Here is a 57,671-nt window from a genome sequence, read left to right as displayed (position 1 = left end):
ACTGGCCGATGGTGTCGTTCACCAGGTTGCCGATGTTGGCGCGGTCGCAGGCGGAGAGGTAGTCCAGGCCGCGGTGCAGGTAGTCGAGCATCGAGGCGTTGAGCAGCGGCGAGAAGGAGTTGATCACCGCCTTCTGGATCCGCGCCGGGCGCTCGGCCAGGGCGAGCAGGGTGGCGACGCCGCCCCAGGAGAACGACATCACCACGTCGGCGCGGTAGTGCTCGATCAGGCCCAGCAGCAGCTGTGCCTCGTACTCCTTGGTGATGAACTCGCGGCAGTCGTTGTGCGCCCGGGACCGGCCGGCGTACGGCTGGTCGTAGCAGACCACGTTGAAATGCGGTTGCAGGTATTTCACCGTTTGCGCGAAGGAGGCGGTGGTTGCCAGCGAGCCATTGACCAGGATGATGGTCTGGCGCGCTTCCCTGTTGGCGTGGAACTCCGTGTGTACCCGATGTTGCTGAATCTCGACGACGGCGGTTTCCGGCCTCATGTCGTATTCCTCCAGACGCAGGTCATGGTGCGCACCCACCATCGGATGCGAAGAAAGTACCCAGGCAGAGGAAAGCGTCTTGACGTGACAGCTTCATGTCACTCGACGAAAGTTAACAATCTCTTGATTTTCAACTGGTTGGAGCATCAATGGGCACGATTTCCGGCGCCGGTCAGGACGGGGATTCGGGCTATTGATCAGGCAGGGAAGGGGCGGCGTGGGGAACGGCGTGCCGCGAAAAGCTGTATTGGATGCAGCGTGTGACTCATTGGTCACGCTTGAGCTAGAGTTAAGCAGCACCGTTCCGCCGGCGCAACCGTCATCGCGTGCTTGAGTCACATCGGTGGTGCGAATTCCGACGAAATGACATTTCTCCGCGTATTTGTCCGGCGCTTTGGTGAAGCCGGATTACACTCTTGGGATAGCTGTTATGCCCCTTGCCGAAGACGAGCGATCACGCCGTGCTCCCCCTGAGGCCGATACCGCGTGCGGAGCGGGTCCATGGCACTTCACCCAAGGTTCGTCACACCGCTGGTCCTTGCCCCGGCCGCCTGGCTGTGTGCGCACGCCATGGCGGAGGATCGCTACGGTTGCGAGCAGCCGATCAGCGTCGCCTACACCCGCAACGTGGTGTTCTTCCATGACGACGTCGGCATCGACCCTGACCTGATCGCCGAACTGGGCAAGCGCACCGGCTGCGAGTTCGTCACCTCCGTGCGCCCGCGGGACGAAATCTGGAGCCTGCTCGAAAGCGGCGATCTGCAGATGGGTACCAGCGGCGTCGCCACGCCGCAGCGGCGGGCCTACACCTACCTGCTGCCGTACCTGTACCTGCGCAACAAGCTGATCGTGCGCGACGACCTGGGCGAGATCAACAGCCTGGACGCCTTCCACGACATGCCCGGCGCGCGCCTGGGGGTGATCGCCGGCTACCGCCACGGCGCCTTCATCGATGGCATGTTGCGCATCCTGCGCGCCGAGGGGCGGGTGGTGGAGTACAAGGACGACACGAGCCGCTTCAGCGCCCTGCTCAATGGTGATGTGGAGGGCGTGATCGGCCATGAGATGAATTTGCAAGGGGCCGTTCACGACCGTCGTCAGCGTGAACGCTTTCATGTGGTAGACGTGATGCCCGGGCCGGCGACGCCCCACAACCTGATGCTCTCTCGCAAGCGCTTCACTCCGGCGCAGGGCGCCGAATGGATGCGCCTGCTGGAGACGTTGTGGCTGGATGGCACCCTGGCCCGGATCATGCGTGACAATGCACCGCCGCCGGTGGCGGAAGGACTGCTCGACAGCGGATATCGCTACAGCTCCACGGACAGAGGCTGGTAAAGGATGAAGGCATTCGAACGGGGTATTCCGCTGCAACTGCTGGTGGCCGGGGCCATCATCGCCAGCATGCTGGTGCTGGCGGGCGCGTTGCTGGTGCAGGGATACCGCGGTGTGGAAGGCGCGCTGGTAACGGCGGCCGGCGAGTCGGCCAGCCAACTGGGGGCGACCATCAACGAGCGCATTCGCCGCCTGATCGACCCGGCGGAAAGCGCGCTGCGCCTGCTCACCCACGACCCCATCTCGCAGACGGACAACCTGCCGGCGCGCCTGGATCGCTTGCCGATGCTGGTGGAAAACCTGCGCGCCAACCGCACCCTGAGCGCGGTGTACATCGGTTATCCGAATGGCGAGTTCCTGCTGATCCGCGCGCTGCGCGTGCCCGAGGTACGCCAGACCCTGCAGGCGCCGGATGCCGCCATGTACCTGGTACAGAGCCAGACGCTCAACGGCCAGGGCGGCCTGCTGGGCGAGTGGCGCTTCTATGACAGCGAACTGCGCCTGCTGCGCGTGCAGGAGCGCCCCGACTACAACTACGACCCGCGGCAGCGGCCCTGGTACAACGAGGCGCGCCTCACCAGCAAGACGGTGCTGACCCAGCCGTACGTCTTCTTCACCACCCGCGAGATTGGCCTGACCCTGGCGCACCGCAGCGTCGACGGCGCGGCGGTGATCGGCATGGATGCCTCGGTCAACGACCTGGGCGGCGAAATGGGCGACCTGCGCCAGACCGCCAACACGGAGCTGGCGGTGGTCGACGGCAAGGGCACGGTGATCGCCTACCCGGACCTGTCCCGCCTGATGATCCACGAAGGCAAGGAACTGCGGCTGGCCTCGCTGGCTGAGTTGAAGGTGCCGGCGCTGAGCGCGCTCAACGCCGAGAAGGTGCCGTCCGGAACACCGCAGTCGTATCAGGTCGGCGGCGAGGTCTGGTACGGCATCTGGGTGCCGCTGTCGAACTTCACCAGCAACGAGGTGAAGGTGCTGATCGCCATCCCCGCCGTGGAGCTGCTGGCGGGCGCGCGGCAACTGCTGTTCAACCAGGCCCTGTGGAGCGGCACGCTGCTGCTGGTGTTGCTGCTGATCGGCTGGTACATCGGCCGGCGCATCGCCCGCCCGCTGACGGCGCTGGCGGACCAGGTGGGCGCGCTGGCGGCTTTCGACTTCGCCCGGCCGGTCGGCGTGGAGTCGAAGATCGCCGAGGTTCGCGACCTGAGCAGCGTGATGGGCAGCATGTCGCGCACCATCCACAACTTCCAGGCGATCACCCTCACCCTGAGCCGCGAGACGCGCCTGGAAAGCATGCTCGACGGCGTGCTCTCGCGCCTGGTGGAAGCCACCAACGTGATGGGCGGCGCGGTCTACCTGCTGGACGACGAGGATTGCCGCCTGCGCCTGGCTTGCGCGGTGAACGGCGAGCAGTACCCGCAATCGATGCTGATCGAAGGCTTCACCGAGGCGGAGCTGGCCGAGCGGGTGGACCTGGCGCTGGCCAATCGCGGCCAGTACCTGGAGGTCTCGCTGCGCAACCGTTCCGATGAGTTGCTGGGCATCCTCGTCCTGCAACTGGCCCAGGAGGGCGCGCACAGCCAGCAGCCGCGCAAGCCGTTCAAGCGCTTCGTCGAGGAGCTCTCCGGCGCCGCCGCCGTGGCCATCGAGACCCGCCAGCTGATCGAAGCCCAGCAGCGCCTGCTGGACGCCATCATCAAGCTGCTGGCCGACGCCATCGACGCCAAGAGCCCCTATACCGGCGGCCACTGCGAGCGCGTGCCGCAGTTGGCCGACCTGCTGCTGCAGAAGGTCATCGACTCGCGGGACGGCGAGTATGCCGGCTTCACCATGAGCGACGCCGAGCGCTATGAATTCCAGATCGCCGCCTGGCTGCACGACTGCGGCAAGATCACCAGCCCCGAGTACGTGGTGGACAAGGCGACCAAGCTGGAGACGCTGTACAACCGCCTGCACGAAGTGCGCACGCGCTTCGAGGTGATCTGGCGCGACATCGAGCTGGATTACTGGCGCGGCATCGCCGAAGGCAACGACATCGGCCTGCTCGCCGCCCGCCGCGACGCGCTGCACGAATCGCTGCGCGACGACTTTGCCTTCGTCGCCCAGGCCAACGTCGGCGGCGAATTCATGAAGGACGAGGACATCGAGCGCCTCAAGCAGATCGGCGAGCGCCGCTGGCTGCGCTATTTCGATGACCGCCTGGGCATCTCCCACGACGAGGCCGAGCGCCTGCAGGGGCGCCCCGAGCGGCCGTTGCCGGCCGAGGAATGCCTGCTCGCCGACAAGCCCGAACACCGCGTGATGTGGGGCGAGCGCAAGCCGCCGGTGGCGAAGGACGACCCGCGCAATATCTGGGGCTTCGACATGCGCCTGCCGCCCTATGCCAGCCACTACGGCGAGCTGTACAACCTGGGCATCCGCCGCGGCACGCTGAACGACGAGGAGCGCTTCAAGATCAACGAGCACATCGTCCAGACCCTGATGATGCTCACCACCTTGCCGCTGCCGCGCCACCTGCGCCGCGTGCCGACCATCGCCGCCAACCACCACGAAAAGATGGACGGCACCGGCTACCCCCGCAAACTGACTCGCGAGCAGATGAGCATCCCCGAGCGGGTCATGGCGATCGCCGACATCTTCGAGGCGCTGACCGCCGCCGACCGCCCGTACAAGGCACCGAAGACGCTCTCCGAGTCGCTGAAGATCCTCGCCTTCATGGCCCGCGACCAGCACATCGACGCCGATCTGTTCCGCCTGTTCATCAGCCAGGGGGTGTACCGCGAGTACGGCGAGCGCTTCCTCAACCCAGAGCAGATGGACGCCGTGGACGTGCGGGCGATCCTGCAGATCCTCGATGGGGTGAAGGCCTGAGGGCGGGCTCAGATCTTGCGGATCGGCCCCGGATAACCCTCGATCTTGCTGTCGTGAATGAGCAGCAGCATGCCTTCCACATGCGCCTGGGCGATCAGCATGCGATCGAAGGGATCGGCGTGCAGGGCGGGCAGGGAGCCCACGAAGACCGAATGTTCGCCGGTGATGGGCAGTTCGGCGTAACCATTGTCCAGCAGGGCCTTGCGAACGATGCTCGGGTCATAGGGGAAGTCTGCGCGTTTGAGTGCGCTCTTGATCGAGATTTCCCAGATGCTGGCGGCGCTGAAGAACAGGTCGGTGTCATCGGACAGGATGAGCGACCTGATCTCGCTGGTCAGCCGTGGGTCGTCGGTCAGTACCCAGAGCAGGATGTGGGTATCCAGCAGCAGGCGCATCAGTCGGCCTCGCCGCTGAACAGCTGGGCGATGTCGTCGGCGAAGGGCACGTCGATGTCGTCCACGGCCGGATAGAGGCCCTTGAGCGCGCCGATGCGCTTCTCCGGCTTGTCGTGGATGGCCTCGACCTTCACCAGGGGCTTGCCAGCCATGGCAATGATGAAGGGATGCCCCTTGCTGGCGAGATCGACCAGACGCGACAGGTTGGTCTTGGCGTCGTGAATGTTCACGATCTCGATATCGCTGCTCATAGCTTTACCTCGGTGTTAGCTAACCCAGTGAACTAACCTTGCGCGATGCTAGCTCAGGGACCGAGCAGCAGCAATCCAAACGCAAACCGCCGGCTGATGCGGCGGTTTGCGTTTGGCGGAACAGGCGGGGATCAGCGCTTGGCGAGGTTGGTGGCGTAGCGGTTGATCTGCGGGTTCTTCGCCACGGTGCAGCTTTGCCCGGCGAGGAACTGCGAGTTGCGCAGGTACTGCTGCTGCGGGTAGTAGGCGAACACGTAGCTGCCGTTCTTCACCGTGTCGATCAGTTGCTGAGCCACCTGTGGGCGCACCGCCGGGCAGCCCAGGCTGCGGCCGAGGCGACCGAGGCCGGGGACGACCTTGGGGTCGGCGTAGGCGGCGGCGTGCATGACGATGGCGCGCTCCTCGCTGTTGTCGTTGAAGCCCGGTTCCAGGCCCAGCAGGCGCAGGGAACGGCCGTGCTTGCCGCTGTAGGTCTGGCCGGTCTGGTAGAGGCCGATGGAGGACTGGTTGCTCTCGGGCAGGTTGGAGAAGGAGGTGGCCATGTCCTCGCCACTCTTCTTGCCGTGGGCGACCCACTCCTCGAACAGCAGCGTGCGCTGCTTCAGGTCGAACACCCAGAGGCGCTTGTCGCGGGACGGCTTGGAGTAGTCGATCACCGTCAACAGGCGGTTCTGGCCGCCGAGCTGGGTGCTGGCGCACTGCAGTGCGTTGAGCGCCAGGCGCAGGGTTTCGGTGTTGGTGGCGGGCGCGAGGCGGTGCAGTTCCTCGGCCGTGGGCAGGCGGGCGGCGGACGCGGTCTGCCAGCTGCCGAACGCAAAAAGCGCGGCACTGGCGAGCGAAATCCGGAAGAACCCCCGTAACTTCAAGAAAGTCAGCATGAATACAACATTCCCGTGGAATCGATATGGTTTTTTCTGGGAAACGCCGGATTGTGCGTGATTTTTGATCAGTGGTGTGGCTGTTTTTTGATCGAGTATGGCCCCGCCCGTCGGTAATTACGAACTTTCCCGTGCGGTGGATCGCCGCAAAGCGTTGGTTTTTGGGGAGCTGGGCGAAAGGAGCTCGCCCCGGACAGGCGCCTTGACTCGTTGTGTTTCGAGATTCTTCGGCAGCTTGCACGGCCGGCTTGAGGCCGTCTGTCCGTGGGCGAGTGCCGACAGTGTGGCGTGAGCGGCAGGTGATGGGAGCAGGGAAACGATGAACAGGCTGTAGGGGAAGTCCGGAGCACGGCAACGTCACTCCGGTTCATCGCCCTACTGCACGCTCTGGTTCTTGACCGGCTTCTGCTCGGCCTGGCGGTCATTGGTGGTGATCACGGTGAAGTCAGGGTTGCTGCGCATGTCGCGCGTGGAGGGCAGGTCGGTGATCACCAGGGTGCTCCCCACATCCATGCTGGCCAGCAGGTTGCGCAGGAACTCGCGGTCGAGGCTGAACTTGCCCAGCTGCTCGGCCGGCGACAGGCCGCGCTGCGGATCGCTGACCTGCACGCTGGTCCAGCGCAGGTTGGGGTTCTCGCTGTCGATCTCGCTCTGCGTGGGCTTCTCCAGCAACGAGAAGGCGGCCACGCCGGTTTTCTCCTCGGGATGTTCGAAGGCCACCGGCGCGGTGCCGATCTGCACGCCGCCGCGATAGACGTAGAGGCGGCGGTCGGCGCGGCTGACCAGCACCGAGACCGGGCCCTTTTCCGCGCCCGGGTCGCCCCAGAACGGCACCACCATGCCGCTGTCGTCATGCGGGCCGGCGGCGCGCCCGGCGCTGACGATGGGGGCGAGCAGGCCGGGATGGTAGACCTCCACGGGCGAGCTCTTGGCATCGGAGATGATCACCGTGGTGGTGCTGAAGCCGGTGACCTCATAGAGCTTCTTGGCGAACGCCATGGGCAGGCGGATGCAGCCGTGGGAAGCCGGGTAGCCGGGCAGGTTGCCGGCATGCAGGGCGATGCCGTCCCAGGTCAGGCGCTGCATGTAGGGCATGGGCGCGCTGTTGTAGAGGTCGGAGTGGTACTCGACCTTCTTCTGCAGGATGGAGAACACGCCGGTGGGGGTTTCCTTGCCCTTCTTGCCGGTGCTCACGGTGGCCACGCCGATGGCGATGCCGTTGCGGTACACGTAGGCGCGCTGCTCGGTGAGGCTGACCACCACGGTCACCGGGCCCGCCGGGGAGATTTCCGGGTACCAGAGGAACTGGCCGGGCTTGAGCGTCTTCAGCGCGGCCTGCAGGTTGGACAACGGCGAGGGCTTGCTCGGGTTGGCAACGGCAACGCTGGCGCTCAGGGCGATCAGCAGGGCAACCGAGAGTTTCTTCATCACCTTTCCTTGGGACGCGGGGTTGGCTGGCAGCTTAGCCAAGCGGCGCGGGCGGCTGCAAACTGCCGGGCTGAACGGTGCGCGTAGGGCTTTTCCGAACGTTCGACCGGCGCAGTATGTAGGAGCGAGCGTGCTCGCGAACAGGGTTGCCGGTGGGCCTGGTACGGGGGCGGTTCGCGAGCGAGCTCGCTCCTGCAACAGGGCGGATCAGCCCAGTTCGGCGATTTCCTGCGCGGTCAGCGCGCGGTAGTCGCCGGGTTGCAGGGCGGGGTCGAGCGCCAGGCTGCCCATGCGTTCGCGGTGCAGGCGGGTCACCTTGTTCTGGAAATGGCCGAACATGCGCTTGACCTGGTGATAGCGCCCTTCATGCAGGGTCAGGCGCGCTGCGCGGGTGTCGAGGATGTCCAGCTGGGCGGGCAGGGTCGTGAGGTCTTCGAAGGCAAAATACAGGCCCTGGGCGAAGGTCGCGATGTAGCGCTCCTCGATCGGGTCTTGCGTCTCGACGTAGTAGACCTTGGGCAGCTTGCGCCCCGGCAGGGTCATGCGCCGCGACCACTGCCCGTCGTTGGTGATCAGCAACAGCCCGGTGGTGTTGTAGTCCAGGCGGCCGCCGATGTGCAGCTCGTGCTTGTCCGGCTCGTCCAGCAGGTCGAGCACGGTGCGGTGCTCGGCGTCGCGGGTGGCGCTCACGCAACCGGCCGGCTTGTGCAGCATGAAGTAGCGCGCCGGCTTGCCGGCCTGCAGCAGCCCGTCGTCCAGCTCCACGCGGGAAAACTCGCGTACCTCGTGGCGGCCATCGCGCACCACCTGCCCATCCACGCGCAGGCGGCCCTCGGCGAGCAACTGACGGGCCTGCTGGCGGTTCAGGTGCGGCAGGTTGGCGATGAAGCGGTCCAGGCGCATCAGGCTTGCTCGGCGGCCTTCAGTCCGGCTGCGCAGCGCGGGCAGAGGCAGGCGCGGTCGATCAGTTCAGGCGGGATGCGCTCGAGCGCCTCGCGGTCGACGGGCGTGCTGAAGCACCAGCAGTCCTGGCCCGCCAGCGCCGGGTTGGCCAGGGTGCAGCGGTTGGACTGGCCGCAGAGCGGGCAGCGGCTGGGGGCGGGAGTAGCGTCGTTCATGGCCGGTCGGGCGGCAAGCGGTGGCGATGCGGGCGCACAGGGTGCAGCGCCGACCCGCATCGCGCAAGCGGATTCGGATCGGCGCGCGGTGCTGGCTCAGGGCATCTCGATGCGCACGATCCAGGGTTCCAGGCGCCGGCCGAAGGCGACATCGGCGACGAAGGGCTGGGCCCGGCCGTCCGCCGCGCGGTGCGGTTGCGCGGTGATCTGGTCGAGACGCTCGCGCCACTGGTGCGGCACGTTGAGGCTGTCGGTGCCGACGGAGCTGGCGGTGCCGCCCAGGGTCCAGATGTGCTCGTAGTAGTTGGACACCGGGCGCACCTGGCCGTGGACGATGAGGTAGCGCCGGCGATCGGGGTAGCGCGCGCGCAGGGTCGCCAGGTCCCGGCCGACGTCCTTGAGCAGCAGGCGTGTGTCGGTCTTCTCCTCGCTGTCCAGCTCGCGGCGGATGAAGTCGCGCTCGTCCGCCAGGCGAGCATTCTGCGGCGCGGCATCGGCGGCCAGGCGCGCTTCGTCGAGGCGCTTGCGGGTCAGCTGCACTTCGCGCTCGTACAGCGGGCCATTGAGTTCCAGCACCAGCAGGGCATCGCGCGATTGCTGGCGGCCGAAGCGCCGGGCGCTGTCGTCGTCGACCTGCTCGGGCATGGTGAAGCCGAGCTCGGCCATCTTGCTGCTGTCGAGGGCGGGCTGCCAGCCGCGGTTGTGCTGCCGCGCGTCCTCGTCGCGGCTGGGCGTGCGCCAGTGCAGGCGCAGGCTCAGGCCGCTGTTTTCCTTGTACCAGTCGCTGTTGCGCAGCAGCTCGCGCTGGCTGAGCGGCAAGGTGCTGTCGGGCTCGCCGGAGCGGTTCCAGGCGACGCCGCCCAGGGCGATGGCGTTGACCAGCAGGATCAGGCCGACACCGCCGGCCAGGGCATGGGTGCGCGTCCAGTTCATCAGGCGGTCCCTCCCAGCAGGCCGTGGGCGCGGCGCAGGCGGCGCAGCACCAGCAGGATCAGCACCGCGCACAGGCCCAGCACGAGGAAGAACAGGTACTTGGGCATGAGGGTCCACCACCAGTCGAAGAACTTGGTGTAGAGGAAGATCACGAAGAAGGTCAGGCCGGTGTTCACCACGTCCGGCCATTCGCGGCGCGCGCCCAGCCAGATGGCCAGCGCCGAGACGACGAAGCCCAGCACCTGGTAGGCGCTTTCCAGCGAGCGCGGGTGGAACGGCAGATAGCTGCTGCCGCCCCAGTTGGCCAGCACCAGCATCGGCAGGAACAGCCCGAGCAGGCCGAAGACGCGGTAGATCGCGGCGAAGCCGTCGAAGCGCTGCTGCGAGAAGAACGTTGGAACGAGGAAAATCAGCAGCGCGGCGGGGAAGAAGTTCTCCGGCCGTTCGCCCACGTCCAGCCAGTACGCGCCGCTCCAGGTGCCGACCCGCGCGGCGACGAAGGCCATCACGCAGACCAGCGCGGCGGACAGCAGCAGCCGGGCGTTGCAGGTGTAGGCCAGCAGCAGGGCGTAGGCGGCCCAGGGCAGCAGCGCCTTGTCCGAGGGCGTGATGTTGAAGATCTGCCCGATCATCACGACGTTGAGCACGAAGCAGGCGAAGGCCAGCATGGCGCCGAGCTTGGCGAAGTAGCCCGACGCATCGCGGCGCTGCAGCAGCAGCGTCAGCAGCAGGCTGATCAGCGAGGCGCCGATGAGGATGACGACCTGCACGCTTTCGCTGAACAGCCCCCAGAACTGGTAGAAGAGGAAGAACAGGCTGGCGGCCAGCGCCAGGGCGCCGAGGAAGGAGGCGATGCGCATGCCCAGGGAGAGGCGGTGGTCCTGGCTGTCGCGATCGATGTCGAAGCGCGCGCGGTAGTCGGCGAGCAGGCGTTGCTGGTGGTCGTGCAGGCGCTCGCGCTGGGCGTTGTCGAGGAGGAGGGCGCCTTCGTCGTGCAGGCGGCGCAACTCTCGGTCGAAGGCGAGGATATCGTTGACGCGGTGCTGCGCCTGCTGGTGGCTGAGGTCGGGCATGACCTGTCCTTGCGGCGGATGATGCTTGAACTCTAGCTGCCGGCGGGGCGCGGTTCCATGGGCAGCTTCGCAGCGCGCATGACGCGTGGCGTCATACGCCGTCGCGGGCATGGCCCGCTCCTACCGGGAAACTCCTGCGCTGGGACATCCCTCCCCCCGCCCTGCCTGCGCGCCCCGCTCCGAAGGGAGAGGGAGCAGCCCGTGCCGGCTGACGCCGCAGTTCCACCGGTGCCGATCCAGTCCCCTCTCCCTTCAGGGAGAGGGTTAGGGAGAGGGCCGGCCCCCTGTCACGGACGTTCAGGCAAAGGCAGTTGCTCCTGCGCATGGATCGGTTTTTGGAGCGAGGTCGAGGCGTAGGGCGAATAACCTGGAACAAGTTATCCGCCCTGCGAAATTCCGCACGATCAGGTGCGGCTTGCCAGCCACGCGCGCCAGCCGCCGAAGTGGCTGATGTCCTCGGCGCCGTCCAGGCCCCAGGCGTCGCAGATGAAGCCGGTTTCCCAGCTGCCGTCCTCCAGTTGCACCTTGCCCAGCCCCAGCGGCGCGGGTATGCCGGTGAGGAAGGAGCCCAGCTCGGCGCTGGGCAGCTCCCAGACTTCCACCTCGATGGCCACACCACCCTCGGCTACCCGCAACATGCCGGGGCGCAGCGGCGGGCCGCCGGCCAAGGCGTAGAGCTTGTAGGCCGGGGCGCTGCGGGTGGCGCGCAGCAGGCGCGCGCCGCGCTGGCGCAGTTGCCCGTTCAGCGCCAGGCCATCCAGGTGCGCGCCGCACACCACCAGGCGCGCGCGGTCGTTGCGCGCGGGGTTGGCGGAGGACGCCGGGGTGATGGCATTGCCGCCGGTGAGGGGCAGGTTGTGCTGGCGCTGCAGGGCGTCGGCCAGGCCCAGCAGGTACTGGTCGGTGAAGGCGCGGCCGAACAGCGTCACGCCCCAGGGCAGGCCGTTGCCCATGAGGGCGCTGGGCACGGCGACGGCGGCGTAGTCCAGCAGGTTCATGAAGTTGGTGTAGTAGCCCAGGTCGGAATTGCGCTTCACCGGTTCGGCGTGCAGCTCGTCCAGGGTCACCGGCCGGCCGATGGTGGGGGTGAGCACGCAGTCGAGGTCGGCGAGGATCGCGTCGCACCGCGCCTTGAGTTCCTGCAGCCGGTACTGCGCGCCGAAGGCCTGCACGGCGGTGGCGCCGGGCGCCTTGGCCAGCACGTCGCGGATCACCGGCAGCACGGCCTGTGGGTCGCGCTCGATCAGCTCGCCCGCCACGCTGTAGCGCTCGGCCACCCAGGGGCCCTCGTAGAGCAGGCGCGCGGCTTCGAGGAAGGGCGCGAAGTCGATCTCCCGCGGCTCGCCGCCGAGGGCCTTGAGCTGGTCGAGGGCATCGGTGAACAGCACCGGGCCTTCATGGCAGCCGAAGAATTCCAGCTGGTCGGCGCGCGGCACGCCGAAGCGGAAGGGCCGGGGCGCACCGAAGGCGCCGGCGTCGTTCCAGGCCGGATTGGCGCGGCTGTAGCCGTCCTTCGGGTCGAGCCGGGCGGTGAGGGCGAGCAGCTCGCTGGCCTCGGCGGCGCTGGCGGTGAAGTAGGTGATGCAGTCCAGGGTGCGGCAGGCCGGCACCAGGCCGGTGTTGGACAGCAGGCCCTTGCTCGGCTTGAGCCCCAGCAGGCCGTTGAGCGCCGCCGGCACACGGCCGGAGCCGGCGGTGTCGGTGCCCAGGGCGAAGCTCGCCACGCCCAGCGCCACGGCCAGGGAGGAGCCGGCGCTGGAGCCGCCCGAGGGGTACTCGGGCAGCACGCTGTTGCGGCATTCGCCGTAGGGCGAGCGGGTGCCGTTGAGGCCGGTGGCGAATTGGTCGAGGTTGGTCTTGCCCAGCGGGATGGCGCCCAGGTCGATCAGTTGCTGCACCAGGGTCGCGGAGGTTTCCGGCGTGTAGGCGAAGGCCGGGCAGGCGGCGGTGGTGGGGATGCCGGCGAGGTCGATGTTGTCCTTGATGGCGAAGGGGATGCCATAGAGCGGCAGCGCCTCGGGGGAGGTTTTCTCCAGCGCGGCGAGGTAGGGCTCCAGTTCTTCCAGGCTCAACAGGTGGATGAACAGGAGGTAGTCGGGGTTCAGCGCGGCGGCCTTGTCGCGCAGCTCGGCGATCAGCTGGCGCGGCGTGGCGCGGCCTTCGCGGTAGGCGGCGCGCAGGGTGGCGAGGCGGAGGTCGAAGGTGGTGGGCATGGTTGGAGGTCCTTTGATCCTGTCAATTCTTCACTCGGATTTCCCTCACCCCAGCCCTCTCCCGGAGGGAGAGGGGGCAGAGCAGTCCGGCGTGGTGTCTGTTTCCAACCACGACCCACCCGTCGGTGTGTCGTGGTTTCGGGTTCCTGTGCTGGGCGGCTACCCTCTCCCCGGCCCTGGCTACGCGCCCCGCTCCGAAGGGAGAGGGGGAAGAGCAGGCTGGCGCGGTGTTGGGATCGATCCACAGCTTGTCTCTTGGCGCAGCTGTAGTTTCCGGTTGCTTCGAAAGGTGCCGCTTGCTCCGGACTGCTCCCTCTCCCTTCAGGGAGAGGGCTGGGGAGAGGGCGCTCGTCAGTTTTCGATCACGCCTCCTCCATCACCACCACCCGCTGCCCGGCGCGCACCGGCGAGCCGGGCTGTACGCGCACCTCGCGGACCACGCCGTCGCGCGGGGCGGTGAGGGGGATTTCCATCTTCATGGATTCGAGGATCACCAGGATGTCGCCGGCCTTCACGCTGGCGCCGGCTTCCACCTGCACCTGCCAGAGGTTGCCGGCGATGTGGCTCTCCACGGCATGCTGGCCGGCGCTGAGCGGGGCGTCCTCGCCGCTGTCGACGGCGGCTTCCTCGCTCTCGAAGTGCGCCTGGCCGGAGGCGATCCAGCGTTCGCGCTCGGCATCGAAGGCGGCGCGCTGATGGCGGCGGAAGGCGGCGATGCTCTCGGCCTCCTCGGCGAGGAACTGCTGGTAGTCGGCCAGGCGCAGTTCGCTGTGTTCGATACGTAGCGGATAGCGGCCCAGCGGGAAGTCGCGGCGGATGCGTAGCAGTTCCTCGGCGGACACCGGGTAGAACCGCACCTGGTCGAAGAAGCGCAGCAGCCAGGGTTTGCCGTCGAACGCCGCGACCTCGCGGTAGCGGTTCCACATTTGCAGGGTGCGGCCGACGAACTGGTAGCCGCCGGGGCCTTCCATGCCGTAGACGCACATGTACGCGCCGCCGATGCCCACGGAGTTTTCCGCGGTCCAGGTGCGCGCCGGGTTGTACTTGGTGGTCACCAGGCGGTGGCGCGGGTCCAGCGGCGTGGCCACCGGCGCGCCGAGGTAGACGTCGCCCAGGCCCATCACCAGGTAGCTGGCCTCGAACACGGTGCGGTACACCGCCTCCAGGTCCGGCAGCTCGTTGATGCGGCGGATGAACTCCAGGTTGCTCGGGCACCAGGGCGCATCCTTGCGCACGGTGGTCATGTACTTCTCGATGGCCAGCTGGCAGGCCGGGTCGTCCCAGGACAGCGGCAGGTGCACGATGCGCGACGGCACCTTGAGGTCCTGGGCGGCGCAGACAGCGTCCCACAGCCCGGCGACGGTGTCCAGCAGGCTGTGCAGCGGCAGGGTTTCCGGCTGGTAGTGCACCTGCAGCGAACGGATGCCAGGGGTGAGGTCGATCACGCCGGGCAGGTTCTTCGCCTCCAGTGCCTGCATCAGCGCGTGGGCGCGGAAGCGCAGGACCAGGTCCAGCTCGGGCTGGCCGATCTCCAGCAACAGGTGGGTGTCGCCGGCCAGGCGGGCGACCAGGCGGGTGTCGTCCTGGCCGAGGTCGAGGACGATGGGGGAGGTGAGACTGGCGCTCGGGCTGCCCTCACCCCCCGCCCTTTCCCGCAAGCGGGAGAGGGGGCTGTCCGCGTGGCCGGATAGCACGGTAATCGCCGGCAGCTCCGCGCGGCCCTCTCTCCCTGTGGGAGAGGGTTGGGGTGAGGGGAAACCGGCGGCAGCGGAGTTGGGCTGATCGGTAGGAGCGAGCTTGCTCGCGAACGCATTCTGCTGGAGGTCCAGGAGCTGCGCGGGTTCGCGAGCAAGCTCGCTCCTACGAAAGGCCGTGGCATGCTGTTCGCCAGCAAGGGCCAAGGCGCCCCCCTCGGTCCTACGAAAAGCCGCCAAGTCACGGGCGGTGGAGATGTCGATGGGCAGGAACCGCACCTTGTCCCCCGCCTTGAGCTGGCCGAGTTGCCAGAGGTCCGCCTCGATCACCGTCACCGGGCAGACGAAGCCGCCCAGGCTCGGGCCGTCCGGGCCGAGGATCACCGGCATGTCGCCGGTGAAGTCCACTGCGCCGATGGCGTAGGGGTTGTCGTGGATGTTCGACGGGTGCAGGCCGGCTTCGCCGCCGCTCTCGCGCACCCATTCCGGCTTCGGCCCGATCAGGCGCACGCCGGTGCGGCTGGAGTTGAAGTGCACCTCCCAGTCGGTGGCGAAGAAGGTCTGGATGTACGCCGGGGTGAAGTATTCCGGCGCGCCGTGGGGGCCGTAGATCACCCGGATCTGCCGCACGGCGGGCAGTTCGGTGCACAGCTCCGGCGGCAGGCTGGCGCCGTGGCTGTCGTCGACCAGTTCCGCCAGATGCAGCACGTCGCCGGCGCGCAGGGCGCGGCCGCCGTGGCCGCCGAACTGCCCGAGGGTGAAGGTGCTCTTGCTGCCCAGGTAGTCCGGCACCTGCAGGCCGCCGCGCAGGCACAGGTAGCTGCGCGCGCCCGCGCCGCCAACGGTGCCGAGGCTGAGGGTGGAACCGGCGGCCATGAACAGCGCGGTGTCCATCGGCTGCTCGATGCCATCCAGGCTGATCGGCAGCGCCGCGCCGGTGACGGCCACCACCGCGTTGGTGTTGAAGCGCAGGGTCGGGCCGCTCATGGTGATTTCCAGCGCGGCGGCGCCTTCGGGGTTGCCCAGCAGGACATTGCCCAGGCGCAGCGCGCGATCATCCATCGGCCCGGACGGCGGCACGCCCACCGCCCAGTAGCCAAGGCGGCCGGGGTAGTCCTGCACGCTGGTCTGGGTGCCGGCGCCGAGCACCTCCACGGTCTGTGCGCGGTAACGCAGGCCTTCCAGGCAGCGGGTCCAGGGCGAGCCGCTGGCGAAGGGCGCATCTGCGAGGATCTGCCGCAGGTAGTCGCGGTTGCATTCCACGCCGTAGAGCTGGCTGTCAGCGAGGGCACGGTCGAGGCCGGCGCTGGCCTGTTCGCGGGTCGGCGCCCAGGCGATCAGCTTGGCGATCATCGGGTCGAAGTAGGGCGGAATCTCGCAGCCGGCCTCGACCCAGGTGTCGATGCGCAGCGTCTTGCCGTCCGCCGCCGGGAACTGCACGGCGGTGAGCAGGCCGGGGCAGGGCTGGAAGTCGCGGCCCGGGTCTTCGGCGTAGAGGCGTGCCTGGATGGCGTGGCCGCTGGGCTTCAGCGTGGCCACCAGCTCGGCCAGGGGCGGCAGGTCGCCAGCGGCCAGCTCGATCATCCAGCGCACCAGGTCGACGCCCCAGACCTGTTCGGTGACACCGTGCTCCACCTGCAGGCGGGTGTTCACTTCGAGGAAGTAGAAGCGCTGCGCCTGGCTGTCGTAGACGAACTCCACAGTGCCGGCGCTGCGGTAGCTGACGGCTTTCGCCAGCTGGATCGCCGCCGCGCACAGGGCCTCAGCCATGCCGGCGGGCAGGTTGGGCGCCGGGGTTTCCTCCAGCACCTTCTGGTTGCGCCGCTGCACCGAGCAGTCGCGCACGCCGAGGGCGATGACCTCGCCCTGGCCGTCGCCGAACACCTGTACTTCCAGGTGACGCGCGCGCTGGATGTACTTCTCGATGAACACGCCGGAGTCGCTGAAGTTGTTCTGCCCCAGGCGCTTCACCGCATCGAAGGCGTCGCGCAGCTCATCCGCCGAGCGGCACACGCGCATGCCGATGCCGCCGCCACCGGCCGTGCTTTTCAGCATCACCGGGTAGCCGACCTGTTCGCCGGCGCGCAGGGCCGCGTCGAGGTCTTCCAGCAGGTCGGTGCCTTCGAGCATCGGCACGCCCTGCTCGCGGGCCAGGGCGCGGGCGGTGTGCTTGAGGCCGAACAGGCGCAGCTGTTCCGGCGTCGGCCCGACGAAGGCGATGCCGGCGGCTTCGCAGGCTTCGGCGAAGGCGGCGTTCTCGGAGAGGAAGCCGTAGCCGGGGTGGATCGCCTGGGCGCCGCTGTCGCGGGCCCCCGCGAGGATTTTCTCCACCACCAGGTAGGTGCTGGACGCCGGGCCATCGCCGAGGCTGATGGCCTGGTCGGCCTGCTGGATGTGCAGGCTGGCGGCGTCGGCTTCGGAGTAGACGGCCACGCCGCCGATGCGCAACTCGCGAAGAGTACGCAGGATGCGGCAGGCGATGGCGCCGCGGTTGGCGATGAGCAGTTTGTCGAACATGAGGGCGTCCCCATGGGGGCGGGCCGTCCCGCCGTCATTCGGTGCGCGCCACGGTCGTCCGTGGCGCAGAAGCTTTGGCTTTTCTGTAGGAGCGAGCTTGCTCGCGAAACCGCTTAGCGCCGGCGTGTCAGGGGATCTTGTTCGCGAGCAAGCTCGCTCCTACATGAAGAGCCGCACAGCGTCGGGCTGCACTGGGCACTTCGGCTCTGGGCAAGGAGGAAGAGCCAGCGCCGCAACGCGTGCAGCGTTCCGCTTGCCGCTTGTGGCTGCTTCAGTCCCATACCAGCAGCTCCGCCGGGGTCGGGTTCCAGCCGTTGCAGGGGTTGTTGAGCTGCGGGCAGTTGGAGATCAGGACGATGACGTCCATGTGCGCGAGCAGTTCGACGTACTTGCCGGCGCCGGAGATGCCGTCCTCGAAGGTCAGGCCGCCTTCGGCGGTGACCGGCACATTCATGAAGAAGTTGATGTTGTGGCTGATGTCGGCCTTGGTCAGGCGGCCGTCGTGCAGGCTGGCGCGCAAGAAGTTGTCGCGGCAGCTGTGCATGTAGCGCTTGTCCAGGGCGTAGCGCACGGTGTTGCTTTCCTGGGCGCAGGCGCCGCCGAGGGTGTCGTGGCGGCCGCAGGTGTCGGCGGTGATGGTCAGCATCGGGTTGCCGAGGTTGGACCAGAGCACGCTGCCGGCGCTGAGGTAGACCTGCCCCTGCTTGCGCAGGGTGCGCTGCACGTCGTAGCGCTCGCGCGGGTTGGCGGCGCTGAAGAACAGCGTGTCCACCGCCTGGTTGCCTTCCAGGTCGAGGATGCGCAGGGTCTGCCCGGCTTTCAGTTCGGTGAGGCTGGGTTCGCCGGCCGGGATCAGGGTGCGCGAGACGCAGGCTTCGGGGTGTTTGTCGCTGGGGACGATGGGCATGCTCGCGCTCCTTACAGGTACTGGCGTTCGGTGTTGTGGAAGCCGCGGCCGTTCTCCGCGCGCGAGGTGCGGCAGAGCACGCTGATGCCGTCGGACGCGACCTGCTGCCAGGTCAGGCCGATGGGCTTGGGCGCGTACTGCGGGTTCGGGTCCAGCGGGTGTTGCAGGGCGGTGAGCACGACGAGGGTGTCCATCGGCGCGTAGAGCTCGACATGGTCGCCGGCTGTCGAGTTGCCCTGGGCGAAGCGCAAGCAGCCGTCGGCGTCCACGTCCACGCGGCTGAACAGGTTCAGGCACATCAGCAGGTCCTGCAGGCGCATGTCCCACTTGCCCATTTCCACCAGCAGGTTGTCCACGCCGTTGCGGTGGAAGCCGTTGCGCAGTTCCTGGTAGCGGCCCGCGCCGTATTTTTCCTGCACCTCGGCGGCGTTCAGCACGCCGCCGAAACTGTCGTGCCAGCCGCAGCTGTCGGCGGTGATGGCGGCCAGCACGCGGCCCATGTCCGAGTACAGGCAGTGGCCGGCAGTGAGCTTGGCGGTGTGCTGGCACTTGAGGCTGTCGGGGAGGTTCAGCCGCTCGCTTTTCTCGGCGGCATTGAACAGCAGCAGGCTGACGTTGCCGCCGCCTTCGATGTCGGTCAGGCGTAGCAGCTGGCCGCGCTTGAGGACGAAGGAGGTGTGGCCGCCGCCGGGGACGGTTTCTTCGTAAAGGGTGGTGCGCAGGTCGTTCATGTCGGGTTCCTCAGTAGGCCGGCGTGAGCAGCGGCGCGGCCGTTTCCAGGCGCGCGGCGAGCGGTTCGGGCAGGGCCGCGCGGGCGGCCTTGCGGTCGGCGTTGAGCGGGATGTCGTAGGTGATGCGGGCGCCGTAGGCAGTCGGTGCCTGCGGGTCGTGGCGGACCTTGTCGAAGACCAGCAGGCGGGTGCCCAGGCTGAAGCCCTCGGCGAGGTCGTGGGTGACCATGAACACGGTGAGCCGGGTTTCCTGCCACAGCTCCAGCAGCAGGGCGTGCATGTCCTTGCGTATGCCCGGGTCCAGCGCGCCGAAGGGTTCGTCGAGCAGCAGCACGCGTGGCTTCATCACCAGCGCCTGGGCAATCGCCAGGCGCTGTTGCATGCCGCCGGAGAGGGCGCTCGGGTACTGCTCCAGGGCATGCCCGAGGCCGACGCGCTTGAGCAGTTCGGCGGCCTGTTCGCGGGCCTCGCGCTTGGCGCTGCCCAGCAGCCGGCCGAGCAGCGGCGAGCGCGGCAGCTCCAGGCCCAGGGCGACGTTGTCGAGCACGGACAGCTGCGGGAACACCGAGTAGCGCTGGAACACCACGCCGCGGCTCGGGTCCGGCTCGCCCGGCAGCGGTTGGCCGTCGAGCAGCAATTCACCACGGCTGGGGCGCTCCTGGCCGAGCAGCAGGCGCAGGAAGGTGGACTTGCCGCAGCCGGAGGCGCCGACCAGGGTGCAGAACTCGCCTTCGTTCACCTCGAGGTTCAGGCGCTCCAGCACCACGTTGCCGTCGTAGGACTGCCAGACGTTACGGACGCAGATAAAGCTCATGCCTTGCCTCCTTCGTACCAGGGGAAGGCACGCCGGGTGAGGGCGCGCAGGGCCCAGTCCATCAGCCAGGCCAGCGCGGTGATCCACACCACGTAGGGCAGGATCACGTCCATGGCCAGGTAGCGGCGCACCAGGAAGATGCGGTAGCCCAGGCCGTCGGTGGAGGCGATGGCCTCGGCGGCGATGAGGAACAGCCAGGCCGAGCCGAGCATCAGGCGCAGGGAGATCAGCAGGCGCGGCATCAGTTGCGGCAGCACCACGCGCAGGATCAGCGTCCAGGTGCTGGCGCCCAGGGTCTGTGCCTTGATCAGCAGCTCGCGGGGGATTTCCCGGGCGCGCTGCTCGATGTCGCGGGCGATGCAGGGGGCGACGCCGATGACGATCAGCACCACCTTGGACAGCTCGCCGAGGCCGAAGACGATGAACAGTACCGGCAGGATCGCCAGCGGCGGGATCATCGACAGCACGGTGAGCAGCGGCGAGAGCGGCGCGCCGAACAGCGGCACGCTGCCGGCGGCGATGCCCAGCACGAGGCCGAGCAGGGCGGCGATGCCGAGGCCCAGCCCCAGGCGTTGCAGGCTGGCGCCGGTGTCCTGCCAGAACAGCACCTCGCCGGTGCGCTTGTCTTCGCTCAATGCCAGGCGATTGACCGCATCGGCCATCTGCGCGGCGCTGGGCAGCAGCTTGTCGTTGGGGTTCTCCGCCAGCCGCGACGCCGAGCCTGCGAAGTAGGCGAACAGCAGCAGGGCGAACGGCAGCAGCACCAGGAACAGGCGGCCACTGCGGTCGGGGGTTCGGTTGATCAGGCGCATGGGGTGTACCTGTGGATTTCCGTGTGAAGCGCCCTCTCCCTAACCCTCTCCCTGAAGGGCGAGGGGACCGTTCTGTGCAAGTTGAAACCATGGCGTCAGCCGGCACGGACGGCTCCCTCTCCCTTCAGGGAGAGGGCGGGGGAGAGGGGCTTCGGGGGTGAAGTGAGGTGCCATGTGCAGCCGCCTCAGAGCTTGCCGTCCGCCGCCATCTGCACGTAGGTCGGGTCGAAGCGCAGCTTGAGGTTCTGCGCATCGCCGGTGGTGAGGCCGCCGGCGAAGCTCATGCCGACCGCCTCGGCGCTTTTCGCGCCTTCGCCGAGCAGGCCGTGGGCGAAGGAGAAGGCCGCCACCTTGTCCATGGTCGCCGGCAGTTTCGGGCTGGTGGCGAAGGCCAGTGCTTCCTGCGGGGTGGCAAACAGCTTGGTGGTGGCGAGCTGGCTCTGGTAGCCGGCGAGGTCGGTGCCCGAGGCCTTGGCCATGTGCTCCAGTGCGGCGCGGGTCTCGGCGCTGTCGCCCTGCATCAGCGCCACGGTTTCGAACCAGGCGCCGGTCAGTGCCTTGCCCAGGGCGGGGTTGTCCTTCAGGACCGCGCTGTTGACCACCATCATGTCCATGATCTCGCCGGGAACCTGGCTGGAGTTGAACACCTCGGTGGTGCCCGGCTTGGCGCGGGCTTCGGCGAGCATCGGGTTCCAGGTGGTCACGGCCTGCACGTCGTCGGTGTTGAAGGCGGCGGCGATGTCGGCGTCAGAGGTATTCACCGTCTTCACGTCCTTCTCGGTCAGGCGGGCGTTCTCCAGGGCGCGGGCGAGCAGGTAGTGGGAGACGGACAGTTCCACCAGGTTGACGTTCATGCCCTTGAGGTCGGCCAGGGTCTTGCCTTCGCCCTTGAGGACGATGCCGTCGTTGCCGTTGGAGAAGTCGCTGACGATCAGCGCGGTGGAGTCGACGCCGCCAGCGGCGGGGATGGTCAGGGCGTCCATGTTGGTCATGGTGCAACCGTCGAACTGCCCGGCGGTGTACTGGTTGATCGACTCGATGTAGTCGTTGAGCTGGGTGACCTTGACCTGGATGCCGTACTTCTTCGCCCACTTGTCGACGATGCCGTGGCTGGCCGCGTACTCCCAGGGCATCCAGCCGGCGTAGAGGGTCCAGCAGAGGTTGAAGCTGTTCTTCGCGGCGGCGGAGGCAGAGACGCTGAAGGCGGCGAGGCCGGCAGCGAACAGGGCGGTCAGAAGGGGCTTGCGCATGGAGCATCTCCAGTCGATTGTCGGGCAGGCAGGAGTCGGGCGGCACGTGTCGCTCTCGTCTCCCGGGCTTTTGTCCCGCCGTGTAACCTCGCTGGAGGTCGATGACTCTCGGACCAGCCACTCGCCGCGCGAGCCGGAACCCTAGTCATCCATTGTCAGATTGTGGTGCCGCTGTCCGATGGCTTCGGATCGTTCCTGCACGCCGGGAACCAAGCGAGCGGCGTGCCAAGTTGGCGAAAGTGCCGAGGCAGAAGGGCTGCGTCGCCTTACGGGGGATTTTTCGCTGCATGCCGGGGCGTTCGTCCGCCCCCAAATGAAGCGCGGCGCCGCATCCTGGTGCGTGCGGGCCAGTCGAAAGGCAGGAGCGTGCCACGCCAGCCCGGCGGCAGACTGCGGTGACCTTCACCGTCGAGGAATCCATCGCCATGTCCGAGTTGCTGAGCTTCGCCAAGGGCGCGCTGACGCTGTTCTGGGTCGCCGCCGTGCTCAACCTGATCTACCCCTTCGGCGAGCTGCATCGCCCGCTGCTGTGGCTGTCCACGATCCTGCTGGTGGCGCATGTGGGCGAGGTGCTGTTGCTGGCGCGCCGCCGTCCCTGGCTGGAGCAGGCGCAGGTGCTGCTGTTCGGCGTGCTGCACCTGCAGAGCCGCAAGCTTCGCCGGGCGGGCACTGTAAACGGCTGATTTACCCAAGCTTTACCTTTGGCCGCGGCACCGCCGTCGGGTGCGCCTGTCTGATCCTGTGAGCCCGGAAGAATGTACGCCCCGCATCCCGGCGGGGCGGCCGGCTCGCCTGATGGAGGCGCCATGCGTCGTATTTTCGCTGCTGTTTTGCTCACCCTTCCGCTGACCGGGTGTGTGTTCATCGATCATGACCACGGCCGCTGGGGCGGCCCGCATCGCTACGGCTACGATGCGCCGGCGCCGGGCTACTACGGTGGCCCCCACCCGGACTGGCGCCGTTGAGTCTCAGGGGAAATCCAGAGCCCCTCACCCGCTGGGGTGAGGGAGAGCCCAGAGCCGAACTCTCATGATGGTGCTCAAAGCGCGGCGTTGAACGCCGCGTCTTCCTCCAGCAACAGCTCGACGAACTGGCTGGCCGCCGGCGACAGGCTGCGGCTGGCGTGGCGCACCAGCGCATAGGCGGAGCCGCGCCCGGCGACCTCGCTGCTGCCGGGCCAGGGCAGCACGGCCAGGTTGCCAGCCTGCACATCGGCGGCCACCACGTCCCAGGTGGCCAGGCAGAGCACGTCGCTGCCCTTCACCAGTTCCTTGAGCATCAGCACGTCATCGCATTGCACGCTCAGCGGTTGCTCGCGGCCCAGGGTGCGTGCCAGTCCCTCGTGGGCGTCGCGCGGCAGGCGCGGGCCGGCCAGGGGGTAGTCGAGCACCCGCGCCACCGAGGGGGTGCTGCCGATCAGCGGATGCCCCGGTCGGCAGAACAGCACGCCGCGGTGCACCCGCAACGGCAGGATGTCGAGGCGGCTGTCGCCTTCGAGTTCGCGGTAGTCGGCGATGAACAGTTCCAGTTCGTCGTCCAGCAGGCGCTGGTGCAGCTCGCTCCAGTTCTCGATGGAGAGCAGGACCGAGACTTTCGGGTGCGCGCTGCTGTAGCGCGCCAGCACCTGCGGCATCAGGCGCGCGCCGGGAAAGGGGCCCGCGCCCAGGCGCAGCTCACCGGTCTCCAGGTCCGCCAGTTGCAGCACCGCGTTCTTCAGCGCGCGGTCGCCGGCCAGCAGGCGGCGCGCGTGCTCCAGCACCAGCCGGCCATGGGCGGTGAGGGTGACGCCGCGCGGGTTGCGGTCCACCAGCTGGCAGCTCAGCTGGCCCTCCAGCGCCTGGATGCTGCGCGACAGGGCGGGCTGGCTGAGATTCACTGCATCGGCGGCGCGGGCGAAGTGGCCGTGCTCGGCAAGGGCAACGAAGTGGCGTAGCTGGCGAAGATCGCTCATGCGCGTCCTGCATCGATTGTTGAATAGGAATGCATTGGAATTATTAACGCAGCGGCCGGCATAGTGCGAGCACAACAACAAAGTCCGGAGTGCTCCGATGTCCCGTCTTTCCGCCGCCGTGCTGCTCGCCAGCCTCTGCCCCGGCCTGCTGCTCGCCGCCGAACAACCCAAGCCGCCGTCATCCTTCACCCAGGCCGCCCAGGAGCAGGTGCGCCAGTCGCTGCCCTTCAATGACCGCGCCGATTTCGAGCGGGTGGAAAAGGGCCTGATCAAGCGCCCCGACAACCTCATCATCAAGAACGACGACGGCACCATCGCCTGGCAACTGGGTGGCTACGACTTCCTCAAGGCCGCCAAGGACGTCGCCAGCGTCAACCCCAGCCTGCTGCGCCAGGCCCAGCTGAACCTCAGCTACGGCCTGTTCAAGGTCACCGACGGCATCTACCAGGTGCGCGGCTACGACCTGGCCAACACCACCTTTATCGAAGGCAAGACCGGCTGGATCGTCATCGACACCCTGACCACGCCGGCCACTGCCAAGGCGGCCTACGCCCTGGTGAGCCAGGAGCTCGGGCAGAAGCCGATCCGCGCGATCATCTACAGCCACGCCCACATCGATCACTTCGGTGGGGTGAAGGGCCTGGTGAGCCAGGAGCAGGTGGACAAGGGCGAGGTGCAGATCATCGCGCCCAAGGGCTTCATGGAAGCGGCGATCAAGGAAAACGTGCTCGCCGGCAACGCCATGCTGCGCCGCGCCACCTACCAGTACGGCACGATGTTGCCACAGGGTCCGCAAGGGCATGTCGACATGGCCATCGGCAAGGCCGTCGCCCACGGCCCGATGAGCCTCATCGCGCCGACCAAGACCGTCGACGGTTCGCTGGTGGAGATGGACATCGACGGCGTGCCCGTCACCTTCCAGAACACACCCGGCACCGAGTCGCCGGCGGAGATGAACGTCTGGCTGCCGCAGCAGAAGGCCCTGCTGATGGCCGAGAACGTCACCGCCACGCTGCACAACCTCTACACCCTGCGCGGCGCCGAAACCCGCGACCCGCTGGGCTGGAGCAAGTACATCAACGAGGCGTTGCACCGCTTCGGCGACAAGGCCGAGGTGATGTTCGCCGTGCACAACTGGCCGCGCTGGGGGCACGAGGACATTGTCCGCACCCTGGAGAAGCAGCGCGACATGTACGGCTACCTCAACGACCAGACCCTGCACCTGGCCAACAACGGGGTGACCATCAACCAGATCCACGAGCGCCTGAAGGTGCCGCCGGAGCTGGCCAACGAGTGGTTCAACCGCGGCTACCACGGCAGCGTCAGCCACAACGTGCGCGCGGTGGTGAACAAGTACCTGGGCTACTACGACAGCAACCCGGCGACGCTGAACCCGCTGGCGCCGGAAGAGTCGGCGGTGAAGTACGTCGAGTTCATGGGCGGCGCCGATCACCTGCTGCAGATGGCCAGGGCATCGTTCGACAAGGGCGAGTACCGCTGGGTGGTGGAGGTGGTCAACAAGCTGGTCTTCGCCGATCCGGCCAACCAGGCCGCACGCAACCTGCAGGCGGACGCCCTGGAACAGCTCGGCTACCAGGCGGAGAACGCCGGCTGGCGCAACAGCTACCTGATGGCCGCGCAGGAACTGCGCAACGGCGTGCCCAAGGACCTGCCGTCGATGAAGTCGGGCAGCCCCGATGCCCTGGCGGCGATGGATACCGGCCTGCTGTTCGACTACCTGGGCGTGCGCCTGAACGCGGAGAAGGCCGAGGGCGAGGACTTCGCCATCAACCTGGTGCTGCCGGACAAGGACGAGCAGTACCTGCTGGAACTGAAGAACTCGCACCTGAACAACATCAAGGGCGTGCAGAGCGAGAACGCCGGGCAGACCGTGACCATCGACCGCGCCGACCTCAACCGCCTGATGCTCAAGCAGGTGTCGCCGGTACGCCTGGTGTTCGAGGGCAAGCTCAAGAGCTCGGGCAACCCGCTGCTGCTGGCCAAGCTGTTCGGCATGCTGGAGGACTTCGACTTCTGGTTCGACATCGTCACCCCGCCGCAGAAGAGTTGATCCCTTTCCCCTCCCGCGCGGCCGTTCCCCTGCTGGCCGCGCGTCCCTCGATGGCACGATGCGAGTGATTGCATTGTGCCATTGTTTTTTCCGCCGCCAGTCTGCACCATGCCACCCCTGCGCCCGCAGCTGGTTGTCGGCGCTCGCAGTCGAGTCGTCGCGATCATGCTCAGCCGTTGTTCCAGGATGCTGCGTCGTTGCTGGCCGGGGCCGTTGGCCCTGGTGCTGGCGACGTCGCTCGGTGTCCTGGCGGGCGCGCAGCAGACCGAGTGGGATTTCCAGCGGATCAGCCAGCAGTCCACCCGGCTCTATGGGCCGCTGGGCGAAGGCCAGGTGCGCATCGATGCCTGGCAGAAGCTGCTGGCGCAACAATCCGCCGCCAGCGAGCGTGACCAGTTGCAGGCGGTCAATCGCTTCTTCAACGACCAGCTGCGCTTCACCGACGACCTGAGCCTCTGGCACGAAGTGGACTACTGGGCCACGCCGGTGGAGGCGTTGCTCAAGGGGGCCGGCGATTGCGAGGATTTCGCCATCGCCAAGTACATCAGCCTGCGCCACCTCGGGGTGCCGGCGCAGAAGCTGCGCATTACCTACGTCAAGGCGCTGCGCCTGAACCAGGCGCACATGGTGCTGACCTATTACCCACGGCCCGACGCCGTGCCGCTGGTGCTGGACAACCTGATCGGCAGCATCCTGCCGGCCAGCCAGCGCAGCGATCTGCAGCCGGTCTACGCCTTCAATGGCGAGGGCCTCTGGCTTGCCGGCAACGGTGCCGGCGGCGGCAAGCAGGTGGGCGACAGCAAGCGGCTGTCGCGCTGGCAGGACCTCTTGAAGAAGATGAAGGCCGAAGGCTTCCCCCTGGAGGAATAGCCTTCGATGAATAGCCGCGCAACGAATAGCTCCCACGGGGGGAGCCTGGAGACACGATGTCCCTGTTCAAACAGTTGTTGATCGCCATCTGCCTGTTCCTGGTGGTCGCCTTCAGCGGCAGCTTCATGGTCGGCCTGGAAAGCTCCCGCGAGCAGTACGGCAACCAGCTGCGCTCCCACGCCCAGGACGCGGCCACCGCGCTGGGCCTGTCGTTGACGCCGAACATCGACGACCCGGCGATGGTCGAGCTGATGGTCAGCTCGATCTTCGACAGCGGCTACTTCGAGAGCATCCGCGTGATCGACCTGGCCACCGGCAAGGTGATGGTGGAGCGCACCGGCGTGCCCGACGCGGTGGCGGCCAAGGTGCCGCAGTGGTTCATCGCGCTGATCGACCTGCATTCGGCCGGCGGCGATGCCATCGTCAGCCGCGGCTGGACCCAGGCGGCGCGGGTCGAAGTGCTCAGCCACCCGATGTTCGCCATCGCCAGGCTCTGGCAGAGCGCCCTGGGCAGCCTGCTCTGGCTGGTGCTGTGCGGCATCGCCAGCGCCGTGCTCGGCGCCATCTTGCTGCGCCGCCAGCTGAAGCCGCTGGACTACATGGTGGCGCAGTCCCACGCCATCGCCCGGCGTGAATTCCTCAGCCTGCCGGAACTGCCGCGCACGCCCGAGCTGCGCCGCGTGGTGCAGGCGATGAACCAGATGGTGGAGAAGCTCAAGGCGCTGTTCCAGGAGCAGGCGCAGCGCAGCGAACGCCTGCGCGACGAGGCCTACCAGGACAGCCTGACCGGGCTGGGCAACCGGCGCTTCTTCGACATGCAGCTGAGCAACCGGCTGAGCGCCGAGGACCAGGTCAGCAGCGGCGTGCTGCTGGTGCTGCGGGTCAATGATCTGGCCGGGCTGAACCAGCGCCTGGGCGGGCAACGCGTCGACCAGTTGCTCAAGGCGGTGGCCGATCAATTGCGCCTGGCCGGGCAGGGCCTGGGCGCCGGCCTGACCCTGGCGCGCAGCCGCGGCGGCGAGTTCGTGATGCTGGCGCCGGGGCTGATGCCCGAGGACGCGCCGGCCCTGGCGATGCGCCTGGAGGGCATGCTCGCGGCGCTGGTGAGCACCGGTGCCAGCGATGTCAGCCCGGTGGCGTGCCTGGGGCTGGTGCCGTTCGTTTCCGGCGAGTCGGCGCAGACGCTGCTGCAGCGCGCCGACGAGGCGCTGGTGCAGGCGGAGCGGCAGCACGACAGCTGCTGGGCCTTCCTCCAGGGCGGCGCGAAGCCGGTCGCCGAGGAGCGCCACAGCTGGCACCAGCTGCTGGACGAGGCGCTGGTGCACAAGCGCTTCCAGCTGCACTTCCAGGCGGTGGTGTCCTGCGCCGACCCGCAGGTGGTGCTGCATTACAAGGTGCTCTCGCGCCTGCCGGACGGGCAGGGCGGCAGCCTCGCCGCCGGGCGCTTCCTGCCCTGGCTGGACCGCTTCGGCTGGACCGCGCGGCTGGACCTGCTGATGCTCGAAAGCGTGCTGGCCGACATGGCCCGGCACAATCGCCCGCTGGCGCTGAACCTCTCCAGCGCGCTGCTGCGCGATGAGTGGGCGACCACCCGCGTCTTCGACCTGCTGCGCCAGCACCCGCAGTTTGCCGGGCGCCTGACCCTGGAGCTGGAGGAGGACCAACTGCCGGCGCAGCCGGTGCTCGAAGCCCTGACCCGCCGCCTGGGCGAGCTGGGCTATCGCCTGAGCCTGCAGCACTTCGGCGGGCGCTTCAGCATGATCGGCAACCTGGCGCGGCTGGGGCTGGCGTACCTCAAGGTGGATGGCAGCCACATCCGCCATATCGATCAGGAGAACGACAAGCGCCTGTTCATCGAGGCCATGCAGCGCGCGGCGCACAGCATCGACCTGCCGCTGATCGCCGAACGCGTGGAGACGGCGGGGGAGTTCCGGGTGCTGAAGGAGATGGGCATCCAGGGCGTGCAGGGGCAGCTGTTTGGTGGGCCGGCGCCTTGGTGATGGGTGTTCGCGCCGGCTGTTCGCGAGCAAGCTCGCTCCTACAGGTTGGTGCCGGAGTTACCGGTTGCGTAGGAGCGGACCTTGTCCGCGAAATCCTTTGCGGCGGGCTCCTCTCTTACCGGGAATCACTGGATTGCAACGCCTTGTAGGAGCGGGCCATGCCCGCGAACCGTCGGCAGCGCGTAGGGCGTATAACGCGCCAGCGTTATCCGCCGTCCTGGCATCGGCGGATAACCCGTTCCGGGTCATGCGCCTTACATATTTTTGCTTCAGGTGGTGAGTTGCTGCGCCGCTTCGGCGTGCGCTCGGACTTCCGGTTTCGCCCCCTCGGGCGACCTACTTTGCCAAACGACGCAAAGTAGGCAAAGGTCTTGCCCCGGACATCCGGTTTTTCGCTCAGGCGAAAAATTCCCTCGTTGAAGCGAAGTTTCAGGGGCACGCGTCGAAGGACCATCCCTGGCCCATCGACGCTCTCGCGACATCCATGTCGCTCAACCCCTGAAACTCCGCTTCCTCTCGGCCTCCTGATCGGGGCAGTGGGAGCGCGCGGGTGTTTTTCTGGAAGTCTCGCCGAACCAAAGCTGAACGTACGAGCTCTTCGTAGGAGCGAGCTTGCTCGCGAACCCCCAGCGCCGAACTTACCCTGTAGGAGCGGGCCATGCCCGCGAACCGCCGGCAGGGCCGGCGTATCAGGCAGCTCGCTGCTGGGCAACCGAAGCCAGCAGGCGTCGGCCCAAAGAAAACGGGGCTCAGATCAGCCCCGTTTCCTCGTCGTCGTTGATCAGCCGGGTCAGCCCGCCCAGCGCCTCGCGCGCCTGGGTGCGGTTGAGCAGCTTGGAGCGCGCCGCCGGCGGCAGGTCGGTGATGCGGATGACGCCCTTGGTGATCAGCACCGAGATCAAGTCCTCCAGTACCCGGATCATGTCCAGGTCGCTCTGCTTGAGCTGCAGCAGGCTGCTCTCGGCCGCCCAGGCCTGGATGTCCGGATGGTCCGCCGGCAGGGTGCCGGTGGCGCCTTCGAATTCGGCGTCCTCGACGCGGGAAATCTTCCCCTCGGCGTTGCGCTGGATGTACAGCATCGACCCGTCCCCTGTTTCGTGATGTGAAGGGGCGACAGCGCAGCCACCCCGAAGGGTGGCCCGCTGTCGCCGTGTCAGAGCCTGACCGGTTGGAAGCCGTGGGGCAACCGCGGATCAGTGATGCTCAGTCTTGACCACCGGGTCGGAACCCGCCACCAGCTTGTTGACGATCTCGGTGGAGGTCGAGCCGTAGGCGGAGAGGTCGACGCCGCTCAGCTTGATGGTGACGTCCGCCGCGCCGCCGTTGTTGATCTGCCCGGTGGTGCTCACCTGCAGGGTCGAGGTCGCGGTGTCCACCTTCAGGTAGCTGAGGATGTCGTTGTGCGCGGTGTCCGGCAGCAGGTCGCTGATGTCGATGCGGTCGCCTTCACCGGCCTTGAAGTCGGTGATGGTGTCGTTGCCGATATCGCCGGCCTTCCAGATGAAGGTGTCGGCACCCGCACCGCCGGTGAGGATGTCGTCGCCCTTGCCGCCGGTGAGCTGGTCGTTGCCGGTGCCGCCGAAGAGGATGTCGTTGCCATTCTCGCCGAACAGGAAGTCGTTGCCGCCCTGACCGTAGAGGATGTCGTTGCCATCGCCGCCGTACAGGTGGTCGTCGCCGCCGCGGGTATCGCCGTCGACGTTGAACAGCGCGTGGTTGGCCTTGATGTAGTCGTACATCTCGTCGCTGGTGGCGGCATGGCCGTTCTTCAGCTCGAGGAACGCCGACAGTGCGCTGACACCGGAGCCCGCTGGCAGGTCGGCCGGTTTCGCCGGGTTGCCGTTGACACCCCAGGGGAGGTTATCGGTGTTGATGGTGTCACCGAAGATGATGTCGTCGCCCGCGCCACCGGTGATGGTGTCGTGGCCCGAGGGCGCCAGCTCGGTGGAGGTGGAGCCGCCGTGCAGGGCGGCGGTGAGGTCGCTGGCCTGCTTGACGATGTCCACCTGGCCGACCGGGGCGTAGCTGTTGATGATCTGCTTGAGGTTGTCGATGGTGACGCCGGCTGCCTGGTTGTTGCTGGTGGCATCGTTCAGCACGAAGTCGAGGCGGTAGGTGCCCTCACCCACGACATTGTCGGTGGTGTAGGTGGTGTTGCTGGCATTGAAGTTCAGCGTATGCGACTCGACTTCGCTCCAGACGCCGTTGCCTTCGCTCTTCATCAGTTTCCAGGTGAAGGTATCGCCGCTGCGCATGCTGTCGGCGAAGTCGAAGCTGAAGCTCGAGGTGGCGTACTTGGCGACGGTCAGCTCGGCGCTGTTCACCGTGGTCGCGCCGGCCGCGTTGGTGTCGGTCATGCTCAGCTTGCCGGATGCGACACCGGCGCTGCCGGTCGAGCTCGGCGACAGCGTCCACTTCGCCAGGCTGGCGCTGTTGTCGAAGGTGGACAGCGTGGTGGTGGCGGTGGTGTAGACCGAGCCCATGCCGGTGACGCTGGTGTTGTCGAAGTACTTGAGCGTGCTCTCGTTGACGCCGGTGCCGATACCGATGGCGCGCACCTCGCTGAGCGCCGACAGGCTGGCGAAGGCCTGGGTGGTGTTCTGCATCAGGGAGCCGCTGCCGCTGGACTCGGTCGGGTCGCCGTCGGTGAGGAACAGCGTGACATTCTCGTAGCCGTTCTTCTGCGTGTTGAACCAGTTGACCGCCTGGCCGAAGGCTTCCTGGTAGTCGGTGCCGCCGGAAGCCTGCAGGCCCTGGTTCTGGTTCTGGCCGATGGCGTTGATCAGTTGATCGATATTCGCATCGGACAGGTCGGTGATGCTGACCTTCAGGCTGGCGGTGCTCTGGAAGCCGATCAGCGAGATATTGATGATCCCGTCATGGCCCTTGAGCTCGTTGGCCAGGTTGATCAGCGCGTCCTTGACCAGCTTGATCCGCGAGTTGGCGTACGCCGCGCCGGACTGGCCGGCGAGGTTGTAGGACATGCTGCCGGAGGTGTCGACCACCAGGGCGATGTTGTAGTTGGTGCCGCCCTGGGTGAGGGTCTTGATGCCGCCGACATCGCCCAGGATCACGTCGTCGCCCGAGCCACCGGTGAGGGTGTTGTCGCCGTTGGGGTTGGTCGCCGGGATCTGCACCTGGCCGACGTGGATGTCGAAGCCGTAGGTCGGCGAGGTGTCGACGCCGCCGTTGGCCACGCCACCGCTGTCCTGGACGGCGAAGCTGAAGTGGCCGTTGGCGCCGGAGGCGTCCGGCACGAAGGTCAGCTTGCCGCCGGCCACATCGCTGGCGCTGATGGCCTGCCCGGCCTTCACCGCGGTGCCGTTGAGCAGCAGGGTACCGGCGTCCGGCAGGGCCTTGACGAGGATGTTCTGCAGGCTGTGGTTCTGGCCGTTGGCGGAGTCCGCGGTGTCGCTGAAGGCGAAGTCCTTGAGGGCGAAGGTGTAGGTCTTGCCGGCATAGACGCTGGCCGAGCCGTCGGCCGACAGCGGCGCATCGTTCACCGGAGTGACGTTGAAGGTCAGGGTGCTGGAGGCACTGGAGAAGCCGTCGTGGCTGTCCTGCACGGAGAACTTCAGGGTGGCGTAGGCGTTGCCCGCAGCGTTGGCCACCGGGGTGTAGACCAGGCTGGCGAGCAGGCTGACGGCGATCACCTGGCCGGCGGTCACCGACTGGCCATTGAGGCTCAGGCTGCCAGCGGTGGGCAGGCTGTCGATGCGGATGGCCTTGAGCGCGTCGCCGGCGTCCTTGTCGCTGAAGCCGAAGTCGCTGGCGCTGAAGCTGCGCTTGCCGTCCTCGTTCAGGGTCACGGTGCTGTCGGTGGCGGTGGGCAGGTCGTTGCTGCCGGTCACGGTGATGGTCACGGTGGCCGGTGCGCTGACCGCGCCCTGGGCATCCCTGGCGGTGTAGGTGAAGGTCACCTGGCGCGATTCGCCGACGTTGAGCGCGTCGAAGTCAGTGCCGGGGTTGAACACGTAGCTGCCGTTGGCGTTGAAGGTGAGGCTGCCGTTGCCGGCGCCAACGTCCTTCACCAGGGCATAGCCGTTGGGGTTGACCGCGCTGTCGATGTCGCTGGCAGCCGGCACCACGCCGCTGAGGCTGTTGTTCTCGCCGGTGGTCTGCTGGTCGTTTTTGGCCTCCGGTGCATCGTTCACCGGGTTGATGCCCACGGTGACGGTCGCGGTGCTGGTGCCGCCGTGGCCATCGCTGATGGTGTAGGTGAAGCTGCCGGTACCGTTGAAGTCCTTGGCCGGGGTGAACACGACGTTGCCGTTTTCCAGCTTCACGCTGCCGTTGACCGCGTTCTGCACGCTGACGATCGACAGGGCGTCGCCGTCGACGTCGCTGTCGTTGCCCAGCAGGGTCTGCGGGGCGATGGTCAGCGCGGTGTCTTCGTTGGTCACCAGCTCGCTCACCGCGTGGGTCAGCGCCGTGCCGCCGAGCACGCTGTAGGTGCCGCCCTGCGGGCGCATTTCCACCTGCAGCTGGGCCTGGCCGCCCTGGTCCCAGTAGACGATCTCGATGCTGTGGCTGCCGCTCTGGGCGATGCTGAAGACCGCCGATTCACGACCGGTCGGGCTCTGGTTGGCGTCGAACTTGAACACCTCCACGCCGTCGATCCTGATGCTGAAACCGTCGTCGGCATTCACCCGCAGCTGATAGTTGCCGGCGTTGAGGTTGATCGCCCCGGTCAGCTGGATGATCGCGTCGGAGGTGTTCGCCGGGTCGCTGCTCAGGGAGTTCGCATCGTTGCCGAGGAACTTCTGCAGGTTGCCGTCGCCGCCCAGGTCACCGCCGCTGAGGCTGTAGTTCAGCGAGGTGGCGGTGAAGGTGGCGGCGGCCGCCTTGCCGGTGATGAACGAGGAAACCTGCGACAGGCTGGTCAGGTTGCTGCCATCGACGCCCTCGCGGTAGCCCCAGTAGCTGCCCTTCAGGCCGCTGAGGGTGAAGGTGTCGTTCACCGCCAGCGGGGCGTCGTTCACCGGGGTGACGTTCAGGGTCAGGGTGTTCGGCGTGGTGTCGAACGCATTGGCGCTGTCCTTCACCGAGAAGGTGAAGCTGGCGTAGTTGTCGCCGTTGGCGTTGGCGGCCGGGGTGAACACCAGCTTGCCGAGGTCGGCGGCGCCGATCACCTGGCCGGCGGTCACGGCGTTGCCGTTGAACGTCAGGGTGCCATGGGTGGGCAGGCTGTCGATGCGCACGCCGCTGAAGGTGTCGCCGCTGTCCACGTCGGTGAAGCCGAAGTCGGCGGCGCTGAAGTTGCGGCTGCTGTCTTCGTCCAGGGTGACGGTCTTGTCGGCGCCGTTGGGGGCATCGTTGCTGCCGTTGACGGTGAGGGTGATGGTCTTCGGATCGCTGAGCGCGCCGGCGTCGTCCTTCGCCTGGTAGGTGAAGGTGACGGTTTCGCTCTGCCCGGCGGCCAGGTGGTCGAAGGCGTTGCCCGGCGTGAAGGTGTAGCTGCCGTCGGCGTTGAACACGAGGCTGCCCTTGCCCTGGGCGACGTCGGTGGCCAGCTGGTAGCCGACCACGGTGCCGTCGATATCGGTGGCGGTCGGGACCTGGCCGTGCAGGACGGTGTTCTCTTCGGTCGAGGCGGTGCCGTCGACGGCAATCGGGCGGTCATTGCTGCCGGTGACGGTGATGGTGACGGTCTGCGGGTCGCTCAGTGCGCCGGCGTTGTCCTTCGCCTGGTAGGTGAAGGTCACGGCTTCGCTCTGGCCGGCGGCCAGGTGATCGAAGGCGGTGCCCGGCGCGAAGGTGTAGCTGCCGTCGGTGTTGAAGGCCAGGGTGCCCTTGCCGGCCGCCACGTTGGTGGCGAGCTGGTAGCTGGCGACGCTGCCGTCCACATCGGTGGCGACCGGGACCTGGCCCTGGAGCACGGCGTTCTCGTCGGTGGTCTGGCTGTCGGCAAAGGCGACCGGCGCGTCGTTGGTGCCGTTGATGGTGACGGTCACGTTGCTGCTGGTGCCATCGGCGGCCTTCACGACGAAGGTGTCGGTGACGTGCTCGCCGGCCTTCAGCTCGTTGAAGGCGGAGTGGGCCACGTAGGTCCAGCTGCCGTCGGTGGCGATGCTGAAGGTGCCGTAGGTGCCGGCGGTGTTGGTCTGTGCCTGGAAGCTGGCGGGCCCGTCGACGTCGGTGACGTTCAGCTTGCCGTCGAGGGTGACTGGGACGTTGGTTTCATCGGCGCTGGCGCTGGCCTGGCCGGTGATGACCGCCGCGTCGTTGCTGCCGGTGACGGTGATGGTGATGGTCTGCGGGTCGCTCAGTGCGCCGTCGTTGTCCTTCGCCTGGTAGGTGAAGGTCACGGCTTCGCTCTGGCCGGCGGCCAGGTGGTCGAAATCGCTGCCCGGCGCGAAGGTGTAGCTGCCGTCGGCGTTGAAGGTCAGGGTGCCCTTGCCGGCCGCCACGTTGCTGGCGAGCTGATAGCTGGCAACGCTGCCGTCCACATCGGTGGCGACCGGGACCTGGCCCTGGAGCACGGCGTTCTCGTCGGTGGTCTGGCTGTCGGCGTAGGCGACCGGTGCGTCGTTGTTGCCGTTGACCGTGATGGTGATGGTCTGCGGATCGCTCAGCCCGCCGTTGTTGTCCTTGGCCTGGTAGGTGAAGGTGACGGTTTCGCTCTGGCCGGCAGTCAGGTGGTCGAAGGCGCTGCCCGGGTTGAAGCTGTAGCTGCCGTCGGCGTTGAAGGTCAGGGTGCCCTTGCCGGCCGCCACGTCGCTGGCCAGCTGGTAGCTGGCGATGCTGCCGTCCACATCGGTGGCGCTCGGAACCTGGCCGTTGAAGACGCTGTTTTCGTCGGTGGCCGCGGTGCCGTCGAAGGCGACCGGGTTGTCGTTGGTGCCGACGATGTTGACGGTCACGGTGGCGCTGGTGCCGTCGGCGGTCTTCACGGTGAAGGTGTCGGTCAGGGTCTGGCCGACCTTCAGTTCGTTGTAGGCGCTGCTGGCGACGTAGGTCCAGGCGCCGTCGGTGCCGAGGTTGAAGGTGCCGTACTTGCCGGCCACATCGCTCTGCGCCTGGAAGGTTGCCGGGCTGTCGACGTCGCTCGCGTTGAGCTTGCCGCCGGTGCTGACCGGCGCGTCGGTCTCGTTGACGCTGCTGGACTTCACGCCGCTGATGACGGCGGCGTCATTGCTGCCGGTGACGGTAATGGTGATGGTCCGGGGCTCGCTCAGCGCGCCGTTGTCGTCCTTCGCCTGGTAGGTGAAGGTGACGACCTGGCTCTGGCCGGCGGCCAGGTGGTCGAAGTCGCTGCCCGGCTCGAAGTGGTAGGTGCCGCTGGAGTTGAAGTTCAGCGAGCCGTTGCCCTGGCCGACGTCGGTGACCAGCTGGTAGCCGGAGACCTTGCCATCCGGATCGGTGGCGGCCGGTACCTTGCCATTGACGCGGCCGTTCTCGTCGATGGTGACGCTGTCATCGTACGCGGTGGGGGCGTCGTTGGTGCCCAGGATGTTCACGGTGACGCTGGAGCTGGTGCCGTCGGCGGCCTTCACGGTGAAGGTGTCGGTCAGTTGCTCGCCCGGCTTCAGCTCGTTGTAGGCGTCCTTGGCGACGTAGGTCCAGGTGCCGTCGGTACCGAGGTTGAAGGTGCCGTATTTGCCGGCGACATTGGTCTGGGCCTGGAAGGCGTCCGGGCCGTCGACGTCGCTGACGTCCAGCTTGCCGGTGGTGGTGATCGGCGCGTTGGTCTCGTCCACGTTGACGATCTTCGCCCCGCTGATGATGGCGGCATCGTTGCTGCCGTTCACGGTCAGGGTCAGGACGTTCTCGTCGGTGGCGCCCTTGTCGTCGGTGACGATGAACTTGATCTGCAGCTCGAGGGTTTCGCCGGCGCCGAGCGTCTGGTAGTCGGCGTGGTTGCCGTCGAAGCTCCAGGTGCCGTTGGCGTTGAGGGTGAAGCCGCTGGGCGCGGCGTCCTTCAGGCTGAAGTACAGCGCGTGGCCGTCATCGATATCGGTCGCGGTGAGGGTGCCGCCGCTGATCTTGTCTTCATTCACCGAGGCGCTGGCCGCCTTGGCCACCGGCGCATCGTTGGTGCCGATGACGGTGATGGTCAGGGTGCTGGCGCTCTTCGCACCGAACTGGTCGGTGACGCTGTAGTTGACGGTGAAGACCTGGGTCGCGCCCACGGCCAGGTGCTGGTACGCCGCGTTGCTGGCGTCGAAGCTCCACTTGCCGCTGCTGTCGCTGCTGAAGCCCGCCGGCAGGCTGCCGGTGGTGGCGAAGGTCAGCACGGCGTTGTGGTCGACATCGCTGCCGGCCAGCTGGCCACCGATCTTGCTGTCTTCGTAGACGGTTTCCTTCATCACCCCGGCGACGGGTGCGTCGTTGGTGCCGGTGACGGTGATGGTCAGGGTGCTGGTGCCGGTGGCGCCGTGCTCGTCGGTGACGGTGTAGTGGATGACCACCGCCTGCTGCTCGCCCTGGGCGAGATTGTCGTAGGCCGGGTCCTTGGCATCGAACAGCCAGCTGCCGTCCGGCTTCAGGGTGAAGCCGGCGGTGTTCTGGGCGGTGCTGAAGGTCAGCTGGGCGTCGTGGTCGACGTCGGTGGCCTGCAGCTTGCCGGTGATCTCGCTGACTGGCTTGAGCTGGTTGCCCAGGGTGGTGCCGTTGGCGCCGTTGGTGGTCAGGGTCCAGTTGTTGCCGGTATGGCTGACCTGGCCGAGCACATTGCCGACGCTCACCTGCGACGGCAGGTTGCTCAGCACCAGGGTCGAGTCGACGAGGGTGTCGCCGGAGTCGGAAACGCCCAGGACGATGGTGTAGGTGCCCGGCTTGTCGAACACCTGCTGGAAGGTCTGCAGCCCCGAGTTGCCGCCGTCGCCGACCACGGACACGCTGGAGAGCAGCTGCACCTTCTGGCCGTTGACCTGCACGTAGGCGAAGTCGTTGAACGGGCCGTAGTCCTGGGTGCCGAACGACCAGTTGAAGCTGACCGCCTCGCCCGGCTGGGTGGTGGTCACGGTCAGGGTGATGGACGAGCCGTCGGTGGCGCCGGCCACGATGCCGAGGTCCTTGATGCCGCCTTCCACGGCGCTGGCGCTGGCGGGAATGGCGAAGGGCGCGTCGTTGGTGCCGACGATGTTCACGGTGACGTTGGCGGTGGTGCCATCGGCGGCCGTGACGCTGAAGGTGTCGGTGAGCACTTCACCGACCTTCAGCTCGTTGTAGGCGCCCTGGGCGTAATAGGTCCACTTGCCGCTGGCATCGATGCTGAACTTGCCGTAATTGCCGAGGGTATCGGACTGCGGCAGGAAGCTGGCCGGGCCGTCGACGTCGCTGATGGTCAATTGGCCGCCGGTGTTCACGGCCGTATCGGTTTCGTTGACGCTGACCGAGGTCTGGCCGCTGATGACCGCGGCGTCGTTGCTGCCGGTGACGGTGATGGTGATGGTCTGCGGGTCGCTCAGCGCACCGTTGTCGTCCTTCGCCTGGTAGGTGAAGGTGACGTCCTGGCTTTCGCCGGCGGCCAGGTGATCGAAGTCGGTGCCCGGCTCGAAGGTGTAGCTGCCGTCGGCGTTGAAGGTCAGGCTGCCATGTCCCTGGCCGACGTCGGTGGCCAGCTGATAGCCGACCACGCTGCCATCGATATCGGTGGCCAGCGGAACCTGGCTGGTGAAGGCCGCGTTCTCGCCGGTGGTCTTGCTGTCGCCGAAGGCCACCGGCGCATCGTTGGTGCCGACGATGTTCACGGTGACCGTGGCGCTGGTGCCGTCGGTCGCCTTGACGGTGAAGCTGTCGGTCAGTTTTTCGCCCTGCTTGAGCTCGTTGTAGGCCGCGTTGGCGGTGTAGGTCCACTGGCCGTCGGCGCCCAGGTTGAAGCTGCCGTACTTGCCGACGACGCCGGTCTGCGCCTGGAAGCTGGCGGCGCCGTCGACATCGCTGACGGTCAGCAGGCCGCCGGTGGTGATCGGCGCGTCGGTCTCGTCCACATTCACGCTGGCCACGCCGCCGATCACGGCCGGGTCGTTGCTGCCGGTGACGGTGAGGGTCAGGGTCTGGGTGTCGGTGGCGCCGTGCTCGTCGGTGACGATGTACTTGACCTGGATGTCGCGGGTCTCGCCTTCGGCGAGGGACTGGTAGGCCGGGTCCTTGCCGTCGAAGGTCCAGCTGCCGTCGGTCTTCAGGGTGAAGCCGGCGGGCGGGTTGCCGGCCACGCTGAAGCTCAGCTTGGCGCCGTCGTCCACGTCGGTGGCGGTGAGCTGGCCCTTGCTGACGGCGTCCTCGGCGGCTGCCGCGGTAGCGGCGTTGGCCTTGGGCGCGTCGTTGGTGCCGGTGACGGTGATCGGCAGCACGCTCGGGGTGCTGGCGCCGTGCTCGTCGGTGACGGTGTAACCGACGCTGATCAGCTGCGTCGCGCCCGCCTTCAGGTGCTGGTAGGCGGCATCGCCCGCGTCGAAGCTCCACTTGCCGTCGCTGCCCAGGGTCAGGCCCGCCGGGGCGGCCTGGTTCAGGCTGTAGGTGAGCTGCGCGCCGTGGTCGACGTCGATGGCTTTCAGCTCGCCGCTGATCTGCGCGTCTTCGCGGACGAAGGTCAGCGAGGGCAGGGCGATGGGCGTGTCGTTGGTGCCGGTGACGGTCAGCGTCAGGGTGTTGCTGCTGGTGGCGCCGTGTTCGTCGGTGACGGTGTAGTCGATGGACAACACCTTGCTCTCGCCGGAGGCGAGGCTCTGGTAGGCCGGGTTGAGGCCGTTGAAGGCCCAGGTGCCGTCCTTGAACAGGGTGAAGCCGGCGGGGGCCTTGTCGTTGAGGCTGAAGCTGAGCTTGGCGCCGTCGTCGACGTCGCTGGCGGTCAGCTTGCCGAGGCTGAGCTTGTCCTCGCTGGCGTTCGCCGAGGCGGCGTTGGCCACCGGCGCATCGTTGGTGCCGGTGACGGTGATGGTCAGCGAGCTGGTGCTGGTGGCGCCGTGCTCGTCGGTGACGGTGAACGGAATGCTCAGGGTCTGCGTGGCGCCGGCCTTCAGGTGCTGGTACTCGCTGACGCTGGCGTCGAAGCTCCACTTGCCGTCGGCATCGACGCTGAAGCCGGCCGGGGCGGCCTTGTCCAGGGCGTAGCTGAGCGTGGCGCCGTTGTCGGCGTCGCTGGCGGCGAGCTGGCCGCTGATCTGCGCGTCCTCCTTCACCGCGCCAGTGGTGGCGCTGGCGATCGGGGCGTCGTTGCTGCCGGTGACGGTGAGGGTGATGGTCTGCGGGTCGCTCAGGGCGCCATCGTTGTCCTTCGCCTGGTAGGTGAAGGTGATGTCGCGGGATTCGCCTTCGGCCAGGCCGTCGAAGTCCTTGCCCGGGTTGAAGACGTAGCTGCCGTCGGCATTGAAGGTCAGGCTGCCATTGCCCTGGCCGACGCCCGTGGTCAGCTGGTAGCCGGCGATGCTGCCGTCCACGTCGGTGGCGGCCGGGACCTGGCCGTTGAAGACGCTGTTCTCGTCGGTGGTGGCGCTATCGGCATAGGCCACCGGCGCGTCGTTGGTGCCGGTGACGGTGATGCTGACGGTCTGCGGATCGCTCAGCGCGCCGTTGTTGTCCTGCGCCTGGTAGGTGAAGGTCACGGTTTCGCTGGCGCCGGCGGCCAGATGGGCGAACGCGCTGCCCGGGTCGAAGGTGTAGCTGCCGTTGGCGTTGAAGGTCAGCGAGCCCTTGCCCTGGGCGACGTCGGTGCTCAGCTGGTAGCCGACGACGGTGCCGTCCACGTCGCTGGCCGGCGGAACCTGGCCGTTGAGAACGGTGTTTTCTTCGGTGGTGGCGGTATCGGCGGAGGCGACCGGGGCATCGTTGGTGCCGTTGATGGTCACGGTCACGGTGGTGCGGGTACCGTCGGCGGCCAGCACGGTGAAGCTGTCGGTCAGGTGTTCGCCGAGCTTGAGCGCGTTGTAGGCGTCATTGGCGACGTAGGACCAACTGCCGTCGGCGGCGATGCTGAACGTGCCGTGGTCGCCGGCGGTGCCGGTCTGGGCCTGGAAGCTCGCCGGGCTGTCGACGTCGCTGATGGTCAGCTTGCCCTCGAGGGTGACCGGGGCGTTGGTCTCATCGGCGCTGCCGCTGGTCTGGCCGGCGATCGCCGCGGCGTCGTTGCTGCCGGTGACGGTGAGGGTGATGGTCTGCGGATCGCTCAGCGCGCCGTTGTTGTCCTTCGCCTGGTAGGTGAAGGTGACGTCGCGGGTTTCGCCCTGGGCCAGGCTGTCGAAGTCCTTGCCAGGGTTGAAGACGTAGCTGCCGTCGGCATTGAAGGTCAGGCTGCCGTTGCCCTGGCCGACGTCGGTAGTCAGTTGGTAGCCGGCGATGCTGCCGTCCACGTCGGAGGCGGCCGGCACCTGGCCGTTGAGCACGCTGTTCTCGTCGGTGGTCGCCGCGCCCGGCTGGGCAACCGGCGCGTCGTTGGTGCCGGTCACGGTGAGGGTGATGGTCTGCGGGTCGCTCAGCGCGCCGTTGTTGTCCTTCGCCTGGTAGGTGAAGGTGACGTCGCGGGTCTCGCCCTGGGCCAGGCTGTCGAAGTCCTTGCCGGGGTTGAAGACGTAGCTGCCGTCCGGGTTGAAGGTCAAGCTGCCGTTGCCCTGGCCGACGCCGGTGGTCAGCTGGTAGCCGGCAACTCTGCCGTCCACGTCGGAGGCGGCCGGCACCTGGCCGTTGAGCACGCTGTTCTCGTCGGTGCTGGCGGCGCCCGGCTGTGCGACCGGCGCGTCATTGGTGCCGGTCAGGGTCACGGTCAGGGTGGCGGTGCTGGTGGCGCCGTGCTCGTCGGTGACGGTGTAGGGCACCTGTACCACCAGGGTTTCGCCCTCGGCCAGGTGCTGGTAGGCCGGGTCCTTGCCATCGAAGGTCCAGCTGCCGTCCGGCTTCAGGGTGAAGCCCGCCGGCGGATTGCCGCTGCTGGTGAAGGTGAGGCTGCTGCCGGTGTCGCGGTCGGTGGCCAGCAGTTGGCCGCCGATCACGCTGTCCTCATTGCCGCTGGCCTGGCCATCCTGGGCGACCGGGGTGTCGTTGGCGCCCTGGACGTTGATGGTGATGACGCGGGTGTCGGTGGCGCCGGACGGATCGGTGACGGTGACGGTAAAGCTGTCGCTCGGGTTCTGGCCCTGGGGCAGGGCGTTCACGGCATTCGCATCGACCACGTAGGTGTAGCTGCCGTCGGCGTTGACGGTCAGCTCGCCATAGGCACCCTTGGCGCTGCCGCTCCAGGTCAGGTTGCGGTCATCGACGTCGGTGGCGGCCAGCTGACCCTTGATGTCGGCGAAGCTGTCATTGGCGGCGGTGTCGGTGATGGCACTGGTATAGGTGCCAGTGGCCACCGGGGTGTCGTTCACCGGGGTGATGCCGACATTCACCACCAGCGTGCTGCTGGCGCCACGGGCGTCAGTGACGATCACGGTGAACGTGTCGGCGCCGTTGTAGTCGCCGTTGGGGTTGTACTGCCAGGTGCCGTTGGGGTTGAGCACCAGCAGGCCGTTGGCCGGAGCCTGGCCGACGCTGTAGGCGATCAGGTCGCCGTTGGGGGCACGGGCGGAGAAGGTGCCGGTGAGCTGGGTGTCTTCGGCGGTGGTGAGGTTCAGCACGCCGTTGCGGCCGTCGGTGATCACCGGGGGGAGGTTGGGCGGCAGTTCGCCCTGGCGCTGGTCGTCGCCGGCGCCTCCGTTGCCCAGGCCGTTGGTGGCATAGCCGATGTTCGCGTCGACGCGACCGGCCGTGGCGTCCAGCACCACGAAGCTGTGGCCGCCACCCACGCCGCCGTTGCCGCCCGCGGCCGAAGGCGCGGCGCTCGGGCCGGCTGCGGTGGGCGCCAGCGCCTGGGTCGGGTCGAGGCCGGCGGCGATGGCCTTCTGCAGGTCCTCGGTGCTCGGCGCGTTGACCGGCTGCGCGGCGGCGTGGTGCGCCTCGCCCTGCGGCAGGTCGGCGCTGCTCCATTGGCTGTCGCGGCCCAGGTCCACCAGCGTGCCCTTGCCGACGTCGAGCGTCACCGCGCCGGAAGCGCCGGTGAGCAGCTGCTCGCCCTGGTAGATGCGATCGCCTTCGACCAGCACGCGCTGGGCGCCTTCGGGGGATACCGCAATCACTTGGCCGATGATGCTTTTTACGACGGCGACGACGCTGCTCATGCACTTCTCCTGGTGAGGCTTGCCTGGTTGCCGACCGGCCGCGAGTGGGGTCGGCTCAGGAGGCATTCCCTTGTCTGTAAGAGCAAAAAGTTTGGCGTCAAAAACATGGCTTATAGCGGTTGGAAATTAGGTATATGCCAATGTATTGACCATTCGATTGCCATCCTAAACAATTGGCAAATCGATGTCACTTTGATATCGGTGGTCCGCCCAAAAAAATTTAGCGTGAAATTCATCACGCTTTTTGAAGCTTTCCTTGCAGCCATTCGCCGGTCTTTTGACGCTGATTGCGGCAATCGAATCGCTGCGGCTATCTCACTGATAAGGATGTTTTTCCTCATGCGCATGCGATTCGCCCACGCCGTACCCTTCGCCCTGGCTTTCGTCATCCCCGCCGCCCTGCCGGTGCAGGCCGATACCCTCAACCAGGCCATGCAGAAGGCGCTGGAGTACCACCCGGAAATCCAGGCCGGGGTGAACTCCCGTCTGGCGGCAGACAAGCAACTGCGTGCGGCGAAGGGTGGCTATCTGCCGTCCGTCGACCTGACCGCCGGTTATGGCCGTGAAGGCTCCGACAACACCACCACCCGTGGCGAAGGCGACCACTGGAAGACCCTGAACCGTGGCGAATCCAACCTCGCCCTGCGCCAGATGGTCTTCGACGGCTTCGCCACCTCCAGCGAAGTGGGTCGCCAGCAGGCCACCGTCAACTCCCGCGCCTACGCGCTGCTGGGCACCTCCGAGCGCACCGCGCTGGACGTCGCACAGGTCTACACCGACGTGCTGCGCCGCGAGGAAATGGTTCGCCTGGCCGAGGAAAACCTCAAACGCCACCAGCGCGTCTACGACCAGATCAGCCTGCGCAGCTCCCGCGGCGTCGGTCGTCTCGCCGACCAGGACCAGGCCGAAGCACGCCTGGCCCAGGCGCAGAACAACCTGATGACCGAGAAGACCAACCTGGCCGACGCCCGCACCAACTACTACAGCGTGGTGGGCAGCGACCCGGTCGACCTGAGCGAGCCGACCGGCCTCGTCGGCCAGTTGCCCGACGACCTGCAGGCGGCCCGCCGCCAGCTGGTGGAGAACAGCCCGATCCTGCGCTCGGCGGAGTCGGACGTGGCCGCGGCGGAGCAGCAGTACGAAGCGGCGAAGTCGACCTTCTATCCGAGATTCGATGCAGAACTTTCCAAGGGTGCCGATAACAACCTCGATGGCGAGGAAGGCCACAACAACGAATGGCAGGCGATGCTGCGCATGCGCTACAACCTGTTCGCCGGCGGCAGCAACAAGGCCCAGCTGGAGGCCAAGTCCTACGAGGCGAACCAGGCCCTGGACATCCGCAACAACGCCCTGCGCCAGTTGAACGAGGAACTCGGATTGTCCTGGAATGCCCTGAACAACGCCCGCGACCAGCTGCCGATCGCCCGTCAGTACGTGGACTACAGCACCCGCGTGCGTGAGGCGTACCAGAAGCAGTTCACCATCGGCGAGCGCACCCTGCTCGACCTGCTGGACAGCGAGAACGAGCTGTTCAACGCCTCGCGCCGCCTGGTCGACCTGAAGTACACCGAGCTGTTCACCCAGTACCGCATCAAGGCCACCCTGGGCGAGCTGCTCAAGAGCCAGGGCGTGGTGGCGCCGATGGCCGCCGTGGCTTCCGAAGACGTCAAGCCGAAAGTCCAGCTGCCCGGCCTCAACTAACCAGCCCGAGAGAGCATCCGCGTGGATCAAGAAGTCAGCGCCGTACCCTTAAGCCACGATCCGCGCGGTCTGCTCGACGACCCGTTGCTGGACAGCCTGCTGACGCTCTGTCAGCTGCACCAGAAACCGGCCAGCCGCGCCATGCTCACCAGCGGCCTGCCGCTGCCCGGGCAGCGCCTGTCCGCCGAGCTGCTGCCCCGTGCAGCGGCTCGCGCCGGCCTGCAGGGGCGCCTGTTGCAGCGCAAGCTGGAGCAGATTCCCGCCCTGGCCATGCCCGCCATGCTGTTGCTGCGCGAAGGGCGCTGCGCGGTGCTGCTGGGCTGGGAGAGCAACGGCGATGCGCGCCTCTTGCTGTCGGAAAGCGACGGCGGCGAAGTGCGCGTCAGCCGCGAACTGCTGAGCGAGGACTACGCCGGCCAGGCCTTCTTCGCCCAGCCGCAGCACAAGTTCGACCTGCAGCATGGCGAGCTGATCCCGCGCGCCAAGAGCTGGTTCCGCGACACCCTCAAGCGCTCGCGCTGGCTGTATGTCGACGCCGTGGCCGCCAGCCTGCTGATCAACCTGATCGCCCTGGCCGCGCCGTTGTTCGTCATGAACGTCTACGACCGCGTGGTGCCCAACCAGGCCGCCGCCACCCTCTGGGTGCTGGCCATCGGCATCAGCGGCGCCTACCTGTTCGACCTGCTGCTCAAGACCATGCGCGGCCTGTGCCTGGACCTGGCCGGCAAGAAGACCGACCTGATCATCTCGGCGACGCTGTTCGAGCGCATCGTCGGCATGAGCATGAAGTACCGCCCGGCGCGGGTCGGTTCGTTCGCCCAGAACATCCACGAATTCCAGACGCTGCGCGACTTCCTCAACTCGCTCACGCTCACCACCCTGATCGACCTGCCGTTCACCCTGCTGATCCTGCTGGTGATCGGCATCATCGGCGGGCCGCTGGTGTTCGTCCCGCTGGTGGCCTTCCCGCTGGCCGCGGGCCTGGGCTGGCTGCTGCAGAAGCCGCTGGTGGAGACCATGAACCGCACCATGGCGCTGGCCGCTGAGCGCCAGTCCAGCCTGATCGAGACGCTCGCCAGCCTTGACGCGGTGAAGGTCAACAACGCCGAGAGCGAGCGCCAGTACCTCTGGGAGCAGACCATCGGCACCCTCAGCCGCCTGGAGTTGCGGGTCAAGCTGCTGTCCACCCTGGCGATGAACATCACCGTGCTGATCCAGGCGCTGGCCGGGGTCATCATGATCATCGGCGGCGTCTACCTGATCATCGCCGGCGACCTGTCCATGGGCGGCCTGATCGCCTGCTACATGCTCAATGGCCGCGCCCTCGGCCCGCTGACCCAGCTCTCCGGGCTGATCCAGCGCTACCAGCAGGCGCGCCTGTCCATGGCCACCACCAACCAGATGATGGAGCTGCCGCAGGAGCGCAACGCCGACGAGCGTCCGCTGACCCGCTCGCAACTGCGCGGAGGCATCGAGATGCGCGGCCTCGACTTCGCCTACCCGAACCAGCAGGTGGCGGCATTGCACGGCATCAACCTGCAGATCCGCGCCGGCGAGAAGGTCGGCATCATCGGCCGCAGCGGCTCGGGCAAGAGCTCCCTGGCCAAGCTGATCGTCGGCCTGCACCAGCCGGAGAACGGCAACCTCCTGGTGGACGGCGCCGACGTGCGCCAGCTGGACATCAGCGAGCTGCGCCACAACATCGGCTACGTGCCTCAGGACATCAGCCTGTTCAGCGGCACCCTGCGCGACAACCTGGTCAGCGGCGCGCGCTACATCGACGACGAGCGCGTGCTGGAAGTCGCCGAGCTGACCGGCGTCAACGAGTTCGTCCGCCTGCACCCGCAGGGCTACGAACTGCAGGTCGGCGAGCGCGGCCACAACCTCTCCGGCGGCCAGCGGCAGAACGTCGCCCTGGCCCGCGCACTGCTGCTCGACCCGCCGATCCTGTTGCTGGACGAACCCACCAGCGCCATGGACAACGCCGGCGAAGAGCGCCTGAAACAGCGCCTGCAGGCGATCATGGGCGAGAAGACACTGCTGCTGGTCACCCACCGCGCCTCCATGCTCAGCCTGGTGGACCGTCTGGTGATCATCGACAAGGGACGCATCATTGCCGACGGTCCGAAGGACGTGGTCATGGATGCACTGAAGAAGGGGCAGATCAGTGTCGCTTAATCCCCAGGGCGGTATCCGCCACTCCGTCCGTGGCTATTTCAAGGGCGGCGACAGCCTCTCCGGCCAGCCGCTTCCGGAAGTCAGCAAGGCGCTGATCGAGGACGCGCCGCGGGTGGTGCGACTGACCATCTGGATCCTCATCGGCTTCGTCGCCTTCCTGCTGTTGTGGGCGCATTTCGCCCAGATCGACGAGGTCACCCGGGGCGAGGGCAAGGCGATTCCCTCGTCCAAGGTGCAGAAGATCCAGAACCTGGAAGGCGGCATCGTCTCGCAGATCTTCGTCCACGAGGGGCAGGTGGTGCAGGCCGGCGAGCAACTGATGCGCCTGGACCCGACGCGCTTCCAGTCCAACGTCGGCGAGACCGAGGCCGACCGGCTGGCGATGTTCCTGCGTGTGGAGCGCCTCTCCGCCGAGGTGGAAGACCGCCCGCTGAACATCCCCGAGGACGTGCGCGCCAAGGCGCCGGGCCAGGCCAGCAGCGAAGAGGCGCTGTTCCACAGCCGCCAGCAGCAGCTCAAGGATGAAACCGACGGCCTGCAGCAGCAGCTGGTGCAGAAGCAGCAGGAACTGCGGGAGTTCGTTTCCAAGCAGGCGCAATACCGCAACAGCCTGAACCTGCTGCGCGAGGAGATCTCCATGTCCGCGCCACTGGTGGCGCAGGGCGCCATGTCGCAGGTGGAACTGCTGCGCCTCAAGCGCTCGGAAGTGGAGAACCGCGGCCAGCTCGATGCCACCACGCTGGCCATCCCGCGGGCCGAGGCGGCGGTGAAGGAAGTCGAGCGCAAGGTTGCCGAGACCCAGTCGCGCTTCCGCAGCGACGCGCTGAAGGAACTCAACGAGGCGCGCACCGAACTGAGCAAGGCCACGGCCACCGGCAAGGCGCTGGAAGACCGCGTCAGCCGCACCCTGGTCACCTCGCCGGTGCGCGGCATCGTCAAGCAGCTGCTGGTGAACACCATTGGCGGCGTGATCCAGCCGGGCAGCGACCTGATCGAGATCGTCCCGCTGGACGACACCCTGCTGGTGGAAGCACGCATCCGCCCGCAGGACATCGCCTTCCTGCGCCCCGGCCAGCATGCCATGGTCAAGTTCACCGCCTACGACTACACCATCTACGGCGGCCTGCAGGCGGACCTGGAGCAGATCGGCGCCGACACCGTCACCGACGACGACGGCAACAGCTTCTACCTGATCAAGCTGCGCACCCGCAAAAGCCACCTGGGCACCGACGACAAACCGCTGCTGATCATCCCCGGGATGATCGCCACGGTGGACATCATGACCGGCAAGAAAAGCATCCTCAGCTACCTGCTCAAGCCCATCCTGCGGGCCAAGGCGGAGGCGCTGCGCGAGCGGTGATCCGGGCGGCATGGCGAAAACGCAAGCGAGTCGGAGTTTCTGCAGGAATCGACTCGCTTTTCTCGGGAAGCGCCGGCAATCTTGAGCTCTTTGCGTTTTGGTTCATCAGGAGCTTGATCATGAAAGGGAATTTGCCGCTGGCCTTGTCTTTACTCGTTGCGCTGGGAGCGCCCACGGTTTTCGCCGAGGAGGCTGCAACCGGTTCCAGTGCCCTAAAGGATTCCGCCAAGGCGGCCGTGTCCTCGGCCATTTCCGCTGGCAAGAATCTGCTGGGGGGAGTTTCCGACGGCGTCACCGAAGGTCGAGAGTCCGCCCAGGGTAGCGATGGTTCCATCGTCGTCTCCAGCCTGGCGCAAATGGACGGTCAGGTCAGCGTTCAGTTGCTCAAGGTCGAACCAGGCGAGGATGGCAACCTGGTTGCCACGCTCGGGTTCAAGAACGCCACCGGGAAGCCGCTGCGCCTGATCAACCTGCGTCAGACCGGCGCGTTGTTGGCCATCGATCAGGAGGGTTACTCCAGCGCGCCTTTACCCGGTGCGATTAATCCGGATGACGTGACCATCCCGGCGAACACCGGAGTGCGGCAGAAGTTCGTGTTCGATGGTCCGACTGCTGCTGTGCAGTCGATCCGCCTTTGGGGACGCGATTTCGCCGTCAAGCCATAATCCCCATGGCGCCTGGAAGCCCCGCATTCGAGCGGGGCTTTTTGTTTTTCAATACGCCACGGTAAACCGCTGCTGGTGATGGTTGGCCTGCTCGGCCTCGTCGATCATCGCCACCGCCAGGTCCGGCAGGGAGATGCGGCTCTCGCCGTTGCCGTCGAACAGCACCTGGTCACCGCCGACGCGGAAGCTGCCGGTGCGGGTTTCGCCGTCGAGCAGCATGGCCGGGCTGAGGAAGGCCCAGTCCAGGTCCTTCTCCGCGCGCAGCTGGTCCAGCGCATCGGCCGCCCCCAGCGCGCCCTGTTTCCACTGCTCGGGGAATTCCGGGCTGTCCACCAGGCGCTGGCCGGGGGCGATTTCCAGGCTGCCGGCGCCGCCGAGCACCAGCAGGCGCTTCACCCCGGCGGCCTTCACGCCGTCGAGGATGGCGCGGCTGCCCCTGGCGTGGGCGCCACGGATGTCCGGGTTGCCCCAGCCGGCGTTGAACGCGCTGATCACGGCGTCCTGGCCGGCGACGGCACGGGCGACCTGGGCCGGGTCGTAGACGTCGGCCTGGACGACGTTGAGGCCATCGCGCGCCGGCAGTTTCGCCGGGTCGCGCACCAGCGCGGTCACCTGGTGGCCGCGGCGCAGGGCTTCTTCGAGGAAGTAATGGCCGACGTGGCCGGTGGCGCCGATCAGGGCAATGTTCATGCAATCACCTTTTCGTGGGAGGAGGAGCCGCGCTCAGGTCGGTGAGGGCGGCAGGTGATGCATCTTCGGCCGAGCGCGACGGGGGATAAAGCCACGCCCGCGCCATGCACTCGTAAGCCTGGCTTCACAATCGGCTCAGTGATCGAAGAGCTTCTGCACCACGGAGAAGTCCTGCTCGCCATGCCCCTGCCTGACCAGCAGGCGGTACAGCGCCAGGGCCAGGCTGCCCATGGGCGTGCTGTTGCCGCTGACCTGCGCGGTCTCCTGCGCCAGGCCCAGGTCCTTGGTCATCAGCGCGGCCATGAAGCCGCCGGTGTAGCCACGCGAGGCCGGGGCGTTCTCCATCACGCCGGGCCACGGGTTGTAGACCTCCAGCGCCCAGTTGCCGCCGGAGCTGCGCCGCATGATCTCCGACAGCACCACCGGGTCCAGGCCATTGGTGGCGCCCAGGGCGAGGGATTCGGCGGTGCCGATCATCAGCACGGCGAGCAGCTGGTTGTTGCACACCTTGGCCACTTGCCCGGCACCGTCGCCGCCGGCGTGGAAGATGTTCCGGCCCATGGCGGAGAACACCGGGCGGGCGCGTTCGAGCACCGGGGCGTCGCCGCCGACCATGAAGGTCAGGGTGCCGGCGATGGCGCCGCCGGTGCCGCCGGAGACGGGTGCGTCGAGCATTGGAATCTTGAGTTCGGCGGCGGCCTGGTGGACTTTGCGCGCGGAGGCGGGGGCGATGGTGGAGCATTCCAGCACCAGGGTGCCGGGGGCGGATGTGCGCCAGCAGGCCCTCGTTGCCGAGGTAGAGCCCTTCGACGTGCTGGCTGGCCGGCAACATGGTGATCACCACGTCGGCGCCGTCCACCGCGTCGTGGGCGCTGCGCGCGGCGCTGGCGCCCTGGGCGACCAGGCCGTCGATGGCGCTCTGCACCAGGTCGAACACGCGCAGCAGGTAGCCGGCCTTGATCAGGTTGGCGGCCATGGGCGCGCCCATGTGGCCGAGGCCGATGAAGGCGATGGTTTGCATGCTGGTTTCCTCCTGTTGGACCGCAGATCGTTCCAGCGCCAGGAGAGAAGCCATGCCGGCTCAGGGCGGCAGCTCTCGTAGGGCGCATAACGCGCAAGCGTTATCCGCCGCCCAGGTGGGCGGCGGATAACCTGTTCCAGGTTATGCGCCCTACGCTGCTGTAGGAGCGCCCCTTGGGCGCGATCGCGGGCATGGCCCGCTCCTACAGGGAGAGCAGAGGAGGGACCTACAGGTCCGCCAGCGGATGCTCGCCCTCCCAGGTCGCGTCGAAGTGCGCATTCACCACTGCATCAGGTATGGCAGCGATATCCGGCCAGTGCCAGTGCGGGGTGTTGTCCTTGTCGATCAGCCGCGCCCGCACGCCCTCGGGGAATTCCGGGTGGCGGCAGCAGTTCAGGCTCATCGCGTACTCCATGCGGAACACCTCGGCAGTCGACAGATGGCGCGCGCGGCGGATCTGTTCCCAGACCAGATGAGCGGTCAGCGGGCAGCCGGCGGCCAGCGTCTTCGCGCCCCGGGCGATCAGCGCGTCCTCGTCGTTGGCCAGGGCGGTCAGCGCGTTCCAGGCCTCGGCGATGTTGGCGCAGTCCAGCACCGCGTCCAGGCGCGCGCGGCGCGGCAGCAGCTGGGCCTCGGGCATCTCGCCGCGGGCCTCGTGTTCCAGTGCCTGGAGCAGGCTGTGCAGCTGCACGTCGGCCTGTTCGCGCCAGTTCAGCTGCACCAGGCCGTCGATCAGGTCTTCCTGCTGGGTGTCGAGCAGGAAGCGGTCGGCGAGGTCCAGGTCCAGCGCGTCGCGGGCATTCATCTGCGTCGCGGTGAGGCCCAGGAACAGGCCGAGGCGCCCCGGCAGGCGGGCGAGGAACCAGCTCGCGCCGACATCCGGGTACAGGCCGATGTTCACCTCTGGCATGGCCAGGCGGCTGCTGGGGGTGACGATGCGCACGCCCGCGCCCTGCATCAGGCCCATGCCGCCGCCCATCACGTAGCCGTGGGCCCAGCAGATCAGCGGCTTGGAATAGGTGTGGATGAGGTAGTCCAGGCGGTATTCATCGGCGAAGAAGCGCCGTGCCAGCTCGGGCACCTCGCCGGGCTTCTCGCGGCAGGCATCCACCAGCTTGCGCACGTCGCCGCCGGCGCAGAAGGCCTTGCCGCCGTTGCCGCGCAGCACCACGCAGGCGATCTGCGCATCGTCCTGCCAGACGCGCAGCTGGTGGTTCATCGCCTCGATCATCGGCAGGCTCAGGGCGTTCAGGCTCTTCTCCGCGTCCAGCGTCACCACGCCGATGCGGAAGCCGTGCAGGCCGGGGCGTTCCTCGAACATCACATTCATCGTCAGGCCCTTATTGGTTGCGCCAGTGCGGATCGCGTTTTTCCAGGAAGGCGTTGACGCCTTCGCGGGTGTCGTCGGCATCGAACAGGTCGACGAAGCGCTCGCGTTCTTCCGGCAGCCAGGTGCTCGGGCCGCGTTCGCGGGCGCCCTGGATCAGCGGCTTGATGGTGCGCACCGCCACCGGGCTCTGCCGTGCGACCTTGGCCGCCAGCAGCAGGGCGGTGCCCCGGGCTTCGCCGGTATCCACGACCTGCTCGACGAGGCCGATGCGCAGCGCGGTCTCGGCATCGACCCGCTCGCCGCAGAGGATCATGCGTTTGGCCCAGCCTTCGCCCACCAGCCACGGCAGCGCCTGGGTGCCGCCGGCGCACGGCAGCAGGCCCACGGCGGCTTCGGGCAGGGCCATCTGCGCCTGGCGCTCGGCGATGCGGATATCGCAGGCCAGGGCGCATTCCAGCCCGCCGCCCATGGCGTAGCCGTTGATCGCGGCGATGGAGACGCCGCGGAAGTCGCGCAGCGTTTCGAAGGCCTCGCCGAAGCGGCGCGCCATCTCGCGGGCGCGGGCCTTGTCGCCGTCGGCGAACATGTTCAGGTCGGCGCCGGCGGAGAAGAATTTCGGGCCCTGGCCAGTCACCACCAGGGCGTAGATGTCGTCGTCGCGGTTCAGGTGCTCGACCACCTGGCGCAGGCCGATCAGCGAGTCGCGGTCCCAGGTGTTGGCCGGCGGGTGGTTGATGGTGATCAGCGCGGTGTGGCCGTGTTTTTCCACGGTCAGCTTGTGGGTCAGGTCGAAGACTCCGGGCTTGTAAGGCTCGATGGCATTGCTCATGGGCATCTCCTGTCGGTGCCGCCGGCGGGCGGGCGTATGGGCAAGGACTCTAGGGCCGCGCGGCGGGGCGCGTCCATGTCCGATCTGTTCAGTTGGCGCCCGGCGTGCGGGCGGTTTTTCCAGTGAAGCGGCTCTCGGCTTTTCGTAGGAGCGAGCTTGCTCGCGAACCGACTCCGCAGCGGGGCAGGTTCGCGAGCAAGGGCTAGGCGCCCCTCTCGGTCCTACAGGTGACTCCTTACAACAACCGGTCCAGCATCCCACCCTGCTCCAGCAGGCGGCGGGCGACGATGACCCGCATGATCTCGTTGGTGCCCTCCAGAATCTGGTGCACGCGGCTGTCGCGCACCCAGCGCTCCAGCGGGTAGTCGTTGAGGTAGCCGTAGCCGCCGTGCAGTTGCAGCGCCTCGTTGCACAGGGCGAAGCAGCGGTCGGTGGCGAAGCGCTTGGCCATGGCGCAGTACAGGGTCGCCTCGCCGTCCTTGTGGTCCAGCTTGTGCGCGGCCAGGCGCACCATCTGCCGGCTGGCGGTGAGGTCGGTGAGCATGTCGGCGAGCTTGAACTGCAGCGCCTGGAACTCGGCCAGCGCCTTGCCGAACTGCTTGCGCTCCTCCACGTAGCGCAGCGACTGCTCCAACGCCGCCTGGGCCGCGCCGAGGGAGCAACTGGCAATGTTCAGTCGGCCGCCGTCCAGGCCCTTCATGGCGTAGACGAACCCCTGGCCTTCCGGGCCGATGCGGTTGCCCGCGGGAACGCGCACGCCCTCGAAGGTGATGGTGCGGGTCGGCTGCGCCTTCCAGCCCATCTTGTCCTCGTTGCGGCCATAGCGGATGCCCTCGGCGTTGGCCGGCACCAGGAAGCAGGAGATGCCCTTTGCGCCTTCCTCGCCGGTGCGCGCCATGACGATCAGCACGTCGGTGCTGCCGGCGCCGGAGATGAAGGTCTTGGCGCCGTCCAGCACATAGTCGTCGCCGTCGCGCCTGGCGCGGGTGCGCAGGCGGGCGGCGTCGGAGCCGGCGTCCGGCTCGGTGAGGCAGTAGGAGGCCAGCAGCTCGCCGCCGATCAGCCCCGGCAGCCATTGCTCCTTGAGCGCGGCGTCGCCGAAGCTGGCGAGCATCCAGCTGGCCATGTTGTGGATGGTCATGTAGGCGGTGGTGGCGACGCAGCCGGCGGCCAGTTGCTCGAAGATCAGCGAGGCGGACAGGCGCGACAGGCCCAGGCCGCCGTCTTCCTCGGCGATGTACAGGCCCAGGTAACCCTGCTCGGCGGCGCGGCGGATGACGTCCACCGGGAAGTGGTGCTGGCGGTCCCAGTCGGCGGCGTGGGGCGCCAGTTCGCGGCTGGCGAAGGCGCGGGCGCTGTCCACCAGCAGGCGTTGTTCTTCGGACAGATCGAAATGCATGCAGCTACCTCTGTTTGTTCTTGTTGGCTACCGCTTCGCGCTTGTGGCGCGCGCGCTCCTGGGCGAAGAGGCTCTTGGGTAAAGAGTCCTTCGGTTATAGCCGTTGCGCCGGCCGCTGTGGATTGACGATCTTGGGCTGAGGATGGACGATCTTGGCATTGCCATCGTCGGAACCCGGAGCATGTCCCGTCCCCTGATCTCCACCTGGCCACTGCCGCAGCAGGGCGTGCGCTTCATCACGCCGCCACGCCTGCGCCGCGCCCTGGACCGCCATCCGCTTGGCCAGGCCTGCTATCCATTGGCCCTGGGCTACTACCCGGCGGCGGTGGGGCACCGCATGGAGCGGGAAGACCCGGACGATCACCTGCTGATCTACTGCAGCGCCGGGCACGGCTGGCTGGAAACGGCGGATGGACGATTCGAGGTCGCCGGCGGTGATCTGCTGGTGCTGCCCAAGGGCCGCCCCCACGCTTACGGAGCCGATGCGCAGCGGCCCTGGTCGATCTTCTGGGTGCACCTGGACGGCCGGCTGGCCGAAGACTTCCTGCGGCCCCTCGGCAAGTCGCCGCGCCTGCGGGTGGGCGTGCAACCGCGCCTGCTCGGCGAGTTCGATGCGCTGCTGGCGCTGCGCCGGCAGGGCCTGAGCCTGCCGCACTTCATCCATGCGGCGCATCTGTTGCAGAGCCTGCTGACCTCGTTGGCGCTGCGCCCGGCGCGGGCGCGGCTGAAGTCCGGGCGGGTGCTGGACGTGGAAGCGGTGCAGGCGATGATGCGCGAGCACCTGCACGACGCGCTGAACCTCGACGAGCTGGCCGCGCAGTTCCGCCTGTCGCGCTTTCACTTCGCCAAGACCTACCGGGCGCTGACCGGCCAGGCGCCGATCCAGGATTTCATCCGCCTGAAGATGACCCACGCCTGCCGCTTGCTCGACCAAGGCAACCTGGAGGTGCGCCAGGTCGCCGAACAGCTGGGCTATGCCGATCCGTACTACTTCTCGCGGCTGTTCAAGAGCGTGGTGGGCATGGCGCCCAGTCACTACCGGGCGCTGCACACCGGCTGAGGCCGCCTTGACTTGGCCGGGGCGCTTGCTTAGCGTGCCGGTTCGTTTCACCAGGCAGACGCACCATGACCCACGACGACCGGATCAAGCTGGAACCCAGCTGGAAAGAAGCCCTCCACGAGGAATTCGAAAAACCCTACATGAAGCAGCTGGGTGAATTCCTGCGCGCGGAGAAGGCCGCCGGCAAGGTGATCTTCCCGCCCGGTCCGCTGATCTTCAACGCGCTGAACACCACGCCGCTGGACAAGGTGAAGGTGGTGATCATCGGCCAGGACCCGTACCACGGCCCCGGCCAGGCCCACGGCCTGTGCTTCTCGGTGCAGCCGGGCGTGCCGACGCCGCCGTCGCTGCAGAACATCTACAAAGAGCTGCACCGCGACCTCAACCTGCCCATCCCCAATCACGGCTACCTGCAGCACTGGGCCGAGCAGGGCGTGCTGCTGCTCAACACCTCGCTCACCGTCGAGCAGGCACGCGCCGGCTCGCACGCCCAGGCGGGCTGGGGCCCGTTCACCGACAAGGTGATCGAAGTGGTCAGCCAGCGCTGCGAGAACCTGGTGTTCCTGCTCTGGGGCTCCCACGCGCAGAGCAAGCAGAAGCTGATCGACGCGCAGAAGCACCTGGTGCTCAAGTCCGCGCACCCGTCGCCGCTCTCGGCCTACCGCGGCTTCCTCGGCAACGGCCACTTCAGCCGCACCAACAAGTTCCTCGAACAGCACGGCCTGGCGCCCATCGACTGGTCGCTGCCGCCGGTGTGATACCGATGCTCCGGCGCGCGTGGCTGCTGCTCCTTCCGGGCCTTGTGCTCGGCATGAACGGCCTCGCCGCCGGTTCCCCTCTCGAAGACTATCGCTCCAGCGAGTCGATTCACGGCCTGTACGAGATCGACCAGGCGGCCCGCGCCTTCGTGGCCGCCGAGAACGCCCGCGACAACACCGACTGGGCCGTCGCCGAACCCAATCTCAAGACCCTCGTCGCCCGCTGCTCGGTGCCGCTGGACACCCGCTGGGGTGAGCTTCGCCTGTTCGCGCCGGACGGGCGCGAGCTCAGGCGCAAGGTGGTCGACGTCGTTTGCGCCAAACCCGTCAGTGGCAAGCGCTGGACGGTTTCGCTGCGCGTTTCCCCGACGTCCTGATCCCCAAAAAAAAGAGGCCCGCACGAAGGCGGGCCTTGAAAGTCGCCGCGCGTCTCGACGCGGCGAGCGTGGTTTTGCGTTACGCGGCGTCAGCCAGCGCCTCGCGGGCGCGGCGGGTGCGCTTGCGCCAGGCGCGATACAGCGGCAGGCCGAGCATCAGCGCGACCAGCGCCCAGGTGCCGATGGCAATGGGGCTGGACCAGAGGATGCCCAGCTCGCCGTTGGAGATGGACAGCGCGAGGCGCAGGTTCTGCTCCATCAGCCCGCCGAGGATGAAGCCCAGCAGCAGCGGTGACAGCGGGAAGTCCAGCTTGCGCAGGATGTAGCCGAGGATGCCGATGGCGACCATCAGGAACAGGTCGAAGGTGGTGGCGTGCACGGCGTACACGCCGATGGCGGTGATGATCGCGATGCCCGGCACCAGCGCCCAGTTCGGCACCGAGAGGATGCGGGTGAACACCCGCACCATCGGCACGTTGAGGATGATCAGCATGACGTTGGCGATGAACAGCGAGGCGATCAGGCCCCAGACGATGTTCGGCTGCTCCTGGAACAGCAGCGGGCCGGGGGTGATGTTGTACAGGCTGAGCGCGCCGATCATCACCGCGGTGGTGCCCGAGCCAGGCACGCCGAGGGTCAGCATCGGCACCAGGGCGCCGCAGGCGGAGGCGCCGATGGCGGTTTCCGGGGCGGCCAGGCCACGCAGGTCGCCCTTGCCGAACTTGCCGGTTTCGCCGGCCATTTTCTTCTCGGTCATGTAGGCCACGGCGCTGGCCAGGGTCGCCCCGGCGCCGGGCAGCACGCCCATGATGAAGCCGAGCAGGCCGCAACGAACGTTGACCACGGCCACCGAGGCCGCTTCCTTCAGGTTGAACAGCATCCGCCCGCTGGCTTCGACCATCTTGTGGCCGTGGTGGGTCTTCTCCAGCAGCAGGAGGATTTCGCTCACCGAGAACAGGCCCAGCACCAGCACGACGAACTGGATGCCGTCGGAGACGTGGATGTTGTCGAAGGTGAAGCGGTACACGCCGCTGTTGGCGTCGATCCCGACGCTGGACAGGAACAGCCCGAGCAGCGCCGCCAGCAGCGTCTTCAGCGGACGGTCGCCGGCCAGCCCGCCGAGGGCGACGATGGCGAAGACCATCAGCACGAAGTACTCGGCCGGGCCGAAGGCGATCGCCCATTTCGCCAGCAGCGGGGCGAACAGCACCATGCCGCAGGTGGCGATGAAGGCGCCGATGAAGGAGCTCCACGCCGACAGCGACAGGGCCACGCCGGCCAGGCCGTTGCGGGCCATGGGGTAGCCGTCGAGGGTGGTCATCACGGTGGAGGCTTCGCCGGGGATGTTCAGCAGGATCGAGGAAATCCGCCCGCCGTACTCGCAGCCCAGGTACACGGCGGCCAGCAGGATCAGCGCGGATTCCGGCGGCAGGCCGAGGGCGAAGGCCACCGGGATCAGCAGGGCCACGCCGTTGATGGGGCCCAGGCCCGGCAGCAGGCCGACGACGGTGCCGATCAGGGTGCCGATCAGCGCGGTGATGAGGTTGTACGGGCTCAGGGCAACACCGAAGCCCTGGCCGAGGTAGCTCAACGTATCCATGACTC

Annotated in this window: 38 protein-coding genes, 1 pseudogene and 1 riboswitch (1 of these 40 running past the window's edge); of the genes and pseudogenes, 14 read left to right on the top strand and 25 right to left on the bottom strand. The window is 67.4% G+C overall.

Going from position 1 to position 57,671, the window contains the following annotated elements; translation table 11 throughout:
- Positions 1-490, bottom strand: the 5' portion of a protein-coding gene (locus ACNFIA_RS05850; protein WP_416783391.1) for an alpha/beta fold hydrolase. 404 nt of this gene lie to the left of the window's left edge; 490 of the gene's 894 nt are visible here — the first part of the coding sequence; the start codon lies at positions 488-490; the stop codon falls past the left edge of the window.
- A 501-nt stretch (positions 491-991) separates the two neighbouring features.
- On the opposite strand from ACNFIA_RS05850, the gene ACNFIA_RS05845 reads away from it, so the two are divergent.
- Both ACNFIA_RS05845 and ACNFIA_RS05840 read left to right on the top strand, forming a co-directional pair.
- Complete coding sequence (locus ACNFIA_RS05845; protein ID WP_416783389.1) at positions 992-1,825, top strand: substrate-binding periplasmic protein; 834 nt, start codon at positions 992-994, stop codon at positions 1,823-1,825.
- 3 nt (positions 1,826-1,828) lie between these two features.
- Positions 1,829-4,702, top strand: coding sequence for an HD domain-containing phosphohydrolase (locus ACNFIA_RS05840; protein WP_416783388.1), 2,874 nt, complete (start codon positions 1,829-1,831; stop codon positions 4,700-4,702).
- An 8-nt stretch (positions 4,703-4,710) separates the two neighbouring features.
- Here the strand turns inward: ACNFIA_RS05840 and ACNFIA_RS05835 are convergent, their stop codons facing one another.
- From ACNFIA_RS05835 to ACNFIA_RS05765, 15 genes are all read right to left on the bottom strand, one after another.
- Positions 4,711-5,097, bottom strand: a complete 387-nt coding sequence (locus ACNFIA_RS05835) for a type II toxin-antitoxin system VapC family toxin (protein WP_416783387.1) — start codon at positions 5,095-5,097, stop codon at positions 4,711-4,713.
- Positions 5,097-5,348: a type II toxin-antitoxin system Phd/YefM family antitoxin gene (locus tag ACNFIA_RS05830; RefSeq protein ID WP_416783386.1), complete on the bottom strand. Its 252-nt coding sequence runs from the start codon at positions 5,346-5,348 to the stop codon at positions 5,097-5,099. Before ACNFIA_RS05830 ends, ACNFIA_RS05835 begins: the two co-directional genes overlap by 1 nt.
- 131 nt (positions 5,349-5,479) lie before the next feature.
- Positions 5,480-6,226 (bottom strand): murein L,D-transpeptidase catalytic domain family protein, encoded by a 747-nt coding sequence (locus ACNFIA_RS05825; protein ID WP_259753278.1) that lies wholly within the window; start codon positions 6,224-6,226, stop codon positions 5,480-5,482.
- A gap of 375 nt (positions 6,227-6,601) precedes the next feature.
- Positions 6,602-7,654: a L,D-transpeptidase gene (locus ACNFIA_RS05820; RefSeq protein WP_416783384.1), complete on the bottom strand. Its 1,053-nt coding sequence runs from the start codon at positions 7,652-7,654 to the stop codon at positions 6,602-6,604.
- 207 nt (positions 7,655-7,861) lie between these two features.
- The gene (locus ACNFIA_RS05815) at positions 7,862-8,557 is read right to left on the bottom strand and encodes a pseudouridine synthase (protein WP_416783383.1); all 696 of its coding nucleotides are present in this window, start codon (positions 8,555-8,557) and stop codon (positions 7,862-7,864) included.
- Positions 8,557-8,772, bottom strand: a complete 216-nt coding sequence (locus tag ACNFIA_RS05810; RefSeq protein WP_416783382.1) for a cysteine-rich CWC family protein — start codon at positions 8,770-8,772, stop codon at positions 8,557-8,559. Before ACNFIA_RS05810 ends, ACNFIA_RS05815 begins: the two co-directional genes overlap by 1 nt.
- A gap of 96 nt (positions 8,773-8,868) precedes the next feature.
- The gene (locus tag ACNFIA_RS05805; protein ID WP_416783380.1) at positions 8,869-9,705 is read right to left on the bottom strand and encodes a DUF4824 family protein; all 837 of its coding nucleotides are present in this window, start codon (positions 9,703-9,705) and stop codon (positions 8,869-8,871) included.
- Positions 9,705-10,778: a DUF2157 domain-containing protein gene (locus ACNFIA_RS05800; RefSeq protein WP_259753283.1), complete on the bottom strand. Its 1,074-nt coding sequence runs from the start codon at positions 10,776-10,778 to the stop codon at positions 9,705-9,707. The genes ACNFIA_RS05805 and ACNFIA_RS05800 overlap by 1 nt, the downstream gene beginning before the upstream one ends.
- Positions 10,779-11,182: 404 nt before the next feature.
- Entirely contained in the window at positions 11,183-12,991 is a 1,809-nt protein-coding gene (gene atzF, locus ACNFIA_RS05795; RefSeq protein WP_416783378.1) for an allophanate hydrolase, read from the bottom strand.
- 362 nt (positions 12,992-13,353) lie between these two features.
- The gene (locus tag ACNFIA_RS05790) at positions 13,354-17,202 is read right to left on the bottom strand and encodes a 5-oxoprolinase/urea amidolyase family protein (protein WP_416783377.1); all 3,849 of its coding nucleotides are present in this window, start codon (positions 17,200-17,202) and stop codon (positions 13,354-13,356) included.
- Between the two features lie 271 nt (positions 17,203-17,473).
- Positions 17,474-18,109, bottom strand: coding sequence for an urea amidolyase associated protein UAAP2 (locus tag ACNFIA_RS05785; protein ID WP_416311554.1), 636 nt, complete (start codon positions 18,107-18,109; stop codon positions 17,474-17,476).
- An 11-nt stretch (positions 18,110-18,120) separates the two neighbouring features.
- Complete coding sequence (locus tag ACNFIA_RS05780) at positions 18,121-18,840, bottom strand: urea amidolyase associated protein UAAP1 (protein WP_259753287.1); 720 nt, start codon at positions 18,838-18,840, stop codon at positions 18,121-18,123.
- Between the two features lie 10 nt (positions 18,841-18,850).
- Positions 18,851-19,654, bottom strand: coding sequence for an ABC transporter ATP-binding protein (locus tag ACNFIA_RS05775; protein WP_416783375.1), 804 nt, complete (start codon positions 19,652-19,654; stop codon positions 18,851-18,853).
- The gene (locus tag ACNFIA_RS05770; RefSeq protein WP_416783373.1) at positions 19,651-20,466 is read right to left on the bottom strand and encodes an ABC transporter permease; all 816 of its coding nucleotides are present in this window, start codon (positions 20,464-20,466) and stop codon (positions 19,651-19,653) included. Before ACNFIA_RS05770 ends, ACNFIA_RS05775 begins: the two co-directional genes overlap by 4 nt.
- Before the next feature lie 185 nt (positions 20,467-20,651).
- Complete coding sequence (locus tag ACNFIA_RS05765; RefSeq protein ID WP_416783371.1) at positions 20,652-21,716, bottom strand: putative urea ABC transporter substrate-binding protein; 1,065 nt, start codon at positions 21,714-21,716, stop codon at positions 20,652-20,654.
- Between the two features lie 57 nt (positions 21,717-21,773).
- A riboswitch (guanidine-I (ykkC/yxkD leader) is annotated at positions 21,774-21,872 on the bottom strand.
- Between the two features lie 269 nt (positions 21,873-22,141).
- Here ACNFIA_RS05765 and ACNFIA_RS05760 point away from each other — a divergent pair.
- Both ACNFIA_RS05760 and ACNFIA_RS05755 read left to right on the top strand, forming a co-directional pair.
- Positions 22,142-22,399 (top strand): DUF1145 domain-containing protein, encoded by a 258-nt coding sequence (locus ACNFIA_RS05760; protein ID WP_259753291.1) that lies wholly within the window; start codon positions 22,142-22,144, stop codon positions 22,397-22,399.
- 123 nt (positions 22,400-22,522) lie between these two features.
- On the top strand, positions 22,523-22,681 hold the full coding sequence (locus ACNFIA_RS05755) for a hypothetical protein (protein WP_259753292.1): 159 nt from the start codon (positions 22,523-22,525) through the stop codon (positions 22,679-22,681).
- A 74-nt stretch (positions 22,682-22,755) separates the two neighbouring features.
- Here ACNFIA_RS05755 and ACNFIA_RS05750 read toward each other — a convergent pair whose 3' ends face one another.
- A complete protein-coding gene (locus tag ACNFIA_RS05750) occupies positions 22,756-23,667 on the bottom strand; it encodes a LysR family transcriptional regulator (RefSeq protein ID WP_416783369.1) in 912 nt (303 codons plus the stop codon).
- A gap of 97 nt (positions 23,668-23,764) precedes the next feature.
- Between ACNFIA_RS05750 and ACNFIA_RS05745 the strand changes: the two genes are divergently transcribed.
- The 3 genes from ACNFIA_RS05745 (at position 23,765) to lapD (ending at position 28,608) form a co-directional block, all read left to right on the top strand.
- Positions 23,765-25,738, top strand: coding sequence for an alkyl/aryl-sulfatase (locus ACNFIA_RS05745; protein WP_416783368.1), 1,974 nt, complete (start codon positions 23,765-23,767; stop codon positions 25,736-25,738).
- A gap of 165 nt (positions 25,739-25,903) precedes the next feature.
- Entirely contained in the window at positions 25,904-26,608 is a 705-nt protein-coding gene (lapG, locus tag ACNFIA_RS05740; protein ID WP_416783366.1) for a cysteine protease LapG, read from the top strand.
- A 56-nt stretch (positions 26,609-26,664) separates the two neighbouring features.
- A complete protein-coding gene (lapD, locus tag ACNFIA_RS05735; RefSeq protein ID WP_416783365.1) occupies positions 26,665-28,608 on the top strand; it encodes a cyclic di-GMP receptor LapD in 1,944 nt (647 codons plus the stop codon).
- A gap of 749 nt (positions 28,609-29,357) precedes the next feature.
- On the opposite strand, the gene ACNFIA_RS05730 is transcribed toward lapD, so the two are convergent.
- Both ACNFIA_RS05730 and ACNFIA_RS05725 read right to left on the bottom strand, forming a co-directional pair.
- Positions 29,358-29,687 (bottom strand): tryptophan synthase subunit beta, encoded by a 330-nt coding sequence (locus tag ACNFIA_RS05730; RefSeq protein ID WP_259753297.1) that lies wholly within the window; start codon positions 29,685-29,687, stop codon positions 29,358-29,360.
- Positions 29,688-29,801: 114 nt separating this feature from the next.
- Positions 29,802-42,698 (bottom strand): retention module-containing protein, encoded by a 12,897-nt coding sequence (locus tag ACNFIA_RS05725; RefSeq protein ID WP_416783364.1) that lies wholly within the window; start codon positions 42,696-42,698, stop codon positions 29,802-29,804.
- Between the two features lie 339 nt (positions 42,699-43,037).
- Between ACNFIA_RS05725 and ACNFIA_RS05720 the strand changes: the two genes are divergently transcribed.
- From ACNFIA_RS05720 to ACNFIA_RS05705, 4 genes are all read left to right on the top strand, one after another.
- Entirely contained in the window at positions 43,038-44,399 is a 1,362-nt protein-coding gene (locus tag ACNFIA_RS05720; protein WP_416783361.1) for a TolC family outer membrane protein, read from the top strand.
- Positions 44,400-44,420: 21 nt separating this feature from the next.
- A complete protein-coding gene (locus ACNFIA_RS05715) occupies positions 44,421-46,577 on the top strand; it encodes a type I secretion system permease/ATPase (RefSeq protein ID WP_416783359.1) in 2,157 nt (718 codons plus the stop codon).
- On the top strand, positions 46,567-47,937 hold the full coding sequence (locus ACNFIA_RS05710) for an HlyD family type I secretion periplasmic adaptor subunit (RefSeq protein WP_416783357.1): 1,371 nt from the start codon (positions 46,567-46,569) through the stop codon (positions 47,935-47,937). Before ACNFIA_RS05715 ends, ACNFIA_RS05710 begins: the two co-directional genes overlap by 11 nt.
- Positions 47,938-48,056: 119 nt before the next feature.
- Positions 48,057-48,602, top strand: coding sequence for a hypothetical protein (locus ACNFIA_RS05705; protein ID WP_017516633.1), 546 nt, complete (start codon positions 48,057-48,059; stop codon positions 48,600-48,602).
- Between the two features lie 48 nt (positions 48,603-48,650).
- Here ACNFIA_RS05705 and ACNFIA_RS05700 read toward each other — a convergent pair whose 3' ends face one another.
- From ACNFIA_RS05700 to ACNFIA_RS05680, 5 genes and pseudogenes are all read right to left on the bottom strand, one after another.
- Positions 48,651-49,292, bottom strand: a complete 642-nt coding sequence (locus tag ACNFIA_RS05700) for an NAD(P)-dependent oxidoreductase (RefSeq protein WP_416783355.1) — start codon at positions 49,290-49,292, stop codon at positions 48,651-48,653.
- Positions 49,293-49,427: 135 nt separating this feature from the next.
- Positions 49,428-50,313: pseudogene (gene mmsB / locus ACNFIA_RS05695) on the bottom strand (3-hydroxyisobutyrate dehydrogenase).
- Positions 50,314-50,539: 226 nt separating this feature from the next.
- The gene (locus tag ACNFIA_RS05690) at positions 50,540-51,643 is read right to left on the bottom strand and encodes an enoyl-CoA hydratase/isomerase family protein (RefSeq protein WP_416783353.1); all 1,104 of its coding nucleotides are present in this window, start codon (positions 51,641-51,643) and stop codon (positions 50,540-50,542) included.
- 10 nt (positions 51,644-51,653) lie between these two features.
- Entirely contained in the window at positions 51,654-52,472 is an 819-nt protein-coding gene (locus ACNFIA_RS05685; protein WP_259753304.1) for an enoyl-CoA hydratase, read from the bottom strand.
- A gap of 235 nt (positions 52,473-52,707) precedes the next feature.
- The gene (locus tag ACNFIA_RS05680; RefSeq protein ID WP_416783351.1) at positions 52,708-53,871 is read right to left on the bottom strand and encodes an isobutyryl-CoA dehydrogenase; all 1,164 of its coding nucleotides are present in this window, start codon (positions 53,869-53,871) and stop codon (positions 52,708-52,710) included.
- Positions 53,872-54,052: 181 nt separating this feature from the next.
- Between ACNFIA_RS05680 and ACNFIA_RS05675 the strand changes: the two genes are divergently transcribed.
- From ACNFIA_RS05675 to ACNFIA_RS05665, 3 genes are all read left to right on the top strand, one after another.
- On the top strand, positions 54,053-54,931 hold the full coding sequence (locus ACNFIA_RS05675) for an AraC family transcriptional regulator (RefSeq protein ID WP_259753306.1): 879 nt from the start codon (positions 54,053-54,055) through the stop codon (positions 54,929-54,931).
- Between the two features lie 65 nt (positions 54,932-54,996).
- Entirely contained in the window at positions 54,997-55,689 is a 693-nt protein-coding gene (ung, locus tag ACNFIA_RS05670; RefSeq protein WP_259753307.1) for a uracil-DNA glycosylase, read from the top strand.
- A 53-nt stretch (positions 55,690-55,742) separates the two neighbouring features.
- Positions 55,743-56,066 (top strand): hypothetical protein, encoded by a 324-nt coding sequence (locus tag ACNFIA_RS05665; protein ID WP_416783349.1) that lies wholly within the window; start codon positions 55,743-55,745, stop codon positions 56,064-56,066.
- Positions 56,067-56,145: 79 nt separating this feature from the next.
- On the opposite strand, the gene ACNFIA_RS05660 is transcribed toward ACNFIA_RS05665, so the two are convergent.
- The gene (locus tag ACNFIA_RS05660; RefSeq protein ID WP_416783347.1) at positions 56,146-57,666 is read right to left on the bottom strand and encodes a tripartite tricarboxylate transporter permease; all 1,521 of its coding nucleotides are present in this window, start codon (positions 57,664-57,666) and stop codon (positions 56,146-56,148) included.
- Between the last annotated feature and the right edge of the window lie 5 nt (positions 57,667-57,671).

The sequence above is a fragment of the Pseudomonas sp. NY15437 genome (genome assembly GCF_048068435.1).
GTDB classification, from domain to species: Bacteria; Pseudomonadota; Gammaproteobacteria; order Pseudomonadales; family Pseudomonadaceae; genus Pseudomonas; species Pseudomonas nitroreducens_B.
The sequence above is the reverse complement of the archived record's forward strand: the minus strand, read 5'-3'. Positions and strand labels throughout refer to the sequence as shown.

Bases quoted from the DNA above. Each gene is read 5' to 3' on its own strand.
- ACNFIA_RS05675 (WP_259753306.1), top strand. From the start codon at position 54,053: ATGTCCCGTCCCCTGATCTCCACCTGGCCACTGCCGCAGCAGGGCGTG.
- ACNFIA_RS05800 (WP_259753283.1), bottom strand. From the start codon at position 10,778: ATGCCCGACCTCAGCCACCAGCAGGCGCAGCACCGCGTCAACGATATC.
- ACNFIA_RS05810 (WP_416783382.1), bottom strand. From the start codon at position 8,772: ATGAACGACGCTACTCCCGCCCCCAGCCGCTGCCCGCTCTGCGGCCAG.
- ACNFIA_RS05775 (WP_416783375.1), bottom strand. From the start codon at position 19,654: ATGAGCTTTATCTGCGTCCGTAACGTCTGGCAGTCCTACGACGGCAAC.
- ACNFIA_RS05660 (WP_416783347.1), bottom strand. From the start codon at position 57,666: ATGGATACGTTGAGCTACCTCGGCCAGGGCTTCGGTGTTGCCCTGAGC.
- atzF (WP_416783378.1), bottom strand. From the start codon at position 12,991: ATGCCCACCACCTTCGACCTCCGCCTCGCCACCCTGCGCGCCGCCTAC.
- ACNFIA_RS05730 (WP_259753297.1), bottom strand. From the start codon at position 29,687: ATGCTGTACATCCAGCGCAACGCCGAGGGGAAGATTTCCCGCGTCGAG.
- ACNFIA_RS05825 (WP_259753278.1), bottom strand. From the start codon at position 6,226: ATGCTGACTTTCTTGAAGTTACGGGGGTTCTTCCGGATTTCGCTCGCC.
- ACNFIA_RS05815 (WP_416783383.1), bottom strand. From the start codon at position 8,557: ATGCGCCTGGACCGCTTCATCGCCAACCTGCCGCACCTGAACCGCCAG.
- ACNFIA_RS05820 (WP_416783384.1), bottom strand. From the start codon at position 7,654: ATGAAGAAACTCTCGGTTGCCCTGCTGATCGCCCTGAGCGCCAGCGTT.
- ACNFIA_RS05750 (WP_416783369.1), bottom strand. From the start codon at position 23,667: ATGAGCGATCTTCGCCAGCTACGCCACTTCGTTGCCCTTGCCGAGCAC.
- ACNFIA_RS05700 (WP_416783355.1), bottom strand. From the start codon at position 49,292: ATGAACATTGCCCTGATCGGCGCCACCGGCCACGTCGGCCATTACTTC.
- ACNFIA_RS05805 (WP_416783380.1), bottom strand. From the start codon at position 9,705: ATGAACTGGACGCGCACCCATGCCCTGGCCGGCGGTGTCGGCCTGATC.
- ACNFIA_RS05845 (WP_416783389.1), top strand. From the start codon at position 992: ATGGCACTTCACCCAAGGTTCGTCACACCGCTGGTCCTTGCCCCGGCC.
- ACNFIA_RS05725 (WP_416783364.1), bottom strand. From the start codon at position 42,698: ATGAGCAGCGTCGTCGCCGTCGTAAAAAGCATCATCGGCCAAGTGATT.
- ACNFIA_RS05685 (WP_259753304.1), bottom strand. From the start codon at position 52,472: ATGAGCAATGCCATCGAGCCTTACAAGCCCGGAGTCTTCGACCTGACC.
- ACNFIA_RS05835 (WP_416783387.1), bottom strand. From the start codon at position 5,097: ATGCGCCTGCTGCTGGATACCCACATCCTGCTCTGGGTACTGACCGAC.
- lapG (WP_416783366.1), top strand. From the start codon at position 25,904: ATGCTCAGCCGTTGTTCCAGGATGCTGCGTCGTTGCTGGCCGGGGCCG.
- ACNFIA_RS05785 (WP_416311554.1), bottom strand. From the start codon at position 18,109: ATGCCCATCGTCCCCAGCGACAAACACCCCGAAGCCTGCGTCTCGCGC.
- ACNFIA_RS05720 (WP_416783361.1), top strand. From the start codon at position 43,038: ATGCGCATGCGATTCGCCCACGCCGTACCCTTCGCCCTGGCTTTCGTC.
- ACNFIA_RS05760 (WP_259753291.1), top strand. From the start codon at position 22,142: ATGTCCGAGTTGCTGAGCTTCGCCAAGGGCGCGCTGACGCTGTTCTGG.
- ACNFIA_RS05765 (WP_416783371.1), bottom strand. From the start codon at position 21,716: ATGCGCAAGCCCCTTCTGACCGCCCTGTTCGCTGCCGGCCTCGCCGCC.
- lapD (WP_416783365.1), top strand. From the start codon at position 26,665: ATGTCCCTGTTCAAACAGTTGTTGATCGCCATCTGCCTGTTCCTGGTG.
- ACNFIA_RS05690 (WP_416783353.1), bottom strand. From the start codon at position 51,643: ATGAATGTGATGTTCGAGGAACGCCCCGGCCTGCACGGCTTCCGCATC.
- ACNFIA_RS05770 (WP_416783373.1), bottom strand. From the start codon at position 20,466: ATGCGCCTGATCAACCGAACCCCCGACCGCAGTGGCCGCCTGTTCCTG.
- ACNFIA_RS05780 (WP_259753287.1), bottom strand. From the start codon at position 18,840: ATGAACGACCTGCGCACCACCCTTTACGAAGAAACCGTCCCCGGCGGC.
- ACNFIA_RS05840 (WP_416783388.1), top strand. From the start codon at position 1,829: ATGAAGGCATTCGAACGGGGTATTCCGCTGCAACTGCTGGTGGCCGGG.
- ACNFIA_RS05665 (WP_416783349.1), top strand. From the start codon at position 55,743: ATGAACGGCCTCGCCGCCGGTTCCCCTCTCGAAGACTATCGCTCCAGC.
- ACNFIA_RS05680 (WP_416783351.1), bottom strand. From the start codon at position 53,871: ATGCATTTCGATCTGTCCGAAGAACAACGCCTGCTGGTGGACAGCGCC.
- ACNFIA_RS05745 (WP_416783368.1), top strand. From the start codon at position 23,765: ATGTCCCGTCTTTCCGCCGCCGTGCTGCTCGCCAGCCTCTGCCCCGGC.
- ACNFIA_RS05790 (WP_416783377.1), bottom strand. From the start codon at position 17,202: ATGTTCGACAAACTGCTCATCGCCAACCGCGGCGCCATCGCCTGCCGC.
- ACNFIA_RS05830 (WP_416783386.1), bottom strand. From the start codon at position 5,348: ATGAGCAGCGATATCGAGATCGTGAACATTCACGACGCCAAGACCAAC.
- ung (WP_259753307.1), top strand. From the start codon at position 54,997: ATGACCCACGACGACCGGATCAAGCTGGAACCCAGCTGGAAAGAAGCC.
- ACNFIA_RS05755 (WP_259753292.1), top strand. From the start codon at position 22,523: ATGCGTCGTATTTTCGCTGCTGTTTTGCTCACCCTTCCGCTGACCGGG.
- ACNFIA_RS05705 (WP_017516633.1), top strand. From the start codon at position 48,057: ATGAAAGGGAATTTGCCGCTGGCCTTGTCTTTACTCGTTGCGCTGGGA.